This window comes from Rhizobium sp. AG207R (genome assembly GCF_027109195.1).
Taxonomy (GTDB): domain Bacteria; phylum Pseudomonadota; class Alphaproteobacteria; order Rhizobiales; family Rhizobiaceae; genus Rhizobium; species Rhizobium dioscoreae.
In genome coordinates this window covers 1-57,000 of sequence record NZ_JAEPVT010000004.1, presented here as the reverse complement: position 1 = coordinate 57,000, position 57,000 = coordinate 1, and the positions used below count along the sequence as shown (strand labels likewise).

The 57,000-nt window shown below is 60.1% G+C and carries 50 protein-coding genes (1 of these 50 only partly in view); 27 read left to right on the top strand and 23 right to left on the bottom strand.

The features are described from left to right. The 5 genes from JJQ51_RS10320 to JJQ51_RS10300 form a co-directional block, all read left to right on the top strand. Positions 1-1,598, top strand: partial view of an ABC transporter substrate-binding protein gene (locus JJQ51_RS10320; protein WP_113353689.1) — the 3' portion only. It extends 304 nt beyond the left edge of the window; only the last 1,598 of its 1,902 coding nucleotides appear in the window; the start codon falls outside the window, past its left edge; the stop codon is at positions 1,596-1,598. Positions 1,599-1,715: 117 nt separating this feature from the next. Further along, positions 1,716-2,720 (top strand): ABC transporter permease, encoded by a 1,005-nt coding sequence (locus JJQ51_RS10315; RefSeq protein WP_113390417.1) that lies wholly within the window; start codon positions 1,716-1,718, stop codon positions 2,718-2,720. 3 nt (positions 2,721-2,723) lie between these two features. After that, on the top strand, positions 2,724-3,581 hold the full coding sequence (locus tag JJQ51_RS10310) for an ABC transporter permease (RefSeq protein ID WP_113353691.1): 858 nt from the start codon (positions 2,724-2,726) through the stop codon (positions 3,579-3,581). 3 nt (positions 3,582-3,584) lie between these two features. Continuing rightward, complete coding sequence (locus JJQ51_RS10305; protein ID WP_113353692.1) at positions 3,585-4,574, top strand: ABC transporter ATP-binding protein; 990 nt, start codon at positions 3,585-3,587, stop codon at positions 4,572-4,574. Then, a complete protein-coding gene (locus JJQ51_RS10300) occupies positions 4,571-5,392 on the top strand; it encodes an ABC transporter ATP-binding protein (protein ID WP_113353693.1) in 822 nt (273 codons plus the stop codon). The genes JJQ51_RS10305 and JJQ51_RS10300 overlap by 4 nt, the downstream gene beginning before the upstream one ends. Before the next feature lie 9 nt (positions 5,393-5,401). On the opposite strand, the gene JJQ51_RS10295 is transcribed toward JJQ51_RS10300, so the two are convergent. After that, entirely contained in the window at positions 5,402-5,833 is a 432-nt protein-coding gene (locus JJQ51_RS10295) for an Lrp/AsnC family transcriptional regulator (protein WP_041678395.1), read from the bottom strand. 138 nt (positions 5,834-5,971) lie between these two features. Between JJQ51_RS10295 and JJQ51_RS10290 the strand changes: the two genes are divergently transcribed. Continuing rightward, positions 5,972-7,075 carry a saccharopine dehydrogenase family protein gene (locus tag JJQ51_RS10290; protein ID WP_113353694.1) on the top strand — a complete coding sequence of 368 codons (1,104 nt, stop codon included), beginning with the start codon at positions 5,972-5,974 and terminating at the stop codon, positions 7,073-7,075. 82 nt (positions 7,076-7,157) lie between these two features. Here the strand turns inward: JJQ51_RS10290 and ydiJ are convergent, their stop codons facing one another. From ydiJ to hglS, 4 genes are all read right to left on the bottom strand, one after another. Next, a complete protein-coding gene (gene ydiJ, locus JJQ51_RS10285) occupies positions 7,158-10,193 on the bottom strand; it encodes a D-2-hydroxyglutarate dehydrogenase YdiJ (protein ID WP_269244696.1) in 3,036 nt (1,011 codons plus the stop codon). A gap of 135 nt (positions 10,194-10,328) precedes the next feature. After that, positions 10,329-11,564, bottom strand: coding sequence for a pyridoxal phosphate-dependent aminotransferase (locus tag JJQ51_RS10280; protein WP_113353696.1), 1,236 nt, complete (start codon positions 11,562-11,564; stop codon positions 10,329-10,331). Between the two features lie 4 nt (positions 11,565-11,568). Beyond that, positions 11,569-13,101 (bottom strand): L-piperidine-6-carboxylate dehydrogenase, encoded by a 1,533-nt coding sequence (gene amaB / locus JJQ51_RS10275; RefSeq protein ID WP_113353697.1) that lies wholly within the window; start codon positions 13,099-13,101, stop codon positions 11,569-11,571. 58 nt (positions 13,102-13,159) lie between these two features. Then, the gene (gene hglS / locus JJQ51_RS10270) at positions 13,160-14,554 is read right to left on the bottom strand and encodes a 2-oxoadipate dioxygenase/decarboxylase HglS (RefSeq protein ID WP_113353698.1); all 1,395 of its coding nucleotides are present in this window, start codon (positions 14,552-14,554) and stop codon (positions 13,160-13,162) included. A 104-nt stretch (positions 14,555-14,658) separates the two neighbouring features. Here hglS and JJQ51_RS10265 point away from each other — a divergent pair, with 104 nt between their 5' ends. After that, a complete protein-coding gene (locus tag JJQ51_RS10265; protein WP_113353699.1) occupies positions 14,659-15,558 on the top strand; it encodes a LysR family transcriptional regulator in 900 nt (299 codons plus the stop codon). A 217-nt stretch (positions 15,559-15,775) separates the two neighbouring features. Further along, the gene (locus JJQ51_RS10260) at positions 15,776-16,357 is read left to right on the top strand and encodes a nucleotidyltransferase family protein (RefSeq protein WP_113353700.1); all 582 of its coding nucleotides are present in this window, start codon (positions 15,776-15,778) and stop codon (positions 16,355-16,357) included. 39 nt (positions 16,358-16,396) lie between these two features. Here the strand turns inward: JJQ51_RS10260 and JJQ51_RS10255 are convergent, their stop codons facing one another. Together JJQ51_RS10255 and JJQ51_RS10250 are read right to left on the bottom strand one after the other, a co-directional pair. Next, positions 16,397-17,314: an ornithine cyclodeaminase family protein gene (locus JJQ51_RS10255; RefSeq protein ID WP_113353701.1), complete on the bottom strand. Its 918-nt coding sequence runs from the start codon at positions 17,312-17,314 to the stop codon at positions 16,397-16,399. A gap of 37 nt (positions 17,315-17,351) precedes the next feature. Then, complete coding sequence (locus JJQ51_RS10250) at positions 17,352-18,599, bottom strand: argininosuccinate synthase (protein WP_113353702.1); 1,248 nt, start codon at positions 18,597-18,599, stop codon at positions 17,352-17,354. Between the two features lie 127 nt (positions 18,600-18,726). Between JJQ51_RS10250 and JJQ51_RS10245 the strand changes: the two genes are divergently transcribed. The 4 genes from JJQ51_RS10245 (at position 18,727) to JJQ51_RS10230 (ending at position 22,370) form a co-directional block, all read left to right on the top strand. Next, positions 18,727-19,197 carry an Lrp/AsnC family transcriptional regulator gene (locus JJQ51_RS10245; RefSeq protein WP_113353703.1) on the top strand — a complete coding sequence of 157 codons (471 nt, stop codon included), beginning with the start codon at positions 18,727-18,729 and terminating at the stop codon, positions 19,195-19,197. A gap of 129 nt (positions 19,198-19,326) precedes the next feature. Continuing rightward, positions 19,327-20,076 carry a nucleotidyltransferase domain-containing protein gene (locus tag JJQ51_RS10240; RefSeq protein WP_113353704.1) on the top strand — a complete coding sequence of 250 codons (750 nt, stop codon included), beginning with the start codon at positions 19,327-19,329 and terminating at the stop codon, positions 20,074-20,076. A 121-nt stretch (positions 20,077-20,197) separates the two neighbouring features. Continuing rightward, complete coding sequence (locus tag JJQ51_RS10235; RefSeq protein WP_113353705.1) at positions 20,198-21,289, top strand: LLM class flavin-dependent oxidoreductase; 1,092 nt, start codon at positions 20,198-20,200, stop codon at positions 21,287-21,289. A 418-nt stretch (positions 21,290-21,707) separates the two neighbouring features. After that, the gene (locus JJQ51_RS10230; RefSeq protein WP_113353706.1) at positions 21,708-22,370 is read left to right on the top strand and encodes a hypothetical protein; all 663 of its coding nucleotides are present in this window, start codon (positions 21,708-21,710) and stop codon (positions 22,368-22,370) included. A 170-nt stretch (positions 22,371-22,540) separates the two neighbouring features. Here the strand turns inward: JJQ51_RS10230 and JJQ51_RS10225 are convergent, their stop codons facing one another. From JJQ51_RS10225 to JJQ51_RS10190, 8 genes are all read right to left on the bottom strand, one after another. Then, positions 22,541-23,380, bottom strand: a complete 840-nt coding sequence (locus JJQ51_RS10225) for a mechanosensitive ion channel family protein (protein WP_269244695.1) — start codon at positions 23,378-23,380, stop codon at positions 22,541-22,543. Positions 23,381-23,501: 121 nt separating this feature from the next. Then, positions 23,502-24,971, bottom strand: coding sequence for a sensor domain-containing diguanylate cyclase (locus JJQ51_RS10220; RefSeq protein WP_233788585.1), 1,470 nt, complete (start codon positions 24,969-24,971; stop codon positions 23,502-23,504). 221 nt (positions 24,972-25,192) lie between these two features. Further along, complete coding sequence (mntR, locus tag JJQ51_RS10215) at positions 25,193-25,642, bottom strand: manganese-binding transcriptional regulator MntR (protein ID WP_069614474.1); 450 nt, start codon at positions 25,640-25,642, stop codon at positions 25,193-25,195. Between the two features lie 152 nt (positions 25,643-25,794). After that, positions 25,795-26,865: an LLM class flavin-dependent oxidoreductase gene (locus JJQ51_RS10210; RefSeq protein ID WP_152095478.1), complete on the bottom strand. Its 1,071-nt coding sequence runs from the start codon at positions 26,863-26,865 to the stop codon at positions 25,795-25,797. Positions 26,866-26,953: 88 nt separating this feature from the next. Then, positions 26,954-27,808, bottom strand: coding sequence for an ABC transporter permease subunit (locus tag JJQ51_RS10205; protein ID WP_113353710.1), 855 nt, complete (start codon positions 27,806-27,808; stop codon positions 26,954-26,956). Then, the gene (locus tag JJQ51_RS10200) at positions 27,805-28,593 is read right to left on the bottom strand and encodes a taurine ABC transporter ATP-binding protein (protein WP_113332395.1); all 789 of its coding nucleotides are present in this window, start codon (positions 28,591-28,593) and stop codon (positions 27,805-27,807) included. The genes JJQ51_RS10205 and JJQ51_RS10200 overlap by 4 nt, the downstream gene beginning before the upstream one ends. Before the next feature lie 55 nt (positions 28,594-28,648). Next, a complete protein-coding gene (gene tauA / locus JJQ51_RS10195; protein WP_152095479.1) occupies positions 28,649-29,662 on the bottom strand; it encodes a taurine ABC transporter substrate-binding protein in 1,014 nt (337 codons plus the stop codon). A 270-nt stretch (positions 29,663-29,932) separates the two neighbouring features. Next, positions 29,933-30,286 carry a hypothetical protein gene (locus JJQ51_RS10190; protein WP_113332394.1) on the bottom strand — a complete coding sequence of 118 codons (354 nt, stop codon included), beginning with the start codon at positions 30,284-30,286 and terminating at the stop codon, positions 29,933-29,935. Positions 30,287-30,427: 141 nt separating this feature from the next. Here JJQ51_RS10190 and JJQ51_RS10185 point away from each other — a divergent pair, with 141 nt between their 5' ends. From JJQ51_RS10185 to JJQ51_RS10175, 3 genes are read left to right on the top strand one after another with little or no spacing between them, the layout of a single operon-like run. Next, entirely contained in the window at positions 30,428-31,078 is a 651-nt protein-coding gene (locus tag JJQ51_RS10185; RefSeq protein ID WP_152095480.1) for a UdgX family uracil-DNA binding protein, read from the top strand. 48 nt (positions 31,079-31,126) lie between these two features. Next, positions 31,127-32,269: an HlyD family secretion protein gene (locus JJQ51_RS10180; protein WP_269244694.1), complete on the top strand. Its 1,143-nt coding sequence runs from the start codon at positions 31,127-31,129 to the stop codon at positions 32,267-32,269. A gap of 5 nt (positions 32,270-32,274) precedes the next feature. After that, complete coding sequence (locus JJQ51_RS10175) at positions 32,275-33,882, top strand: DHA2 family efflux MFS transporter permease subunit (protein ID WP_269244693.1); 1,608 nt, start codon at positions 32,275-32,277, stop codon at positions 33,880-33,882. 43 nt (positions 33,883-33,925) lie between these two features. Here JJQ51_RS10175 and JJQ51_RS10170 read toward each other — a convergent pair whose 3' ends face one another. Further along, positions 33,926-34,135 (bottom strand): hypothetical protein, encoded by a 210-nt coding sequence (locus tag JJQ51_RS10170; RefSeq protein WP_229002183.1) that lies wholly within the window; start codon positions 34,133-34,135, stop codon positions 33,926-33,928. Positions 34,136-34,513: 378 nt separating this feature from the next. On the opposite strand from JJQ51_RS10170, the gene JJQ51_RS10165 reads away from it, so the two are divergent. From JJQ51_RS10165 to JJQ51_RS10130, 8 genes are all read left to right on the top strand, one after another. Further along, positions 34,514-35,506, top strand: a complete 993-nt coding sequence (locus tag JJQ51_RS10165; protein WP_269244692.1) for an LLM class flavin-dependent oxidoreductase — start codon at positions 34,514-34,516, stop codon at positions 35,504-35,506. A 24-nt stretch (positions 35,507-35,530) separates the two neighbouring features. Next, complete coding sequence (locus JJQ51_RS10160) at positions 35,531-36,880, top strand: LLM class flavin-dependent oxidoreductase (protein ID WP_145634107.1); 1,350 nt, start codon at positions 35,531-35,533, stop codon at positions 36,878-36,880. Between the two features lie 15 nt (positions 36,881-36,895). Further along, on the top strand, positions 36,896-38,095 hold the full coding sequence (locus tag JJQ51_RS10155) for a M20 aminoacylase family protein (RefSeq protein ID WP_113353719.1): 1,200 nt from the start codon (positions 36,896-36,898) through the stop codon (positions 38,093-38,095). An 8-nt stretch (positions 38,096-38,103) separates the two neighbouring features. Further along, on the top strand, positions 38,104-38,652 hold the full coding sequence (locus tag JJQ51_RS10150) for a GNAT family N-acetyltransferase (RefSeq protein ID WP_113353720.1): 549 nt from the start codon (positions 38,104-38,106) through the stop codon (positions 38,650-38,652). Between the two features lie 39 nt (positions 38,653-38,691). Then, positions 38,692-40,476: an amino acid ABC transporter permease/ATP-binding protein gene (locus tag JJQ51_RS10145; protein ID WP_113353721.1), complete on the top strand. Its 1,785-nt coding sequence runs from the start codon at positions 38,692-38,694 to the stop codon at positions 40,474-40,476. 93 nt (positions 40,477-40,569) lie between these two features. Then, positions 40,570-41,514, top strand: a complete 945-nt coding sequence (locus JJQ51_RS10140) for an ABC transporter substrate-binding protein (protein ID WP_113353722.1) — start codon at positions 40,570-40,572, stop codon at positions 41,512-41,514. 119 nt (positions 41,515-41,633) lie between these two features. Beyond that, positions 41,634-42,530 (top strand): ABC transporter substrate-binding protein, encoded by an 897-nt coding sequence (locus JJQ51_RS10135; RefSeq protein WP_113353723.1) that lies wholly within the window; start codon positions 41,634-41,636, stop codon positions 42,528-42,530. Between the two features lie 9 nt (positions 42,531-42,539). Beyond that, complete coding sequence (locus tag JJQ51_RS10130; protein WP_113353724.1) at positions 42,540-43,580, top strand: LLM class flavin-dependent oxidoreductase; 1,041 nt, start codon at positions 42,540-42,542, stop codon at positions 43,578-43,580. A gap of 101 nt (positions 43,581-43,681) precedes the next feature. Here the strand turns inward: JJQ51_RS10130 and JJQ51_RS10125 are convergent, their stop codons facing one another. Continuing rightward, positions 43,682-44,107 (bottom strand): hypothetical protein, encoded by a 426-nt coding sequence (locus JJQ51_RS10125; protein WP_269244691.1) that lies wholly within the window; start codon positions 44,105-44,107, stop codon positions 43,682-43,684. Positions 44,108-44,114: 7 nt separating this feature from the next. After that, on the bottom strand, positions 44,115-45,305 hold the full coding sequence (locus JJQ51_RS10120; RefSeq protein WP_113353726.1) for an FAD-dependent oxidoreductase: 1,191 nt from the start codon (positions 45,303-45,305) through the stop codon (positions 44,115-44,117). 118 nt (positions 45,306-45,423) lie between these two features. On the opposite strand from JJQ51_RS10120, the gene JJQ51_RS10115 reads away from it, so the two are divergent. After that, complete coding sequence (locus JJQ51_RS10115; RefSeq protein WP_113353727.1) at positions 45,424-46,218, top strand: AraC family transcriptional regulator; 795 nt, start codon at positions 45,424-45,426, stop codon at positions 46,216-46,218. A gap of 60 nt (positions 46,219-46,278) precedes the next feature. Here JJQ51_RS10115 and JJQ51_RS10110 read toward each other — a convergent pair whose 3' ends face one another. From JJQ51_RS10110 to JJQ51_RS10090, 5 genes are all read right to left on the bottom strand, one after another. Next, positions 46,279-48,621: a heavy metal translocating P-type ATPase gene (locus JJQ51_RS10110; protein ID WP_269244690.1), complete on the bottom strand. Its 2,343-nt coding sequence runs from the start codon at positions 48,619-48,621 to the stop codon at positions 46,279-46,281. A gap of 177 nt (positions 48,622-48,798) precedes the next feature. Then, positions 48,799-49,779 carry a zinc-binding dehydrogenase gene (locus JJQ51_RS10105; protein WP_113353729.1) on the bottom strand — a complete coding sequence of 327 codons (981 nt, stop codon included), beginning with the start codon at positions 49,777-49,779 and terminating at the stop codon, positions 48,799-48,801. 41 nt (positions 49,780-49,820) lie between these two features. Next, positions 49,821-50,420 (bottom strand): TetR/AcrR family transcriptional regulator, encoded by a 600-nt coding sequence (locus JJQ51_RS10100; RefSeq protein WP_113332378.1) that lies wholly within the window; start codon positions 50,418-50,420, stop codon positions 49,821-49,823. A gap of 56 nt (positions 50,421-50,476) precedes the next feature. Continuing rightward, positions 50,477-51,733 (bottom strand): arsenic transporter, encoded by a 1,257-nt coding sequence (locus tag JJQ51_RS10095; protein WP_113353730.1) that lies wholly within the window; start codon positions 51,731-51,733, stop codon positions 50,477-50,479. 118 nt (positions 51,734-51,851) lie between these two features. Further along, the gene (locus JJQ51_RS10090) at positions 51,852-52,292 is read right to left on the bottom strand and encodes a universal stress protein (RefSeq protein ID WP_113353735.1); all 441 of its coding nucleotides are present in this window, start codon (positions 52,290-52,292) and stop codon (positions 51,852-51,854) included. 825 nt (positions 52,293-53,117) lie between these two features. Here JJQ51_RS10090 and cydD point away from each other — a divergent pair. The 3 genes from cydD to JJQ51_RS10075 form a co-directional block, all read left to right on the top strand. Further along, the gene (gene cydD / locus JJQ51_RS10085; RefSeq protein ID WP_371864858.1) at positions 53,118-54,767 is read left to right on the top strand and encodes a thiol reductant ABC exporter subunit CydD; all 1,650 of its coding nucleotides are present in this window, start codon (positions 53,118-53,120) and stop codon (positions 54,765-54,767) included. Then, the gene (gene cydC / locus JJQ51_RS10080; RefSeq protein WP_145634115.1) at positions 54,764-56,455 is read left to right on the top strand and encodes a thiol reductant ABC exporter subunit CydC; all 1,692 of its coding nucleotides are present in this window, start codon (positions 54,764-54,766) and stop codon (positions 56,453-56,455) included. Before cydD ends, cydC begins: the two co-directional genes overlap by 4 nt. Positions 56,456-56,534: 79 nt before the next feature. Next, positions 56,535-57,000 (top strand): cytochrome ubiquinol oxidase subunit I (locus JJQ51_RS10075; protein ID WP_269244689.1); only part of this gene is annotated, 466 nt, incomplete at its 3' end.

Sequence of the window (57,000 nt, the reverse complement as noted above, 5' to 3'; positions counted from 1 at the left end):
TCACCCAGATGACGGTGAAACTGCGCAAGGGCCTCTATTGGAGTGACGGCGTCGAATTCACCGCCGATGACGTTGTCTACACCGTCAAGACCCAGATGGACCATCCGGGCATGAACTGGAGCGCGGCCTTCTCGGTTCAGGTTGCCAGCGTCGAGGCGCCGGATCCCTATACGGTCGTCTTCAAGCTGAAGAAGCCGAATTCGCGTTTCCACGCCATCTTCACTGTTCGCTGGAACGGCGCGTGGATCATGCCCAAGCATGTCTTCGAGAAGGTCGCCGATCCCGTTCGTTATGATAATGCCAATCCCGTCTCGCTCGGCGCCTATAAGCTAAAGGCCTACGATCCGCAGGGCAAATGGTACACCTGGGAGAAGCGCGACGACTGGCAGCGCACATCGCTTGGCCGTTTCGGTGAGCCGGCCCCGAAATATGTCACCTATGTCGATCCAGGCCCGCCGGATAAGCGCACGATCGCGCAGCTCGAGCACAATCTCGATATCATTCACGACAATACGCCGGAAGGCATGTTCACGCTGAAGGAAAAGTCGAAGACCGTCGAAAGCTGGTTCCCAGGATTCCCCTTCGCGCATCCGGATCCGACGCTGCCCGCCGTGATCTTCAACAATCAGGACCCGCTGTTCCAGAATCCCGATGTCCGTTGGGCTCTTGCATTGCTCATCGATATCAAGGCCGTCGATATGGCGAGCTATCGCGGCGCCGCCACGCTCTCCGCACTCGGCGTTCCGCCGACGGCGGTCGCCATGACGGATTATCAGGCGCCGATGCAGGATTGGCTGAAGAATTTCGAGATCGATACCGGCAAGCGCAAGATCAAGCCATACGATCCGACGATCGGTCAGCAGATTGCCGATATCCTGCGCAAGCAGCCGAAATACAAGGATCAGATCCCGACCGATCCGGCCGCGATCAGCAGTGCCTTCGGCTATGGCTGGTGGAAGCCCGATCCGCAGGCCGCCGGCGAGCTATTGGAAAAGGCCGGCTTCAAGAAGGTCGGCGGCAAATGGATGACGCCTGACGGGCAGCCGTTCAAGATCCGTCTAACGGTCGAAGGCGACACTCGCTCCGTCTTTACCCGTGCGGGCACTCTCATCGCTCAGCAATGGGCAGCCTTCGGGATCGATTCCAAAGCTGCTCCATCCACCAGCGTCTGGCAGGCGGGATTGCAGCCCGGCAACTATCAGGTCGCGATTGCGTGGAGTGTCGAGACCTGGGGCGGCGATCCCGATCTGTCCTTCTTCCTCGACAGCTGGCATTCGCAGTTTGTCGCCAAGAAGGGTGAGAACCAGGCGCCGCGCAATTGGCAGCGCTGGTCCAATCCGGATCTCGACAAGATCATCGAAAACATCCGCCGCATCAGCGCCGATGATCCGAAGGGCATCGAACTTGGCAAGGACTATCTGAAGCTGGTCGCCCAGCAGATGCCGACCATTCCGCTGATGTCCTATAACGTCTTCACTTCGATGGATACCACCTATTGGAAAGGCTATCCGACCATTGCCGACCCCTATACGGACCCCGTTCCCAATTGGGCGAACTCCCGGTTGATGATGGTCAAGCTGAAGCCGGCACAGCCCTGATTTCTCCCGACCCTGATGCGGCAATCGCCGCATCAGGCACCTTTCGCCGGACACTAGGCACGTCCGGCGAATCTTTTGAATTGATGATGAAGCGCAAGCAGCGAGGAAGACGGCGGCATGACGTCCTATCCAGTTTTCGTATTGAGACGATTTGGCCAATTCCTGCTCGTTGTCTTCCTCGGCATTTCCGCGACGTTCTTCATCACTCACATGACGCCGATCGATCCTGTCGAGGAAAGCATCGGGACCATCCAGCAGATGGGCCAATCCGATCCCCGCGCTGTCGAGTTGATGCGTCAGTCGTTACGTGAGCTCTATGGCCTCGAGGGCTCTATCTGGCAGCAATATCTACATTTCTGGGGGCGTCTTGCGACCGGTGATCTCGGGCCGTCGCTGTCGGCATTCCCTACGCCGGTTTCCGCCATCATCGCGAGGGCGCTGCCCTGGACGATTGGTCTGATGACGGTTTCCGTCATCCTCACCTTCATTCTCGGCAACATGATCGGCGCGCTCGCAGGATATTATCGCAAGAGCTCGGTGCTGAAGGCCGTCAGCCTGGTTTTCATCGCCATGCAGCCGATCCCTTATTACATCCTCGCCTTCGTTCTCATCATTCTCTTCGGCTATGTCTGGCCGATTCTGCCCATCAATGGCGGCTATGAGATGAACACCAACCTGCAGCTGTCCTTTACGCTGGTGCTCGATATTCTCCGCCACTCCATCCTGCCGGCGCTGTCGCTGATCCTTGTCGGGACAGGCGGTTGGCTGATCGGCATGCGGGCGCTCGTCTCCAATATCATCACCGAGGATTATGTTGTTTTCGCCGAGCTCGGCGGCGTGCCGAAGCGCAAGATCCTGCGCTCCTACATCGCCCGCAATGCCATGGTGCCGCAATTTACCGGCCTTGCCATGTCCCTTGGCGCCGTCTTCAACGGCACGGTCATCACCGAAATCGTCTTTGGCTATCCCGGTATCGGCAATCTCCTGATTTCGGCCGTGCACGCGGGCGATTACAGTCTCGTCCTCGGGCTTAGCGCACTGTCGATCGTCGGCGTCGCCGCGGCCGTCTTCATCATCGACATATTGGGTCCGCTGATCGACCCGCGCATCAAGGTGGAGTAGGCCATGCTGACGATCGTTCGCGACCTCGCACGCCAGAATATGGAATTCCTTTGCGGCCTTCTGCTGCTTGCCGTCATCGTCGGGCTGGTGATCCTGTCCTATTTCTCGCCCTATGGCCCGGCCGATCTTTATCTGCTGCCGCCCGACATGCCGCCGGATGGGCAATACTGGCTGGGCACGACATCGCGCGGCCAGGATGTTTTCTGGCAGCTGACGACAGCGCTCCGCAACACACTCTATTTCGGCATCGGCGTCGCAATTCTCTCGCGCATCATCTCGCTTGTCGTGGGGCTGGTGGCCGGCTATGCCGGAGGTGCCGTCGATCGCGTGCTGATGGCGATCAATGACAGCATCATGGTCATTCCGCAGTTTCCGCTGCTGATCCTGTTCTACTTCGTACTCAAGGATGAAATGACCTGGACGGTGCTCATCATCGTCATGGCCTCGCTCGGCTGGTCGTACGACGCGCGCCTGATCCGCTCGGTGGCGATCAGCCTGAAGACGCGGCCTTTCACCACGCAGAGCGTCTATTCCGGCATGAGCATGCGCAAGATCCTCGTCGAGGAGCATCTGCCCTATGTACTGCCGATCGTCTTCGCCACCACGATGAACAATATGATCTGGTCGATCGGCATGGAGATTACGCTTGCGGTGCTCGGCTTTACCGATATCGAGACGCCGACCATGGGCATGATGATCTACTGGGCCAATGCGCATTCGGCGCTGATCGCCGGAACATGGTGGTGGGTTGCAGCGCCGGTTGCCGCCATCGTGGTGCTGTTCATGGCGCTCTTCCTGCTGTCGATGTCGATGAATGAATATAACGACCCCCGCAGTCGTTTGAACCGGATGGGAGGCTGAGGCATGGAGGCTGTCGTCGAGGTCAACAACCTCAAGGCCTATTACCGGGCCTTTCTTTACGGCGTCGATCGTGAAGTGCGGGCGGTTGACGATGTCAGCCTGTCGATCGGCCGCGGCGAGATCTATGGCGTTGCAGGTGAATCGAGCAGCGGCAAGACGACGCTGATCAAGACGATCGCCGGCGCCATCCGGCCGCCGCTGCGCGTCGTCTCCGGTGCCGTCAAATTCCATTTCAACAATGGGACGCAGGATATCTACGCCATGACGGCAGAGCAGCGGTCATCGCTTCGCTGGCGGCATCTCTCCTATGTCATGCAGGGATCGATGAATGTGCTCAATCCGGTGCGCCGTATCCGGCATTCGTTCACGGATTTCGCCTTCCGCCATATGAAGGCCGATCGCGCCACCTTCTTCGATCGGGTTGGCGCTCACCTTCAGCGGCTGAAGCTCGATGCGAATCTTCTTGATGCCTATCCGCACGAATTGTCGGGCGGCATGCGTCAGCGCATGACGATCGCGCTGGCGACCATCCTGACGCCGGAGTTCATTATCGCCGATGAGCCGACGACCGCGCTCGATGTCATCGTCCAGCGCGACGTGCTGCAGATGATCCGGGAGATACAGCGCGAGATGGGCTCGTCCTTCCTGTTCGTGACCCACGATATGGGCGTTCACGCCGCTGTCTCCGATCGTATCGGCATCGTCTATGCCGGCCGGCTGGTGGAGGAGGCGCCGACGCGGAAGCTTTTTCACCTGCCGCTTCATCCTTATACGCAGCATCTGGTCGCAAGCCTGCCGCGGATCGGCGATGCCTCGACGCGCCCCTCGCTCGAGGGCAGGCCGCCCAATCTGGCCATGCCGCCGGAGGGATGCCGTTTTCATCCGCGCTGCCCGAAGCGCATGGACATTTGCAGCCGCGAAGTGCCGCCTATGGTGAACGTCGAGCCGGACCGGCGCGTCGCCTGCTTCGCAGTAACGGGAGGGGCGCGATGAGCGATCTTCTTTCACTCTCGCATGTCAGCAAGATCTATCGCCAAGGGGGCATGCTCAGCCGTCGTCATATCACGGCGGTTCGCGATGTCAGTCTGAGCCTCGGAGAGGAGCCGGAAATCCTTTCGATCGTCGGCGAGTCGGGCTCTGGCAAATCCACCATCGCGTCGATGATCCTCGGCCAGACGGCGCCGACATCCGGCAGCCTGAATTTTCGCGGCAGAGCCGTCGCCGTTCATGGCCGGTCCGAGCGGCGCGCCTTCATGCGGGAGGTGCAGCCGGTCCTTCAGAATCCGTTCGAAGCGTTCAACCCACTCAAGAGGGTTGATCGATATCTTTTTGAAACGGCAAGGAATTTCGCGCCGATGGGTCCAAAGCCAAGCCGAGCCGATGTCGAGCGTATTGCCGATGAGGCGCTTGCCCATATCGGACTGACACTTGCCGAGGTGAAGGGACGGTTTCCGCATGAGCTTTCGGGCGGCCAGCTGCAGCGCACCGCCATTGCCCGCGCGCTCATACCGCAGCCCCGCCTGCTGGTGGCCGATGAGCCGGTTTCAATGGTCGATGCTTCGCTGAGAATGGCGATCGTCAATCTTTTCGGTCAGCTGAAGAAGGAGCTAGGGCTGTCGATCATCTACATCACCCATGATCTGGCGACTGCCTATTACATCAGTGATCGCATCATCATCATGAAGAAGGGCGAGATCGTCGAGCAGGGCGGGGCGCGTGCCGTTCTCGACAATCCGCAGCATCCCTATTCGCAGGCTTTGAAGGAAGCGGTCTTGTCCACCACGCCCGAGATGGAGCCGGCGCTTGGCTGAACCTTGTTTTTAGCGCGAGATTCGCGTCGAAAGGATGATGGACGACAATGTGCGTTCGACGCCATCGATTGTGCCGATGCCGTCGATCAGCTGATCCAGTTCGGAGATCGAGGGTGCTGCGATGATGGCGATCAGATCGAATGTGCCGCTGACGGAATGGAGCGTCGTTACCTCGGGGATAGCATTCAGCGAGGCGGTCACGGCTGACAATGCCTTCGGCGCGATCGTGATCAGCACATGCGCCCGAATAAGGCCGGACAGATAGGTCTCGGACAGCCGCACGCCATAGCCCGCAATCACGCCCTCCCGCTCCAGCCGCTCGAGTCTCGCCTGAACGGTGGTGCGCGACAGCGACAGCTTTTTAGCGAGTGTCGCAACAGGCATTCGGGCATTCTGGCCGAGCAAGGCGATCAGTTCGCGGTCCTTATCGGTGACCTGCATGGTGTTTCCTGCATTTTGTAAATTCTATTCGTCAATTTGTATAGTTTTGTACAACGAAATGCATTTTTCGTCGCTATGAATCGTTCAACTCCTACCTACACTTATAAAAATCTTATCAATGAAATGCAGGGGAGTCATATGAAAGACATAGTGGTCATCGGTGCAGGCAAGATCGGTGGGGCGATCGCTCTGATGCTGGCCGAAACGGGCGACTACAAGGTCGTCGTCGCCGACCGCAGCCAGGAGCAGCTCGACAAGATCGATCGTCACCCTGCGATTTCCACCGCCGCCGTCGATATTGCCGACCGCGCCGGGCTCGTCGGCATTCTGAAGGGCAAGTTCGCCGTCCTGTCGGCAGCACCGTTCCATCTCACCGGCTTCGTCGCGGAAGCGGCACTTGAAGCCGGCGTCCATTATCTCGACCTCACCGAAGACGTCGCGACGACCAAGAAGGTCGAGGAACTGGCTCAGGGAGCAAACACCGCCTTCATCCCGCAATGCGGACTTGCGCCGGGCTTCATCTCGATCGTCGCCAACGATCTCGCCAAGCGGTTCGACAGCCTCGACAGCGTGCGCATGCGCGTCGGCGCGCTGCCGCAATATCCCTCCAATGCTCTGAACTACAATCTAACCTGGAGCACGGACGGCCTCATCAACGAATATATCGAGCCCTGCGAAGCGATCGTCGAAGGCAAGCTCGTCACCGTTCCGGCGATGGAAGAGCGTGAGGAATTCTCGCTCGACGGTGTCACCTATGAAGCCTTCAACACGTCAGGTGGCCTCGGCACGCTCGCCAAGACGCTTGCTGGCCGCGTGCGGACGATGAACTACCGCACCATCCGCTATCCCGGCCATCAGGCCATCATCAAGGCGCTGCTCAACGACCTCAACCTCAAGAACCGTCGCGATGTGCTGAAGGATCTCTTCGAAAATGCGCTGCCCGCCACCATGCAGGACGTGGTCGTCGTTTTCGTCACCGTCTGCGGTTGGCGCGAGGGCCGCTACATGCAGGAAACCTATGCCAACAAGGTCTATGCAGGCATTGTTGCCGGCAAGAAGATGAGCGCCATCCAGATCACCACGGCCGCCGGCATTACCACCGTGCTTGATCTTCTCGCTCAAGGCAAGCTGCCCTCCAAGGGCTTCGTTTGCCAGGAAGAAATCGATCTCGGCGATTTCCTCGCCAATCGCTTCGGACAGGTTTACAGCCTTGAGAAAATCAGGATGAAAGAAGCCGTCTAAGCGGCTATTCCTATTGCTGTTTTGAAATGTGGCGCCTTCGGGCGCCACATGCGTTTGGCCCTTGGAAACGGCGCTGCTGAGACTAACCGATCAGTCGTTCGAGGATCTCGACGGGATGCGGGATGGCTTGATGATCAATTTTGGCGACCTGCGAACGACAAGAAAATCCAGTCGCCATGACGACGGCCCGATTGCCGTTCTCGGCGATCCTGTCCTGCCAACTCATCGCGTAAAGCTTTTCCGAGATGGCGCGATTGCGCACTTCATGCCCGAAGGTGCCGGCCATGCCGCAGCAGCCGACCTCGGCCATATCGAGCTTGATTCCCAACTTCCCGAAGAGCACGGACCATTGCTTGAGGGCAGCAGGAGCGTTCGTTTTCTCCGTGCAATGGGCAAGCAGCGTGAAACGCTCTTGCAGTGAAGTCTGCGCCGGCGGCAATCGGTCGAGGTTTGCGGCGAGCCACTCCTGAGGCAGCAGCACCGACGCCTGCAGCTTAGCTGAGGGCAGGGCGGCATATTCGCTGCGATAGGTCAGTGTCATCGATGGGTCGATGCCGACAAGTGGGATGCCCATCCGAGAGATGCAATCGAGATAATCTCGCGATTTCGCCGCCGCCTTCTCGAAGCGACCGAGATAGCCATGCACATACAGGGCTTTGCCGTTGTTCTGTGATCCGGCGAGCCACGGCTTGAAACCCATTTTCAGGGCGAGCTTGAGCGCTGCGATGACGACGGCTGGATCGAAATAGGTGGAGAAGACATCAGCAACGATGACGACCGCCTGGACTCGCTCCTCTGCGGAGAGCTTTCCCAACAGTTCCGGAGTAGCAACCTGCACGCGGAGACGAGCGGCTTCCCGTTCGAGCGATACTGCAGGCATGGCGGGAAGCGCGGTGAGACCAGCGAACCGCATCAAGGCTTGGCCGGCGGCCGATCCGGTGAGCAGATTGTAGCCTGGCTTGAAGCGCGCCATCAGCGGCAGAGTCGTCTCGATAGCAGCGACGATTGGGTCCTTTAGCGGCCTAAGGTATCGACCGTAATAGAGCTCCAGGAATTTCGAACGGAAGGCTGGGACGCTGACCTTGACGGGACATTGGCCGGCGCAGGCCTTGCAGGCGAGGCAGGTGTCCATTGCCGCCCGCACCTCATGGGAAAAGTCGTCGCGATTGGCCGGATTGAGCGAGTTGACCGCTCGCCGCAAGAGATTGCCGAAAGGATTGGCGCGGCGCAGCTCTTGCGCCTCACGTCGCGGATCGACCTGCCGCTCCGCCAGCAGGCGCAGCCATTCGCGCATCAGCGCCGCGCGGCCCTTCGGCGAATAGCGCCGGTCACCCGTCGCCTTGAAGGAGGGGCACATCGGGCTTGTCGCGTCGAAATCGAAACAGGCGCCGTTACCGTTGCAATAGGCTGCATTGTCGAAGGCGGCGCGGATATCATTGCCGATGATACGATCGAAGTCGCCGCGCAGTGACACTTCGTCGATCTTCAGCAACGGGCGGGATGAGCCGGATGCGATCTTGCCGGGATTGAGGCGATCGCCGGGGTCGAATGCGCGCTTAATGTCCTGCAGGCTCGGATAAAGCTCGCCAAAATATTCAGGGACATATTCCGAGCGAACGCCCTTGCCATGTTCGCCCCAGAGCACCCCGCCATATTTGCGGGTGAGGGCAACGACGCCGTCGCTGATCTTGCGGACGAGCGGCTGATGGTCGGTGCGGGTAAGATCAAGCGCCGGGCGGACATGCAGCACGCCGGCATCGACATGGCCGAACATGCCGTAATCCAGCCCCTCGGCATCGAGAAGGGCACGGAATTCCCTTATATAGGCGGCCAGATGTTCGGGTGGAACGGCGGTGTCCTCGACAAAGGGCACCGGCCGCACCGGCCCCTCGACATTGCCCAGCAGGCCGACGGCGCGCTTGCGCATCGACCAGATCGCCTCGACCTCTGCCTTTTTGCGAGCGATCGTATAGCCCTTATGGCGAGCTGAGGAGCCGTCATCAAGGGCGGCGGTCACGTCCGCCAGCTTGCGTTCCAACTCGTCGCTATCGTCGGCCAGCACCTCGACGATATTGATGCCGTTGGCGGCGCCAGATGCATCCTCGGGGAAGAAGCAGGCGATGCCGCTCCAGACGATATCGCCCTTGGCGAGACCCAGCACCTTCTCGTCGACCGTTTCGACCGAGGCCACCTTCAATGCCACTAGCCGCCTGGCATCTTCGAGCGCCGTGTTGAAATCATCGTAGCGGATGTTGATGAGGGCCGATCGCGCCGGGATCGGCAGCACGTTGAGTTCGGCCTCGGCGATCATGGCCAGCGTGCCTTCAGAACCGCACAGCACCGCATTGAGATCGAAGCGGCCGTCATCGCGCCAGATATGGGCGAGATCGTAGCCGGTCATGTAACGGTTGAGCTTGGGGAAGGTCGCCGCGATCAGCTCGCTTTTGTCCCGGGCGATCGCATCAACGACACGATGAATCTCACCGATCCGATCGTCACGCGCCTTGATCTCGTCCAGCTCGCTATTGCCAAGCGGACGCGACCACCAGTCGCTGCCATCGGAAAGCACCACGCGAAGGCCGAGAACGTGGTTGCTGGTCTTGCCGTAAAGACACGAGCCCTGGCCGCAGGCATCAGTGGAGATCATGCCGCCGATAGTGGCGCGGTTGGAGGTGGAAAGCTCAGGCGCGAAGAACAACCCGTATGTTTTCAGCGCCTTGTTCAATTGATCCTTGACGAGACCAGCTTCGACACGGGCGATCTTTCGAACCGGATCGATCTCCAGGATTCGGTTCATGTGCCTGGAGCAGTCGACGACGACCCCAGAGGTTAGCGATTGACCGTTCGTTCCGGTGCCACCGCCGCGCGGGGCGATGACAAGATCGGAAAAGGCAGGTTCGGATATGGCTTTGGCGATGATTTTCAGATCATCCGCGCCGCGCGGATAGAGGATTGCCGTCGGCTTGACCTGATAGATGGAATTGTCGGTCGAGGCGACCGTCCTGGCACCGTCGTCCATCTCCACGTCGCCGCCAAAGCCGAGTGCTGACAGCCGACGGGTGAAGGCGCCGGTCTGATGTAGCGAACTGTCTTTCGCCGAAACTAGGCGTGGTATCATGATGCGAAGACTTCCGGCGTTTTACGCGGTGATTGGAGCACTCCCGCTTTTAAACAGAATTACGGGAATGCTCTATCTCTTTGTTTTCACGCAGTTCCGGATGGATAGCCGTTTTGTGCGTCGGCCGCAGTTGCTCTAGCGCCGGAGCGCCGCGCAGGCCCTTTCGATGCGATCAAGGGCTTCGATGAGATCGGCTTCCGATGTCGCATAGGAAATGCGGAAATAGGGCGACAATCCGAAGGCTGAGCCGGGCACGACGGCGACATGCGCTTCGTCGAGGAGATAGGCGCAAAAATCCGCATCCGTCTCGATCTTCTTTCCGGACGGTGTCGTCGTTCCAAGCACGCCGGCGCAGCCCGAGAATGTGTAGAAGGCACCTTCCGGCTTAAGGCAATCCAGGCCATCGATGGCGTTCAGCCTGTTGACCACCAGATCGCGCCGTCGCTGGAAGCTTGCCTTGCGGCCCTCGAGAAAATCCTGCGGGCCATTGAGCGCGGCAACGGCCGCCGCCTGGCTGACGGAGGAAGGGCAGGAGGTCGCCTGGCTCTGGATAACGGCCATGGCCTTGATGAGGTCCCTCGGACCACCGGCATAGCCGATGCGCCAGCCGGTCATGGCATAGGCTTTGGAAACGCCGTTGACCGTCAACGTCCGGCTTTTGAGGCTCGGCTCGAGGGCGACAGGCGTGGTGAAATGAAAGCCCTCATAGACGATATGCTCATACATATCGTCGACCATCAGCCAGACATGCGGATGGCGCTGCAGCACCTCGATCAGCGGCCGATAATCGCCCTCGGAATAAGCCGCACCTGATGGATTGGACGGCGAGTTGAGCAGCAGCCAGCGCGTCTTGGGCGTGATCGCTTGTTCGAGCTGATCGGCCCTCAGGCGAAAACCGGCCTTGGCATCGCAGGGGATCAGAACCGGCACGCCGCCGCAGATCTCGACGATATCGGAATAGGAGGTCCAATAGGGCGTCGGGATGATGACTTCATCGCCCGGATTGATCGACGTCATGAAGGCGTTGAACAGGATCTGCTTGGCACCCGTCGCCACGGTAATTTCATCGAGTGCGTAGTCGATGCCGTTCTCACGCTGAAACTTCCCGGCAATCGCCTTCTTCAGCTCCGGCGTGCCGTCGAGCGCGGTATATTTCGTTTCGCCACGATCGATGGCGGCCTTGGCGGCTTCCTTGACATTGTCGGGCGTGTCGAAATCCGGTTCGCCTGCACCGAGAATGATGACAGGCAAGCCTTCCCGCTTCATCGCATTGGCGCGCGCACCGATCTGAAGAATGGTGGAAACGCCGATGGAGGCGATCCTCGAAGCGGGCTTGAAGCCCGCCTCTTCGATTTTCGTGGCGATCGTCATGGAACTACTCGATGTCGAAGGAGACACCCTGCGCCAGCGGCAGGGCCTTGGAGTAGTTCACCGTGTTGGTCGCCCGGCGCATATAGGCCTTCCAGGCGTCCGAGCCGGATTCGCGGCCGCCGCCGGTTTCCTTCTCGCCGCCGAATGCGCCGCCGATTTCAGCGCCAGAGGTGCCGATATTGACGTTGGCGATGCCGCAATCGGAGCCGTCAGCTGCGAGGAAGCGCTCGGATTCCTGCATGTCGCGCGTGAAGATCGACGACGACAGACCGGCAGCAACGGCATTGTGCTCATCGATGACAGCGTCGAAATCGTCATAGGGCATGACATAGAGGATGGGTGCGAAGGTTTCTTCCATGACCGGGCCTGCCTGCTTCGGCATTTCCACCAGCGCCGGCTTTGCGTAGTAGCCATCGGCATGGCCGACATCGACGCGCTCGCCACCAGTGACGGAGCCGCCATGAGCCTTCGCCTCGGCAATCGCCTTCTGCATGTTGTCGAATGCGGCCTTGTCGATCAGCGGGCCGACGAGAGCGGAGGAGTGTAGAGGATCGCCGACCGAGACACTCTGATAGGCCTTCTTCAACCGCGGAACGAGCTGATCGTAGACGCTTTTGTGGACGAAGAGACGGCGCAGGGTCGTGCAGCGCTGGCCGGCCGTGCCCATGGCGCCGAAAGCGATGGCGCGCAGTGCCATGTCGAGATCGGCCGACGGGCAGACGATGCCGGCATTGTTGCCGCCGAGTTCGAGAATGGCGCGGGCAAAGCGCTTGGCAAGCCGCGGCCCGACTTCACGGCCCATGCGGGTCGAGCCGGTTGCGGAAACGAGCGGCACCTTCGGATGATCGACGAGGACTTCGCCGATCGCGCGATCGCCGATCAGCACTTGCGACAAGCCTTCCGGCGCGTCGCCGAAGCGGGCGAGCGCGTGATCAAGGATCGCCTGCGAGGCAAGAGCGGTCAGCGGCGTCTTTTCCGAGGGTTTCCAGACGACGGCGTCGCCGCAGATCAGTGCCAGCGCCGCGTTCCACGACCAGACCGCGACCGGGAAGTTGAAGGCGGAGATGATGCCGACGACGCCAAGCGGATGCCAGGTTTCCATCATGCGATGGCCCGGACGTTCCGTCGCAATCGTCAGGCCGTACAGCTGGCGGGAAAGGCCGACGGCGAAGTCGCAGATGTCGATCATTTCCTGCACTTCGCCGAGGCCTTCGGAGCGGATCTTGCCGGCTTCGATGGAAACCAGACGACCGAGATCGTCCTTGGCGGCGCGCAGCTCTTCGCCGAGCAGACGCACCAGTTCGCCGCGCTTCGGTGCCGGAACAAGGCGCCAGGCGCGGAATGCGGCATGCGCCTTCTCGATTTTCTTCGCCGCTTCCTCGGCCGAAACGGTCTTGAGGCTGCCGATCTTCTCGCCGGTGACCGGGGAGTAGGAGGGCATGTCGCCCTCAGTATAAAGCGCCTTGTCGACGCCGAGCTTTTCGAGAATGGCGGCAGCTTCGGCTGCAACGGAAGGGGTCTTGGCTGCGATATTCATCTTGTGAAACTCCACTTGTCTTGATCCGGGTGGCGCGCGGCGATATCGCCGCATCACTTCACTCGGCGGCGTCTTGTTTGGAAAGGGCTCGTAGGCAAGCATCGATCGATGCCTGTTCGATGCCGGCGTAATGGTCGAATTCGTTCAGCACCTTCATGCCGAGATCGGCTTCGAAGCGTTGCTGGTTCGGGCTGGCAACGAAGTCCTGCCGCGCGCCATCGCCGAGATTGGACTGGAAGATGCCGGCGGCGCTGACGGGAAGAAAATCCTCATAGACGATCGGATCAAACTGCACGAAGCCCTGGTCGATCAGTGCTTCGATATCCCCGTGGCTCGTTGCGGCGGTCTTGCCCTTGGCCGTCAGCGAATAGGTGAAATAGCCGAGGCCTTCGGCGCGGATTGCCGCCCAGTCATCCGGGAATTCGGCAAAGCTCTCGGCAAGTGCGGCTTCATAATCGCGGGCGTTCGATCCATCGGCTGCCGGACGTACGATCTTGCGGGAGTCGTCTAACAGCTTGTCGTAAAGCGCGCGGCCCTTCGGCGTCAGCGCAATGCCGCGTTGCTCGATCTCTCCGAAGCGGGCGGTGTGCGAGCCTGCTTCCCAGATGCCGTCGGCATTGCGGAATGAGACAGGTTCCTCGAGCGCCTTGAACGAGGTCTGGCGCAGCAGGATCGGGCAGATGCGCGTCGGTGGTCCCTCGACAACGGCTTTCGGTGCAATGTCATAGTCGGGCATCAGCGCCTGCACCCGGTCGATATCCAGCGTGCGGGGGGTCAGATGATTGATGTGCGGGCCTTTGAACGACACGACATCGGCAATCAGACGATGGGCGTCATGAAGCCGATGATACATGCCGGCATCGACATTGGCCTCGTCATGCCAGCGGAAGGTCTCCAAAACCTCGTCGACGAAGCGCCGGGCGTCCTCCTTGTTCAGGCCACCTTCGCGCTCGGCCTTTTCGGTGAGCGCGATGGCGCCTTCCGTGAAGATACGGCGCTTCGCGAGAATGTCTGCGGCCGCCTTGCGAAGATCCTCATCGGCGATGAGATCGAGCCGCAGCAGTGAGGTGAAGACGCGGAAGGGATTGCGCTTCAATTCGGCGTCGCCGATCGGCCGGAAGGCGGTCGAATGAACCGGCACGCCGGCGGTCGACAGATCGTAATAGCCGACCGGATACATGCCCATGACGGCAAAGACGCGCGCCATCATCGCAAGCTCGGCTGCGGTGCCGAGCCGGATGGCGCCGTGACGTTCCTCGGAGATGCGATCGAGATAATCCGTCGCCTCCAGCCGCTCCTTCAGCTTGGGCTGTGTCGCCAACGTTTCGTCGTTGACGCGAGCGACCAGCTCCATGAGCGTGCCGTAGGCGGGAACCTCTTCGCGATACATTGCCGACATGGCGGCCGAAAAAGCGCTGCGAATATCGCTGGTCGAGATGTGATCAGGCTTCATGTGCGATCTCTTCCTGAAAGGCTATGTCATTCCTATCCAGCAGAATATCTCTTGTTCAGCGGCCGGTGTTGTGAGAGTGAATTCTAACTTGATGCGAAAATGGAATGACTATGCGCCGACGCCTCATCCCTGACATCGTCAATCTTCAGGCATTTGAATGCGCGGCGCGCCATCAGAATTTCTCGCGTGCCGCCGAAGAACTCAATCTGACGCAAAGCGCCGTCAGTCGCCAGATCAGCGATCTCGAGCAGCAGACGGGCCTGAAGCTGTTCGAGCGTGTCCGCCAACGCGTCGTGCTGTCCGAGGCCGGACTTCGGCTGTTGCCGGAGGTGAAGGATCTGCTCCTGCGTTCGGAGCGGCTGATGATCGGCGCCGTCGCCGCCGGCCAGATGAAATTATCTCTGAAGGTCGCGACCTTGCCGACCTTCGGCACACGCTGGCTCGTGCCGCGCCTCGGCCGATTTCTTGATAAACATCGCGATGTCGCCGTCACAGTGGAATCGCGCTCCAAGCCCTTCAATTTTGAGGAGGATAATTTCGATCTTGCCATTCACTACGGCCTGCCGGCATGGGCGGGAGCCGTCGCGACTTTTCTTTGCAATGAGACCGTGCTGCCCGTTGCCAGCCGCGAGCTTGCCGGTCGGCTGGGTCTGATCTCGCCGGACGAGTTGGCAGGAGCGCCACTGCTGCACCTGACGACGCGTCCGAAGCTCTGGGCGCAGTGGTTCGACCTGCAGGAGCTGCCGACGGAGAATGCCTATCCCGGTGCGCGCTTTGACCAGTTTTCCATGATCATCGCAGCCGCTATTGCCGGGCTGGGTGTGGCGCTCCTGCCGACCTATCTGATCGAGGACGAGCTCAAGGCCGGCACGCTTCTGCCGCTGTTTAATCTGCCGATGCCGACCGAGAACAGCTATTACGTGGTCATGCCGGAAAAGAAGCAGACGAACGAGACGGCGACATTGTTCCAGGACTGGCTGTTGAGCGAGGTGACGCCGCAATGATCCTCCGAAATTAATCTGCATGGACCACAAGTGCCTATCGCTCTTTTGAGTTCGCATGGCGAACCGGGCCACCTGCTACGGCTTGCAAATGACAGCGCATGCAGACAGCGCTGATACGCTAGCCTTGTCTACATTCGAGGCCGAGAATCGTGCTTAAATACAGGGAGGCAAGGCCATACACCATGGCCGCAAGGTCGTTTCCGGTCGGGTGGGGGCAATGACGACAAGCGAACAGACGGAACTAGAGGATATAGTCTTCAGAAGTCCATTGCTCATCTCGCTTCTCCGGCGCTGGGATGAGATTGCGCTGCCAGATTGCTGGCTGGTGGCGGGAGCCATTGCCCAGACCGTTTGGAATCATGCCTTCGGGCTGCCCCTGTCTCATGGGATCAATGACCTCGACATCGTTTATTTCGATGCCGATGATCTCTCTGAACAAGCGGAGGCCAGTCATGCCGCACGGGTCCGCGCGATGTTTCCCGATTTGCCGGTCTGGATCGATGTGAAGAACGAAGCCCGGGTTCATTGCTGGTACGAAGCGAAGTTCGGATACCGGATCCCGCCTTACAAATCGACCCTGGACGCCATCACCACTTTTCCGACTACGGCAACCGCCGTGGGATTGCGCTCCAATAGTCACGGTCGTCTGGATTATTGTGCTCCGTTCGGTCTTTCCGATCTGCTGAATGGCGTCGTGCGCCCCAATAAGAAGCAGATCACGCAGGCGATCTACGAGCAGAAAGTCAATCGCTGGATTGCAGTCTGGCCGAGGTTGACGATTGTTGGCTGGGACGGCTGAGGCGTTTCGAGGCTCAGCCGCGCGATTTCCGAGCCGATGTCAGATCATGTCGAATATGGCCGATGCTACGACGACTTCCGTGCCCGCGAGGCCGACCGAACAGAAGAGCGTGGTGTCGAGAGGAGATGTTCTGCCGGCAGCATGGCCGGCGACTATGGCTGCAAGGTCGAGCATTCGCTCGTCGTGTATGGTTTCGGAAAGGAAAAATGGGGACGCATAGGCGCGCGTTTGCTCAGGAGAATCCGTGGCGATGATGCTGGCCATGTTCGCGACGTCCAGGCCGAGTTCATGTCCCTTGAGCGTCTTTGGGCCGATCGTATTGATGTGGACGCCGGCTTTTAAATCCGAAGCATCGATCACCGGCATGTCGCTGCTTGTTGCGCATAACACGATATCGGCATCGGCCACCGCTTCTGCGGCACTTGAAACCGGTTCAACGGCAATGCCGAGTTGCAATTGCATCTCCTCAGCGAAGGCGGCGCAGTTTCTTGGGTTTCGGCTAAAGACGCGGGCAGAGCCTATGTCGCGAACGGCGGCAGCGGCAATGAGCTGCGTTCGCGCCTGCGCACCGCTGCCAATGATGCCGACCGTGCGGGCGGTCACAGCGCTGAGGTGACGGATAGCTATGCCTCCTATTGCCCCTGTCCTGATCTCGCCGAGCCGTTCGCCCAGGATGATCCCCTGCAGTTCGGCGGTGTCAGCACGCCAAACAGCGACGATTTGTGAATGCTGTTCGCCGGCAAAGGTCTCGTAGGCGCGAAAGCCGGCAAGCGGCCGCTCGCCATCGATGCCGCCGACGGTAAACACGATGTCTCCACGATCGGGAAAGGAGACGTGATGGCGGGGTGGGGACACCAGCTTGCCGGCGGCCTTGGCCCGGAAGGCTGCTTCCAGGGCATCGATTGCCCCACGCATGACTGCGGCAGGGCATAAATCCTCGTCTTTCAATATCTTCATTGCGGATGGATCTCGTTAAGACAGCCACTCTGCAACCTCAAGCGCAGTCGAGGTCAATAGCAGATGTGGCCATCCTGGCGTTTCGCATTGCCCAGCTCTTGAGGCGCAGGCCATTGAGTTTGATGAAGCCCTCGGCGTCATGGTGGTCGTACGCTCCGGAGCTTTCCTCGAAGGTGACGAGGTCGGTCGAATAGAGCGAGGCTGGCGAGATGCGCGCGATCACGCTGGCTGAACCCTTGTAGAGCCTGAGTGTCACTTCGCCGCTGACATGGATTTGGCTCCGATCGATCAATGCCTGCAACATTTCCCGCTCGGGCGAATACCAAAAGCCGTTGTAGATCAGCGCGGCGTAGCGGGGCATGATCTCGTCCTTCAAATGTGCAGCGGCGCGGTCGAGCGTGATGGATTCGATCCCGCGATGGGCGGCGAGCAGGATCGTGCCACCCGGAGTTTCGTAAACGCCACGCGATTTCATCCCGACGAAACGGTTTTCGACGAGATCGATCCTGCCGATCCCATGCCTGCCGCCCAATTCATTGAGCTTTGTCAGCAGTGCCGCTGGTGCCATTGCTTCGCCGTTCACGGAGACCGCATCGCCCTTTTCAAAGCCGATGACGACGATTTCCGGCTCGTTTGGTGCCTCCAGAGGATCGACGGTGCGCTGATAGATATAGGATGGCGCGATTTCAGCCGGGTCTTCCAGGACCTTGCCTTCGGTGGAGGTGTGCAGGAGATTCGCGTCGGTCGAAAAAGGAGCCTCGCCGCGCTTATCCTTCGGCACGGGAATTTGATGCGCTTCGGCATATTCGATCAGCTGAGTGCGCGATTGGAAGGCCCACTCGCGCCATGGCGCGATGATCTTGATCGATGGATCGAGCGCATTGGCCGCCAGTTCGAAACGCACCTGATCATTGCCCTTGCCTGTGGAGCCGTGGGCAATGGCATCGGCACCCACCTCGCGTGCGATATTGATGAGATGCTTGGCGATCAGGGGGCGGGCGATGGAGGAGCCGAGGAGATATTGCCCCTCATAAAGCGCGTTTGCCCGGAACATCGGGAAAACGAAATCCCGAACGAATTCCTCGCGGACATCCTCGATCCTGATATCTGTCGCGCCCAATTGCTCGGCCTTTCGGCGGGCGGGCTCAAGCTCCTCGCCCTGGCCAAGGTTGGCGGTAAAGGTCACGACTTCGCAGCCGTAGGTTTGCTGCAGCCATTTCAGGATGATGGATGTGTCCAGTCCTCCCGAATAGGCGAGCACGACTTTCTTGAGCTTTTTCGACATCTGCTTCCGTCTCCATGTTGACGGCTGGAACGATAGGCCAATCCTCGCGCAATGAGCTTGCGAAGAGTTCAATAATACGAGAGAGTTTGGCATATTATGCCACTCAATCGGCAGTAGGAGCTATGTTGTGTCAACGACTTTGGACGAGATCGACCGGCGTATCCTCAGGGTGCTGCAGCGCGACGGACGCATTTCCAATGTGGACCTCGCGAGGGAAGTGGGGCTCTCGCCGTCACCCTGTCTTCGCCGCGTGCGATTGCTGGAGGATGCAGGCATCATCGATCGCTATGTGGCCGTTCTCGACCCGGCAAAGGTGGGTGCGGGCCTCACCGTGTTCGCCCGCGTCTGGTTCAAGACGCAGGATGCGCAAGTCACCCTCCAATTTGCGGAGGCGGTCAGGCGGTTTCCTGAAGTCATGGAATGTTATCTGACGACGGGCGAATGCGATGCCGTCCTGCGCATCGTCACGACTGATCTGCACAGCTATTGGCGGTTTCAGGCTGACCACTTGACGCGCATCCCGAGCGTATTGAACGTCAAGACCGATGTGCCAATGGAAACGCTGAAGCGAAGCTTTGAATTGCCTTTGGCCTCGTAGCATTGCAGCCAACTGTCGGCCAATTATGGCGGCGGCGAAGTGCCGTTCAGCGTGCCTAGCCGGTTCCTGTCTGCTCGCACCCTGGCGGGCATATCGAACCCGCAAGATAATTGATGTTTGGAGAGCGAAATGAGCATATTCGAAACGGCGATGCAGGCGACACGCCCGGTTCTCGCCAGCCGTTTTCCGGGCTATTCCTTTGCCTTTGTCTCAGGGTCGATCATACGAGGCGAGGGAAGAAAGGGCTCCGACATCGATCTGGTCGTGGTCTTTGATCAGCTCGAAACCGCTTGGCGCGAGACCTTTGTCGAGGGCGACTTTCCGTTCGAAGTGTTTGTTCACGACCCGGAGACGCTCAGCTGGTTTTTCGAGAGCGATATTGCGCGTGGCTATCCCGTTATCATTCATATGGTTGCGACAGGCCAGATTCTCGGGCCAAATCCTGACAAGGGACAGGTCTGGAAGGACTATGCTACCGGCATCCTCCATAACGGCCCACCGAAGCTGGAAGGTGAGAAGCTGAATGCTTTGAAATATCAAATCACCGACCTTCTCGATGATCTGCGTGGGGAGCGGGCGGCTCCGGAGGTAGGCGCGATTACCGCGCAACTCTATCAGCCTTTGGCCGACCTTATGCTGCGGGGACGAGGAAGATGGTCGGGCAGGGGCAAATGGATTCCCCGCCTGCTTCGAGAGATGGATCGGGACCTGGCCGATAGGTTCGACGATGTCTTCGGGCGTGCTTCAGCCGGAGAGGTGGAGGCATTGTGCGGTCTCACACGTAGCGAACTGGATCGGCATGGCGGCCCGTTTTTCGCAGGTGACAAGCGCATCGCGTCGCAACAGGCAAGACGCGAGAGCCTTATGCCGCGCGGTTGATTGTTATGCCTGATCCAAAAATTTTAAGCTTGAAATTCTTCATGGCAACGCTAACACATTCCTATCGGGTCGCTGCGGATTTTGCAGGATAGACGCGAGGTGAACTCGGGAGGAAGCCACCATGAAGACCCATCCGCTGAAGGGGCCGAACCGGCTGAAGCTCGGTGTTTTCTCGACCAACGCGGATGGTGGGCTTGCCATCACCGACGTGCCGGAGCGCTGGACGGCAGGCTGGCAGGATAATCTGACCGCAGCACAGATCGCCGATCGGGCGGGGCTCGAATTCTTTCTGCCGATTGCCCGCTGGCGCGGTTTCGGCGGCAAGAACCGCGTGCGTGAATGGTCGTTCGAGACCTTCACCTGGGCTGCTGCGCTCTCGGCCGCGACCGAGCAGATCGGCCTTTTCATGACGGTGCACGTGCCGCTCGTCCATCCCCTTTATGCTGCCAAGTCGCTTGCGACCGTCGATCATATCAGCCAAGGGCGCGCGGGGCTGAACATTGTCTGCGGCTGGAACCCGAAAGAATTCGGCATGTTCGGCGTGCCGCTGGTCGAAAAGGGCTACGACCAGGCCGCTGAATGGCTCGAAATTGTCGAAAGGCTCTATGCCACTGATGAGCCCATCGATTATGCCGGCACCTATTACAATCTGAAAGAAGCTGTCAGCCGCCCTGCTAGCCTGCAGGCGCCACGGCCGGTGACGATGAATGCGGCCTTCGGCGGCCCCGGCCGAGACTTTGCCGCGGCGCATTGCGACTATCTCTTCACCACCTTCACCGATATCGGTGACGCCGGAAAGCATGTGACTGATATCGCTGCACGGGCGGAAGGTAAAGGCAGGCAGGTCGGCGTTTATACGGTTTGTCACGTCGTCTGCCGCGAGACACAGACGGAGGCAGACGACTATTACACCCGTTATGCCGTGACTATGGCCGATCAGGCTGCCGTCGATCAACACATGGCCGGCAAGAAGGAGTTCTCGCAGTCCCATGATCGCGAGTCCTATGACCGCTACCGCCAGCGCTTTGCCGGTGGAGCAGGCAGCTATCCGCTGATCGGCACGCCGCAGCGCATTGCCGAAGAGATGATCGCCATTGCCGAGCAAGGCTATGCCGGTATAGCCTTGTCCTTCGTCAACTATACGCAGGAACTGCCCTATTTCTGCGATCGGGTGCTTCCGATTCTGGCGAAGGCTGGGCTCCGGGCGGGGTGAACCACCGGTTCGATGCTTCGCGCCGCGGCCGCTCGCAAGAATGTGATCATCCTTCAATGATGACTTGGCTATCCGGCAAGGGCTGATTTTCCAGGCCGTTTGCGGTGATGTCGCTTTCATGCTGCGGCGTTGCAGGTGCGACATGTGTGCAACGCAGCAAAAAACGTGACGTCAAGGGGTTTACAAGCGTGGCCCTGGATGGGATTCTTTTAGACGAAGGGTGCTGCTTGATTGGAAGTGGCGTCATTCCCTTCAACCGGATGCCGCTAGTCTTGGCTCCGATGTGCCGCAATTTTGCCGGCGCTTAACCGAACAAAATCAATCTGAAGCCGGAATGCGGGTGTTTCCGTGCCCGGCTGTTGCCTTGGTGCGCCCTGAAAATTACGAGGTCGGGGGCATAGAGAATGCGGGCTTTAACATGGGCTTCAAGTCAAAACGCGTCCTTCGCGGCGTTCTTGGTCTTCTTGCGAGTGTCAGCTTGCCGCAGGTCACTAAAGCCAGCGATCTGATGATCTGGTCGCCGGTCAAGGTCGCACCCAGAACATACAAGACCACTCTCGGTTTCCGGCTGCCGATGGCCTGGGATGTCAGCGCTGGCATGGATCTCGGACTTGGCAGCGCGGCCACCGGCGCCATCCTGCGCAGCAGCAGCCTGGCAACCCTATGGGGTACGGCAATCGACGATCACAAGCGCTTTTCGACCACATGGCGCCGAGAGGTGTCATTGAGGGTCGACGCGCTCAACAGCACCGGAACGCTTTGCCTCGAACGCTCGCGGAGCTGGACGGTGTCGGAAAACCTGGACATGAGCACTTCGAGGTCGCTGAACGTAAATTATGCGGGCACGCGGAATGCGGCAAACTCCATTACCGCGACACAAGCCGTGACTGTTGCGGTTCCGTGGACGGGGACGTCTCTATCTGCGATCGGCAATCTGAAGGACGTCGGCAGCGTCTTTTCCAGCACGGTCTCGTTTCGGCAGCCTTTGGCGCCGAACCTCAATTTCTCGGCCTCCTTCGCCGATGCGCAGACTTTGACGCCGGCTGGTAATGTGCGGCTGGACTACCGTATCAAATGGTAGATTCACGGGTTTCTAATTCGGCCCTTTCCTATCGCGGCAGGGAACAAATGTCTCTCGCGGAAGTTTAGAACGGGCAGGACATCGATCTTGCTCGAGGTGTCATGACCTCGCGAAGCCTGCCGCTGGTTCGACTCCCTGCCGGCGGCAGGCTTAGCGTTCGAGCAGTGACCTCAGTCGGCAGGCCCTGTCGCCTCCGTTGGTGATTTGATCGTTATGTCGGGCTCGGCAAGCCTGGCCTTGAGCTTCGAGACCACATCGTGCCGGACATCGGACCACGACGTGGTGATCGCCCAATATTCGATGTTGAGCACGGCTTGATCGACGGCCAGTTCATCGAGAAAAACCTTCGGTGCCGGTGTGGTCTTGATGCGTTGATCCGCTTTCAGGATGTCGAGGATCGTTTTGCGGGCAAGATTGATGTCAATTTTCTCACCCATGGCAACGGACAATTGCTGGCGGCGGTCCGGCTCGCGGCTGTGGTTGATAATGGGCGTGTTCCAGAGCGTCGAGTTCGGTGCCATCAGATAGAGGCCGTCCGCCGTCCTCATCTCCGTGGCGAAGAGCCCGATTTCCTTGATGTAGCCTTTGACGTTCGTCGCCTCGATATATTCGCCGACCCGGAATGGCCGCAGGATCAGCAGCATGATGCCGGCGGCGATATTTTGAAGCGTGCCTTGCAATGCCAGGCCGATCGCCAGGCCGGCAGCACCGAGAGCGGCAATGATGGAGGCGGTCTGAACGCCGAACTGGCCAAGGACGGTGATGAAGACAAGGATGAGCAAGCTGTAGTGCAGGACATTCTGGAAGAAGCTCGCGAGCGTTTCGTCTATGCCGCGAATACGCGAGACGACGCGGTAGGCCGAGCGGCTGATAATGCCCGCAAGAAGCCAGCCACCGATCAGAAGAATGATCGCGCCGAGTAGCGAAAATCCATATTGAACCGCGAGCGCCGAGGCCTGGTCGAGTGCCGTGCGAGTGGCGACGACGATATTGGTCGTTTGATCGTCCATGTCAAAACTCCATCTTTCCCAGAGAGCCAAATGAGAAGTCGCGTTTTTTGTTCCTGGCAATCGGGCGCATGAAACCCAACGGTTTCAATGGATTATGCGGGTCGGTCTCCATGCGGGAGCGTCAGGCGCCGTGCTTTGCCTGATGCGGACCAATGGTGGCAGCTGCGGCGTAGTGAGCCTTCTTCTGCTCGTACATGCCGAGATCCGCGCGCTTGATCATGGCTTCCATGGTTTCGCCGGGCAGGCTCGTGGCAATGCCGATGGAGACGCTGAGCGGCGCGCTGGAATAGAACTGATTGTTGATCTTCAGCAGTTCGTTGATCGTCTCGACCATCGCGGCAGCCGCGATTTCATCGGCGCCTGGCATGAGAACTGCAAATTCGTCGCCGCCGATGCGGGCGGCGTGGTTCGGCAGGGAGACGACGCTGTTCAGCACCTCGCCCATACGGCGCAGCAGAGCATCGCCAGCATCGTGGCCGCTCTCATCATTGGACTCCTTGAGTCCGTTCAGATCGAGAATGATGGCCGATACTGGCCGAAGCGATTTGCGCTCCAGCCTGTTGAGCTCCTCCATATAGAAGGCGCGGTTGAAAAGCCGGGTGAGCACATCGTGCTTGCCGAGATATTCGAGATAGGCTTCCGCCTTCTTGCGCGCGGTAATGTCGGTGAGTGCCACCTGCACCAGCGACCAGTCTTCCTCGTAACCGGGAAAAACCGAAAACTGCAGGAGGACGTGACGCTCCGATCCGTCGAGCGCATAGTTCAGCACTTCACGCTGATGGAAGAGGCGACCGTTCCACAACTCCACCAATTGCCCGCGAAAATGCTTCTCCATATCATCGCGGAACACTTCGCCGATCCGCTGATGCAGGGTCTGGCGGTCCGGTGCGCAGAATAGATCGAGCGTTGCCTGATTGACGTCGAGCACGCTGATCTCACTCATGCATTGCTGGACGAACTCCGGATGCACGTCGAGAAATACCTGAAAGTCGACGATGCCTCGGTGGCGGATATCATCGAGCAGGATCTTGATGCGGCTAAAATCCTCGACCCACAGGGAAACCGGCGAATGCTCGAACATGCCCTCGGCATAGCGGCGCTGCCGCTCTTCCTGCCGTCTCGCCTCCTCGCGAGCCGTCACGTCTTCCGTCGTCAGCAGCAGCCGGCTCCACGAGGTCTCGTGGCCCGGCAGGATGACGCCGCGTAGCTGGATGTCGAGCCTTTTGCCGCCGAGGGAATAGTTGATTGCGGTGCCGGAAAACTCGGTCTTGCCTTCCCAGAGCGCCACCAGCTCATTCACATGGCTTTGCAGCATCTCGTCGCGAAAGACCCGCGGAAGGCTTTCGACGAGCGTCTCGAAGGATGGCGCCTCGAAGAGCTCCAGCGTCCTGGTATTGACGGCAAGAAGCTTGATCCTTTGCGAGCAGGATGCGACGCGCTGCACGTCGGCCAACAGATAGGAACGCAGGTCCGTCACGCCCTCCGCACGCCAGACCTCGAACTGCTCCTTGACGCCGCTGAAATCCTCCAGCCACATGGCGACGGGGGCAAGGTCGAAAACGGTGCTGCTGAAGTCCTGGGCGTTCATCATGATTCCCTGCGCCGGCAGTAAAAGTCGGTATGCGAAATAAAAGGCCGGCAGTTCGCCAAGTTCTGCTTAGCGAGCATTGGTAAACCTTGTGTTGATATCAGGTAGCGGGTCAAGCCGGACAATCACTGTCCGCTTCTTTTCAACTCATTCTTGTCAAAACTGTGCCCCAAATGGCTCTCTGGCGCGATTGCTATCGGATTGATCCGATGTATTGGGGGCAGTCATGTCTTCAAAAAACGCTCGAAGGCTTCGAGGGTCTTTTCGCTGACATGGTGTTCGATGCCCTCGGCATCATTCCTTGCCGTATCAGGATCGACGCCGAGGCGGCAAAGAACGGCCTCGACGATCTCATGGCGCCGGCGGGTTGCCACCGCCAAGCGGTGCCCTTCTTCAGTCAGGAACACGCCACGATAGGGGCGCTGCGTGATCAGGTTTTCCTCGGCGAGCCGCTTGAGCATTTTTGCAACCGTCGGCTGCGTTACTCCCAGTCTTTGCGCAATATCGGTCTGGCGCGCTTCGCCAGCATGCTCTATGAGATCGGCGATGAGCTCGACGTAATCCTCCATCAATTCCGTACGTCGATCGTCGCGGCTTTTCTGAAAAGCCTCGGCATGCGTCTCGATCTCGGTCGAAGAAAGACGGCTTTCCGGGGCGGCGGGCAATTTCGTCAACGCGGCTCATCTCCCTCTTGATTAAGAGTCGTGTAATGATGTTTAGCCTCGACTATAAATAATTCAAAGACGTTATGAAACCCCGTCGGCCGATCCCGGCCAGCCGTGAAATCGAAATTCCCGTGTCTCAATTGGCTCGTCGCGCCACGCCTTCAGGCGCGCAACAGCGGCAGCAGTTGCTCACCTTGCCGCTTTATTTCCGAGAGGTATGGTGTGTCCGAAAGAACGAAATGCGTAATGCCGAGGTCGCGATACTTGCGCAGGGAGCGGGCGACATCCTCTGGCGAGCCGACCAGCCAGGTAGTGCCGGCGCCACCGCCGCCGAACTTGCCCGGCGCGGTATAGAGATTGTCGTCAAGCACGTCACCGCGCGCGGCGAGATCGAACAGCCGTTTCTGGCCCACTGCGATCGATTGCCGGTGATCATTCCAGCCGACACCCTTATTCTCAGCCATCTCCGCGACTTTCGCCTCGGCGTCGGTCCAGGCCTGCTCCGTCGTGTCGCGCACCAGCGTCGTAATGCGCAGCCCGAATTCCAGTGGCGGCAGATCGCGATCAAGGTCTCTGCTTAATGCCTTAAGCCGGCTTATTCGCTCAGCAATGTCGGCGAGTGGCTCGCCCCAGAAAAGCTGAACATCTGCCTCCGTAGCGGAAACGCGTTCTGCAGCATCCGAAGCGCCGCCGAAATAGAGCCTGGGATGCAGACGTTCACCGCGCGGCTCAATGCGCGGCGCAGCCGTGGATTCGCTGACGCGAAAGTGTTCTCCCTCATAGGTGACATTCTCTTCGGTCCAGAGCCTGCGGGTGAGCCGCATGAATTCCTTGGTGCGGCCATAGCGGTGCGCTTGATCGCCCTCGCTGTCGCCATAGGCGGCAAGATTGTCCTTGCCGGAAACGATGTTGATGCGCACCCGGCCGCCGCTCAGCTGATCCAGCGTGGCAGCAGCGGAAGCGAAGTGCGCTGGGGGCCAGTAGCCGGGGCGGATTGCAATGAGCGGCTCGAAGCTGGTAGTGCGCGCCGCAAGTGCGGCCGCGACGGTAAAGGTGTCGGGTCGGCCCCAGCCGGTGCCGATCAATGCGCCCTTCCAGCCGTGATCCTCCAATGCCTTGGCATGGCTCGTGAGCGTTTCCAGGCTGTTGTGGTTCTCGACGGCGGAGTCGCCGCGGTGACCCGGCTTGACGTCGTTCGGGATGTACCAGAGAAATTCGCTGTTATCGCTCATGCCTGCGCCTGTCGGTCTCTCTGAATTGATTGATACGGGATTTGCAGCGAGGAGAGCCGTGGTGAATCCTCGGCTCATCCCCTTGAGTCTAAAGCTTGCCCTTCCACGGGACGAGCACGGCTTCAAGAATGCGGACGGCGGTCGAGAAGGCAAAGGCGCAGACCGCAATGATGCCGATGCCGACGAAGACGACGTCGGTGGCAAGGAACTGCGACGCCGACATGATCATGAAGCCAATGCCGCGGGTCGAAGCGATGAGTTCGGCCGCCACCAGCGTTCCCCAGCCAATGCCGAGGGCGATCCGGATGCCCGTCAGGATTTCCGGCAGCGCCGAAGGCAGGACGACGTTGAAGAAAAGCTGCAGCCGGTTCGCGCCGAGGGACCGTGCGGCATTGACCCGCTCCAGGGGCAGCGAACGCACGCCGGCTTGGGCGGACAGGCAGATCGGCGCGAACATGGCGAGCACGAGAAGGGTGATCTTCGAGGTCTCGCCGATCCCAAGCCATATGATCATCAGCGGCAGATAGGAAAGGGGCGGCAGCGGCCAATAGAATTCGATCGGCGTATCGAGAATTCCCTTTGCCCAGCGGTTGAGCCCCATCAGCAGACCGACAGGAATGCCGACCCCGATCGCGATGGCTGCGGCGACGACGATGCGGAACAGGCTTGCCAATACATGTTCGGAAAGTGAAGCGCCGGCATAACCATCGCGGTAGACGACGCCGATTTGCGTCAGCACTTCATCGGGGCGAGGCAGGAAGAGGTGCGACACCAGACCGAGCTTTGCGACGAGCCACCACAATGCGAGGCAGACGATCGCAGTCGCGATGCTGATGGCGATGGTGGGTTTCTCGCCGACGCCGAAACTCGGGACGCGAACCAGCTTCGGTTGCGCTTCCCTTTGAGGAACGGTAATCGGGCGCGTTTCGATGATGTCACTCATGCCACGCTCCTGATGTTGTCGGCGCTGTGGAGAATAGCGCGAATTTCTTCCCGAAGGCTGCTGAATTCAGGCGACGAGACGATCGCCTTCGTATCGCCGCTGGCGGCAAAGCGATGTACGAAATCGAGTTCGAAACGCGCAACGACACGCCCGGGCCTCGGAGACATGACGAGAACCTCCGTTCCGAGAAAAAGCGCCTCCTCGATCGAGTGGGTAATGAAGAAGATGCGCTTGTCGGTTCTGGCCCAGATGGAAACCAGCAGCTCCTGCATCTGCTCGCGCGTCAGGCTGTCGAGAGCGCCGAATGGTTCGTCCATCAGCAAGATATCCGGATCGGTGGCGAGTGCCCGGGCAATGCCGACCCGCTGGCGCATGCCGCCCGACAGTTCGTAAGGCAGGGCATTGGCAAAGTCGGTCAAACCGACAAGCCGTAGCAGTTCCGATGCGCGATCCCGGCGTTCCCGTTTGCCCAGTCCGGCAAATTGCAGGCCGAGAGCCACATTGTCGATGACGGACTTCCATGGCAGCAGCGAATCCTTCTGGAAGACGACGCCGCGATCGGCGCCGGGACCGGAAACAGGCCTGCCGTCGAGCGTGATCTTTCCCTCTGAAAGCGGCAGGAAACCGGCGATCGCATTGAGCAGGGTGGATTTGCCGCAACCGGATGCGCCGAGTGCAACCACGATGCCGCGTTCGGGAATGTCGAAGGAAACGCGGTCAAGCGCATGAACGGTTCTGCCGTCACGCGCTGCAAAGAAGACGCTTGCATGGTCGACTTGAAGCATGGGCTCTCTCGATATTGCGACGCCGGCGCGACAAGCGCGCCGACGCCAGGGAGGATCAGTTGCTTGCGCTGACGAGCGCGTCGGCGGTGACGAATGCGCCGTAATTCGGCAGGACTTCGGAGACTTTTCCCTGGCTCTTCAGGAAGGCTGCCGTGTCCTTGAGGATTTTTGCCGCGCCGGATTGATCGCCGCCACCGAGCCAGGCGGCCGATGCCTGCACGTCGGGCGTCAGCAGAGTGAGGTTCTTGAGCGCTGCCGCCTGCTGGTCTGCCGTGCCGCCGAGCAGCTTGGCGAGCGCCTTGGCATTCTCGCTATCCGGCCCCCAGACGGCCTTGTCGGCGGCGAACGAGGCGTAATACTTGTTGATCACGGAGGCATAGGCCTTCAGGAATTGCGGATTGTCTGCTGCGAATTTCGAGGTTGCGACCCAGGCGGAAAATGTCGGAGCGCCCTTGTCGGCGACGTCCTTGGACGTCACTAGCACCTTGCCGTTCTTCTTCAGCTCGGTGAGTGCCGGGTCCCAGACGAAGCCGCCGTCGATATCGCCGCGATTGTAGCTTGCGACGATTTCAGGCTGCGGGACAGCAAAGACCTGTACGTCCTTTTCGCTCAGGCCAAGGGACTTGATGAGGGCGAGCAGCTGATAGTGGTCAGTGGAAACGGGTGCCGCCGCGAGTTTCTTGCCCTTCAGATCGGCGAGTGTGTTGATGCCCGAGCCATTGCGCACCACCAGAGCTTCATCGACGCCCGAGATGGACGAGAGGTAAAAGGCCTTCACCTCGAGTCCGCGTGAAGCAGCAGCGGCAAACGGGCTTGAGCCGACATAACCGATCTGGACATCGCCGGATGCGATGGCAGCGAAGATCTCTGCTCCCGAATTGAACTTGCGGAAGTCGATCTCATAGCCGGTCTCCTTTGCGAAATCGCCATTGGCGATCGCGACAGAGGAGGGAAGGGCATCCGTCTGATAGGCGACGACGACCTTCTTGTCGGCAGCGGCTGCGCCGGCCGCCATGGAAATGCTAGCGAGACCCAAGACGGCCGCAGCGATCAGTGTGTTGAATTTCATGACTAGTCCCCTTGGCCGGATCAGATTTTCCGGCGGCTCCCTGAATGGAATGCACAGAGCCTAGCCAAATCGGGGGCAGGATCGATAGAAATAGCAAACTATTTTTATAGACTATAATAGGAATTGTTTGTCTAAATGGACGAAGACGACAAGGTTAGCATCTTTCCGCCGGAGCGAAGCCGACATGGATATCGACGCTCAGGAACGCGTCAAAATCCTGAACTCGGCTCGAGAGCGGTCATTCCCATAGCAAAGCGAAAGCCTGCCGGCCTAACTGGTGCTTTCGCGCTCGTTGAGATCGATCTGGCCTTTTTCCGCCAGGATCGGCAGGGCGATATTATGCTGCGCCTCATTCATTTCCTGCACCGTGACGAGCGTTCCTCCCCGTTCGAGGGCGGCTGCATAGGCGGCACGTTGCTCCTCGTGAAAGAAGATGCCCGTCAACGCATCCAGAAAGCCCATGTGATCGGTCGGTGAGGTATCTGGCCGGTTGCCCGGTGTCATGGTGATCGCGTCCTTCGGGATACCGGCTTCCATCAACGCCTGGGCTGCAGCTTCCGCGTCATATTCGTCGTCGAAGAATGCGGTCAATGCAAAGGAGCCGGTTTTACGTTCGCTATTCATGGCGGGTTCTCCGTTCTCGTGGTCTCATTGTCTTAACGAGCACCAGGGGAGGGGGTTCCCATGTGATGCGCATCCCGCATGGAACAAACAGAAGGACGATTAGTTGATCGTCATAGAATCTGGAACCACAGCGAGCCCCCAATGCTCGAGAGATTTCCTTCGGCCGGCGCAGGCCCATCGCTCAGCTATGAGCATGCCGATGCAGAGACACTTGATGAGCTGCATGAGGATGCTCGATCCTGCACACGCTGCGATCTCTATCGCAACGCCACTCATCTCGTGTTCGGCGAAGGGCCGGCCCAGGCCGACATCGTGCTGGTCGGTGAACAGCCGGGCGACAAGGAGGATGTGGCCGGCCGGCCTTTTGTCGGACCGGCCGGCCGGCTTCTTGATGAATGCCTTGAGGAAGCGGGCGTGGATCGGGACCGTTGTTATGTCACCAACGCCGTGAAGCATTTCAAATATCAGATGCGCGGCAAGAAACGACTGCATGCCAGGCCCAATGCCGGCGAGGTGCAGCGCTGTGCCTGGTGGCTGGGAGCAGAACTCGAATTGCTAAAGCCGAAGCTGGTCGTCGCACTTGGGGCGACGGCTGTATCCTCGCTGCTCGGCTCGAAAGTCAGGGTCATGCGCGACCGCGGCCAGATCCTGCATCCGTCGGGAAAACTCGATGTCCTGGTGACCATTCATCCCTCGGCGCTCCTGCGGATCAGGGAGGCGGACGAGAGGGAAAAGAACAAGCTCACCTTCATTCGGGATCTCAAAAAGATCCGGAGTTTTGTGCGGCACTGACGATTTTCTCCAGACACAACCCGCAGAACAGCAAGCAAAGGTCATGTTATGGCTGACAATCAACCCAATATTGCGGAAACCAAGCCGGATCGGCTGAAACAGCAGCCTGTTGATGATGCCGGCCGCGAAAATGATGCACCGGCTGAAAAGCGCGCATCCTTCATTCGCCGTCATCCCCTCTCCATTCTGCTCGGCATCGTCGTGTTGCTTGCACTGATCGCAGCCGCATGGTTCGTCTGGAAGATCTATTTCTATCCCTATGAGTCGACGGATGATGCCTTTGTCGATGCGCGCAGCTTTTCGGTTGCTGCCAAAGTATCCGGCTATGTTGCCGAGGTTCCGGTGACCGATAACCAGTCCGTCAAAGCCGGCGATGTCATCTTGAGGATCGATCCGCGTGACTATCAGATCGCGCTCGATCAGGCGAACGGGCAGGTAGAGGTGGCAAAGGCCTCGGTCGACAGCGCCGGCGCGCAGATCGAGGCGGCGAGCGCCGCCGTCGACGTCGCCAGGGCGCAACAGAATTCCGCCACCGCCGCTCTACAATTTGCACAGCAGGAATCCAACCGCCAGCAGCAACTGGTCAAGACTGGCTCCGGCAGCGTGCAGGCCGTGCAACAGGCTACGGCAACCCTGCAGCAGGATCAGGCAAGCCTTGCCCAGATGCAGGCGAATATTACCTCGGCGCTGAAGAACAAAGCCGTTGCCGAAGCGCAGAAATCCAGTGCGCTCGCAAGCCTCAAGCAGGCGCAGGCACAGGCCGAAGAAGCGCAGCAGAACCTTAGTTACACAACGATCACGGCGGCGCAGCCGGGGCGCATCGTACGCCTTGCCGGCGCCAAGGGGCAGTATGTGGAGGCAGGGCAGGCAATCTCGACATTCGTTCCCGACGAGGTCTGGATCACGGCGAACTTCAAGGAGACGCAGCTCACCGACATGCGGCCGGGCCAGCCGGTGGACATCACGATCGATGCCTATCCCAATCACACGCTCCACGGAAAGGTGGCCTCGGTTCAGCCGGGCTCTGGCACTGCCTTTTCGCTGTTGCCAGCAGAAAACGCGACCGGCAATTACGTCAAGGTCACGCAGCGCGTGCCGGTCAAGATCATCGTCGACCGATGGCCCGATGATGTTGCAATCGGCCCCGGTATGTCCGTGGTGCCAACAGTGACGGTACACCCGAGGAGCTGAGCGAGATGAGCGGTGCAAGCGCAGCGGCGGGTGGAAGAGAAGCATCATCCGCGCAAGTCACGAATCCCTGGCTGATTGCCATGGTGGTGTCGCTGGCAACCTTCATGGAAGTGCTCGACACCACGATTGCCAACGTGGCGCTGCGCTACATTTCAGGCGGCCTTGCCGTCAGCTCCGACGAAGCCTCCTGGGTGGTCACGACCTATCTCGTTTCCAACGCCATCGTGCTGGTTGCCAGCAGCTATTTCGCCGAACGGTTCGGACGCCGTCGGTTCTATCTCCTATGCCTGGTGACATTCACGATCGCTTCCGTTCTGTGCGGTCTATCGTGGAATCTCCAGGCGCTGTTGATTTTCCGCGTTATACAGGGTTTTGCCGGCGGCGGCATGGTGCCGACCTCGCAGGCGATCCTTGCCGATGCCTTCCCGCCGGCAAAACGTGGTCAGGCTTTTGCGCTCTTCGGTGTCGCCGTGGTCGTCGCGCCGGTCATCGGACCGACCTTGGGCGGTTATCTCTCCGACAACCTCTCCTGGCACTGGTGCTTCCTCATCAATGGTCCCGTCGGCATATTCGCCTTCGTGCTCGTCTATGTGCTGTTGAAGGAGACTCCGAAAACGAGGAATATGCGCGAGGAATTCCGCCGGAAGGGCGTGCGTTTCGATCTCATCGGCTTTCTGCTGGTGGCAACCTTTCTCGGCTCTCTGGAACTCATCCTGGATCGGGGGCAGACCGATGACTGGTTCGGCTCCGACTTCATCATCGTCATGGTAGTCATATGCATTCTCGCCTTCCTGGCGGCCATACCGTGGGTTCTGACCAAGGCTAACCCGATCATCGACGGATGGCTGCTCGGCACCCGGCAATTCGGTTCCTGTTTCATCGTGATGATGGCAACCGGCGCAATCCTGATTGCGACGACGCAGTTCATCCCTGAGGTCGTGCAGCAGAACTACGGATATACGGCGACCTGGGCTGGGCTCGCACTTTCGCCGGGCGGGCTTGTGACCATGGTCATGATGTTCGTTGCCGGCCGGGTGAATTCCTTGGTTCAGCCGAAGTATCTGATCGCCATAGGTGCGGCGATCATTGCGATGTCCATGTGGCAGCTGACGCGGCTCTATCCCGGTCTGAACTTCGGCTTCTTCGTCTGGTCTCGTCTCTATATCGGGTTTGGCCTGCCGCTGATCTTCATCCCCATCACCTCTGCCTCCTACTACGGTTTGAGGCCTGAACAGACCAATCAGGCGTCGGCCATGATCAATGCTGCGCGCAACATCGGCGGCTCCATCGGCGTTTGTATCGCGTCAAATGTCCTGGCGCATCGGGAGCAGTGGCACCAGAGCCGCCTGGTGGAGCATGTCACGCCTCCCTCACCGGCCTATCAGGAGACACTGCGAACCATGACGCGTTATTTTTCCGAGAAAGGTGCAACCATGGCGGATGCCCAGGCGCAGGCGACGGCCTGGATAGGGCAGCAGGTGCAGACCCAGGCGAGCTTCCTCGCCTATATCGATGTATTCCATGTGCTGATGCTGGTCGTGCTCTGCGCCATTCCGCTTGCGCTGATCCTGAGCAATGTCGATCTCAAGGAGGGCGGCGGCGGCATGCATTGAGTACTGTAACGATCGATCCTCCCGCAGGTGGACGGTTGGCTCATTAGGTCATTCGCCGCAACAATGCGATGAGGGCGTCTGTGTTGTCATGGGTCTCAAGTGAGAGCAAATGCTTGTCCGCGAGCTCAGCAATCGCCAAGGCGACTTCACGCTCCGACCATCCCGCCAGGGTCGCGGCACTCAGCAACTCTCGAAAAGCGGCTTGCAGCGCGTCCTGGCAGCGGATGTCCCGGTCGGGATCATCATCGGTCACGAATGGTCGTGCGATATTGGGCATAGATGAAAGGTGAACTGATTTGCGGGTTTTGGCAATCTATTGCGTTCAATCGCTCTCGATTGCGCCCTCTTTGCGTCGTGAGAGGCGTAACAGCCGGTCAAAATGATCGGTGATCCGCGGGTTTTAGCGGCTCGACACTGTGCCCTCCTCTGAGCAGGCGTAGTCTCAACAGGCGTTCGATCTCATCATTGGAACCTGCAGCTGCACCCATCGATGCCGCTTTGGGTCGCTGCTGATTTTTTCCGCATCCGGGGAAAGAAAAAGAAAGCTGTTTCTTAAATAACTTAAAATCTATGTTTTTTATATACTATAGCGCTCCATGGTCGGCATCGGGCGCAAACATGGATGAACGGCATGACTTATCTTCTCAGTCTTCTTGACAAGAGCTTGATCGAACAGGGGCTTAGCGCCACCGATGCGCTCGGCGCCACGGCTCGCTTGGCCATCCGGGCCGAGGAACTCGGCTATCATCGCTTCTGGGTTGCCGAGCATCACAATATGGCGAATCTCGCAAGTTCGGCTCCGGAAGTCCTGATCGCTCATCTTCTTGCCCGGACTTCGAGGATCCGTGTCGGTTCCGGCGGCGTCATGCTGCAGCATTACAGCGCCTATAAGGTCGCAGAAACTTTCAATCTCCTGGCGTCGCTGGCGCCGGGACGCGTCGATCTGGGTGTAGGCAAGGCGCCGGGCGGTTTCCCGCTCTCCACCCGCGCATTGCAGCGTGCCTTCGATCCTGAGAAGAAGCCGGACTTCGCCGAGCAGCTTTCCGACATCAACACCTATCTCGCGGCCGACCCTCATTCCGTTGGCGCGCTGGCGACGCCTTTTCCGCCGCGTGCGCCGGAGCGCTTCCTCCTTGGCGCCAGCGTGGAGAGCGCGAAGCTCGCCGCGGAGAAGGGCTGGCGGCTGGTGTTTGCCGGCCATCTGAACGGCGATCCGGAAAATCTGCGCGATACCTTCGAGGCCTACGGGAATGCGACGGGCGGCAAGGTGCCGATCCTGGCGCTCGCAGCCTTTGCTGCCGAAAGCGAAGCCCATGCCCGTGAGCGCGTTGGGCAACTGCGCATCGTCAAGCTCTTCCTGCCCAACGGCCAGAGCGTCAATGTCGGCACGCAGGAGCAGGCGGCGGAATTTGCGCGGCAGGCCGGCTTTTCGGAGTTCCGGACCGAAGAGAAGGTGCCGAGCGTGTTGCATGGCACTGCGACGCAGATCCGCGACGAGCTTGACGCACTCCATCGCCGCTACGGCGTCGAGGAGTTCGTGCTCGACACGCCGGCGCTGACGGCGGCCGAACGCCTCAACTCCATAGAATTGCTCGCCAAAGAGCGCCTTTCCCTCGTTGCCTGAACGGCCTGTCCCAGGAGGATCATCATGGCTCAAAAACACGTTACCTTCGGTATCATGCTGCAGGGCCCCGGCGGCCACATGAATGCCTGGAAGCATCCGAGCGTTCCGGCCGATGCAAGCACCAATCTGAACTTCTTCGTCAAGACGGCCCGCAAGGCCGAAGAGGCCGGTATCGCCTTCGCTTTCGTCGCGGACGGACTCTATATCAACGAGCAATCGATCCCACATTTCCTCAATCGCTTCGAGCCGCTGACCATCCTGTCGGCACTTGCCGCTTTTACAACGAAGCTAGGCCTCGTTGGCACGGTTTCGACCTCTTACAGCGATCCCTTTACCATCGCCCGACAGTTTGCCTCGCTCGATCTCATCAGCGGGGGCCGCGCCGGCTGGAATGCCGTGACGTCTCCGCTCGAAGGCTCTGGCCGCAACTATAGCCGCGAACATCCCGAGCACGAGCTGCGATACGAGATTGCCGACGAGTATCTCGATGCGATCAAGGGGTTATGGGATTCCTGGGATGACGATGCCTTCGTGCGCGACCGTGAAAGCGGTGTTTATGCCGACAAATCCAAGCTACACCGCCTGAATCACAAAGGCCGGTTCTTCCGCATCGAAGGCCCTCTCAATATCGGCCGCTCCAAGCAGGGGCAGCCGGTGGTGTTCCAGGCCGGTGCCTCCGATTCCGGTATCCGGCTAGCGGGCAAGCACGCCGATGCCGTCTTCACCAATGGCGGACCGCTGGAAGACGCGAAGACCTTCTATAAGCAGGTGAAGCAGAGCGCGATCGCACATGGCCGCAGTGCCGCGGATGTCGGCATCTTCCCGGGCATCGGGCCGATCGTCGGCGCGACGCAGGAGGAGGCGGAGGCCAAGTACCAGGCGATCCGCAATCTCGTCACCATCGAGGAGGCACTGGCCTATCTCGGCCGCTTCTTCGATCACCACGATTTCAGCGCCCATCCTCTGGATGAGCCGTTCCCCGATCTCGGCGATATCGGCCGCAACAACTTCCGTGCCACGACCGACCGCATCAAGAAGACCGCGCGGGAGAAGGGGCTCACCTTGCGTGAGGTGGCGCTCGATGCTGCCACGCCGCGAACCTCCTTCATCGGCACGGCCGAGCACATCGCCAATGAGATCATCCGCTGGGTGGATGAAGAAGGCGCGGATGGCTTCATCCTCGGTTTCCCGGTGATCGGTGAAGGCTTCGACGACTTCTCCAGGCATGTCCTGCCGATCCTGACCGAGCGCGGCTATTTCGACCCGGCGTTGAAGGGGGAGACGCTGCGAGATCATCTGGGCTTGCCGTATCGCGAGAGCCGTTACGCGACAGAGGCTTCGAACATTACACCCGCAAAGGCCGTCGGCGCCTGAGCCAGGACGATCATCATGAACGCTATCATCAAGCCCGCTTTGGTCACCGATCAAATCGAAACAGGGATTGCCGCCTACCTCGACGAGATCATCGCGCTGAGACATGACCTGCATCAATATCCCGAACTCGCCTTTCAGGAGCACCGCACATCCAAGAAGGTCGCTTCGTTGCTTGCCGACTGGGGTTACGAGGTAGCAACGGGCATAGCCGGGACCGGCGTCGTCGCAACCCTTAAGCGGGGCGATGGGCAGCGCAGCCTGGGCATCCGTGCCGATATGGATGCGCTGCCCATTGAAGAAGCAACCGGGCTTGACTATGCCAGCAGCAATCCCGGCGTCATGCACGCCTGCGGCCACGACGGACATACATCGATCCTGCTCGCTGCTGCTCGTTACCTTGCAGAAAGCGCCAATTTCAGCGGCACGCTGCGGTTGATCTTCCAGCCGGCCGAGGAAATTGGCGCCGGCGCGCGCAAGATGCTCTCGGAAGGACTTTTCGATCGGTTTCCGGTCGATGCGGTCTTCGGACTGCACAATTGGCCCGGCGTGCCGACGGGGCAGTTCGGTTTTGTTGCCGGCCCGGCGATGGCTTCCGTCGACAAGGCGGTCATCAACATCGTCGGAAAGGGCGGACATGGTGCCGAGCCGCATCGTGCCGTCGATCCGGTGTTGGCTTCGGCTTCATTCATTACTGCTCTGCAAAGCGTCGTCTCGCGCAATATCGATCCTCAGGAAATGGCGGTCGCAACGGTCGGCTCCATTCATGCCGGTTCGGCTTCGAACGTCATCCCGGAAAGCGTGGAGATGAAGCTGACCATGCGCGCCTACAATGAGACCGTCCGAGCCAGATTGCAGGAGCGAATTCCCGCACTGGCGCGCGCGCAGGCGGAGAGCTTCGGCGCTGTGGCTGAAGTCGATTACCGTCTCGGTTTTCCTGCACTCGTCAATCATGCCGAAGAGACAGAATTCGCCCGCAATGTTGCCATGCAGGCGCTTGGAAGTGCTGCCGTCGAGGCGGATTTCCGGCCGCGGACGGCGAGCGAAGACTTTGCTTTCCTGCTGCAGGCCAAGCCCGGGAGCTACCTCTTTGTCGGCAATGGCGACAGCGCACCGCTGCATAGCGCCCGCTACGATTTCAACGACGCCATCATCGCGCCGGCAGCCCGCTACTGGGTGCGGCTCGCCGAAGCTTTCCTCGCGAATGACAACGGGTGACGAACGACATGAGCGACACGTTTCTTTATACGACCACATTGGACCCGCGCGCCAAGCCGCTGATCGACGAGCTGATCCATGAGTACGACAGCCGGTACGGCAACTATTTCAATGCTGAAGGGGCGATTGCCGAACTCAACCGCTATCCGCCGGAGGCCTTCGCGCCGCCGCAGGGCAATTTTCTGCTCTTGCTCCGAAACGGGGAGACGATCGGCGGTGGCGCTTTCAAGCACTATGACGACCAAACCGCCGAATTCAAACGGATTTGGACGCGGCGCGATCTTCGTCGTCAGGGATTGGCGCGTAGGCTTCTGGTCGAACTGGAGGCCCAGGCGGCGCGACAGGGCTATCGTCGCATCTACCTGACGACAGGCTTTCGCCAACCCGAGGCGGTCGGTCTTTATCTCAACAACGGCTACACAGCCCTGTTCGATACCTCCGTCGATCCGGAAGTCTACAAGAGCCTGCCTTTCGAGAAGGATATCAGCCATTTGGCTCTGGCCTATATCGCCGAAACCTCGGGCTCGCAGCAACGCTTGGCGGCCGCCGGCCGGTAACGCATGGCGGATCAACGACAATCATAAGGGGTAAGCATCATGGCGCTGACGACGGATTTTGCGGGTGTCGATCGAGATACTGGAGCCGCCGAGACGAAGACTGACTATTCGCGTTACCGCATCGTGCCCGCGAGGCACCCTGGACGTACGGCGGGCACGATATTTGCCGCACTCGTCATAGCGGTCGTCCTTTATTCCACCTTCACCAATCCGCGCTGGGGCTGGGGTGTATTCGCCGAGTGGTTCTTTGCGGAGCCGGTGCTGGTTGGTCTTGGCAGGACGTTGCTGCTGACGGCGCTTGCGGCGGTGTCGGGGTCCATTCTGGGAACGGCCTTGGCGTTGGCGCGCGTATCGAAGTCGCCGCTGCTTGCAAGCCTCTCCTGGGGCTATATCTGGCTGTTGCGTTCGATCCCGATGATCGTGCTGCTGCTGGTTCTCAACAATCTCGGCTATCTCTATGAAACCATTAGCATCGGCGTTCCGTTCACCGACAAGGTTCTGTTCGATTATCCGACCACACAGCTGCTGACGCCGTTTGCCGCGGCCTTTCTCGGACTGACGCTGAACCAATCTGCTTTCTTTGCTGAAATCGTGCGTGGCGGCATTCTGTCGGTCGATCAAGGCCAGTTGGAAGCGGCTGCATCCCTCGGCCTGTCTCGTCGCCGCCAGGCGTTCCGCATCGTCCTGCCGCAGGCGATGCGCTCCATCCTGCCCACTGGTTTCAACGAGATCATCGGCCTCGCGAAGAGCACCTCCATGGTCTATGTGCTCGCCCTGCCGGAACTCTTCTACACGGTGCAGGTCATCTATCGCCGCAATCTGGAAGTCATTCCGCTCCTGATGGTGGCGACCGTCTGGTATCTCGTCATCATGACGGTGCTGTCGATCGCGCAGCATTATATCGAGCGCTATTTCTCCAAGGGTGCGGTGCGCAATCCGACGCCCTTGCCATTCCAGGCATTCTTCCGCCGCTTCCAGCGGCCACTGCCTGCCGCCGCGGCAGACACCAGATCGGACACCGCGACACTCGCCGCTTTTCGGAGCGTGACGGATCTTCGTGCTAAGGGTGGTGCTGTGCGCATCCACGGCATTTCGAAGAGCTTCGGCACGCTGAAGGTCCTGGACGATATCGAGCTCAACCTGCCGGCCGGCAGCGTCACAGCCATTATCGGCCCGTCGGGCTCGGGAAAATCGACGCTGCTGCGCGCCATCAATCATCTGGAACGCGTCGACAGCGGCTTCATTTCCGTCGACGGCGAGCTTGTCGGTTACACACAGAAGGGCGAGGTGCTCTATGAGCTCAAGGAAAAGGACATTCTGAAGCGCCGGACCGACATCGGTATGGTCTTTCAAAACTTTAACTTGTTCCCGCATCTCACTGTTTTAGAAAACATTATCGAGGCACCGATCCAGGTGCGCGGGGTGAGTCGCGACGAAGCGACTGTCTTTGCGCAGGAGCTTCTCGCCCGCGTGGGTCTCAGCGACAAGATCGACGCCTATCCCCGCCAGCTCTCCGGTGGCCAGCAGCAGCGTGTCGCCATCGCTCGCGCGCTGGCACTGCGGCCGAAGGTTCTTCTCTTCGATGAGCCAACCTCCGCACTCGATCCTGAGCTCGTCGGCGAAGTGCTCGATGTGATCAAGGAGCTTGCCCGCACCGGCACGACGCTCGTCATCGTCACCCACGAGATTGGCTTTGCCCGCGAGGTCGCCGATAGCATCGTCTTTATGGAGGGCGGCCACGTTATCGAAGCCGGCTCGCCAACGCAGATCCTCAACGATGCGAGACATCCGCGTACGCGCGCTTTTCTCGCCAAGGTTCTCTAGCAGTCGCAGGTAGGCATTTGACGCTCTGACGCAACGGGCGTCCTGATCATTGTAACAACAATAACAACTTAGAATTGAAAAAGGAGAAGGGAAATGGCATTCATTGAGAGAGCAAAATATATCGTTGCCGGCGTGCTGACGGTGGCAGCGATGAGTGGGACGCCGACGATTGCGGCCGAAAAGTTCAACCTGAGCCCGGATACCTCCAATCGCGTTCGCGCCCAGAAGGACGAGGCAGCAATCAAGGCGATTGCGCCGGGCTTCAAGTTCGTCAATCCCGGCAAGTTCACGGTCGCGATCAACCCATGGGATCCGCCGATCGCCACCTATGCGACTGACGCCAAGACCGTCGTAGGCGCTGATCCGGATATCGCGCAACTGCTTGCAGACTCCCTCGGCCTGCAGCTCGAGCTGGTGCCGGTCGCCTGGGAGGATTGGCCGCTCGGCGTCTCCTCCGGGAAATATGATGCCGTCATTTCCAACGTGACGGTCACGGAAGAGCGCAAGCTGAAGTTCGATTTCTCGACTTATCGCAGGGACGTGCTCGGCTTCTATGTGAAGGCCGACAGCAAGATCACCTCGATCAAGGAGCCCAAGGATGTCGCTGGCCTGAAGGTCATTACCGGCGCCGGTACCAACCAGGAGAAGATCATTCTGGAATGGGACCGGCAGAATGTGGCAGCCGGCCTGAAACCTATCGAGGTACAGTATTACGATGATCGCGCCGCCGCCGATCTTGCTTTGCAGTCCGGCCGTGCCGATGTCGAGTTCAATCCGAATGCGACACAGGCCTATAAGGCCGCCATCAACGGCACAAGGAAGCTTGTCGGCACCGTCTCCGGCGGTTGGCCGCTGACGGCCGAAATCGCCGTGACGACGAAAAAAGGCGCTGGCCTTGCCGATGCCGTCACGCTCGCGCTCAACGATCTGATCAAGAACGGCAAGTATGGCGAAGTGCTGAAGCGCTGGAGCCTCACTGCCGAAGCGGTCGATCAATCCAAGACCAACCCTGCGGGCCTGCCGAAGAGCGGCTCGTAATGTTGGTCGGGCGGACCGGCGTCAGTGGGGCTCACGCCGGTCCGCTCCCATCCATCTCAAATGGAGAGACAGGTTCCGTGACTATCCGCATTACGTTCAAAACTGTGATAGCAGCCGCCATGGCGCTTACCTTGACCGGTCTTACTCCGGCAATGGCAGCCGAAGATTTCGATCTGAGCCCGGAACAGCCGGGACGTCTTCACGCGGCGAAAAACGAAGCGGCGATTGCCGCTATCCCAAAGGATTTCAAGTTCGTCACACCAGGCACATTCACCGTGGCGGTCGCGCCAGGCGGCCCGCCGCTGGCGACCTACGCGACGGATGCCAAGACTGTCGTCGGTGCCGATCCCGATTATGCCTATGCCGTCGCCGATGCGCTCGGACTGAAGCTCGAGCTTGTCCCGGTCGCCTGGATTGACTGGCCGCTTGGGCTGACCTCAGGCAAATATGATGCCGTCATCTCCAACGTCGGTGTCACCGAGCAGCGCAAGGAGAAGTTCGATTTCTCCACCTATCGACAGGGCCTGCACGGTTTCTTCGTCAAGAGCGACAGCAAGATCAGTGGTATCAAGGAGCCGAAGGATGCTGCCGGGCTGCGCATCATCGTCGGGGCCGGCACGAACCAGGAGCGCATCCTGCTGAAATGGAGCGATGAGGATGTCAAAGCCGGTCTGAAGCCGATCGAGCTGCAATATTACGACGACGAGGCGGCGAGCCTTCTGGCCCTCCGCTCGGGGCGCGCCGATGTCATCGTGCAGCCGCACGCCCAGCTGGTCTACATCGCCGCTCGCGACAAGAACATCAAGCGCGTGGGCACACTGAGCGCCGGCTGGCCGGATCGCTCGGATGTCGCGATCACCACGCGCAAGGGCAGCGGTCTCGCGGCGCCACTCACCATCGCAACGAATGGACTGATCAAGGATGGCACCTACGCCAAAATCCTCGACCATTGGCACCTTGCCGAAGAAGCCTTGCCGAAGTCGGAAACCAATCCGCCGGGCCTGCCGAAATTTTGAGGAGACAGCATGAGCCGCCAAGCCCCATCGATCAGCCATATCGGCTTTCTGACGCCGGGAAACTATCCGGATGAGGATCCGCTCGCCGGCCTGGAACAGACCCTGCAATTGCTTGAATACGGAGAGCAGAAGGGTTTCAACAGCGCCTGGGTTCGCCAGCGGCATTTGGAGCCCGGTATCTCCTCAGCGAGTGCCTTTCTGGCGGCTGCAACGCAGCGCACGCGCCACATCGAGCTTGGCACCGCCGTCATTCCCATCGGCTACGAAAGTCCGTATCGGCTTGCCGAGGATCTGGCGACTGTGGATGTGCTGTCGCGCGGACGATTGAATATCGGCTTGAGCGCTGGTCGGCCGCTGCATGCGGATCTGATCGGGCCGCTTGCTTTCGATGGCGATTGGGAGAGCCACGATTTCTCCCATCAGAGGGTGCTGCGCTTTGCCGACAATCTGAGGGGCGCCTATCTCGGCAATCAGGATACGGTCATCAAGACGCCGTTCGGCCCGCAGCGTCCGCGGCTTCAGCCCTATGCGAAGGGTCTGATCGATCGCATCTGGTATGGCGGCGGCTCATTGCGGTCTGCCGAATGGGCTGGCCGCAACGGCTTCAATCTGCTGATCGGCAATGTCACCACGGGGGAGCAGACAGACGATTTCTTCGTAGCGCAATCGCGCCAGCTGGAAACCTATCGCGCGTCTGGAGGTGATTCGAGGCGGGTGGCGCTCGGCCGGGTCATTGTGCCTTTCGACAGCGCAGATGCGATTACCCGCAAACGCTACACCGACTATGCGGCTGGCCGCTATGAGCGCACGCTTACGCCTCAGGGCGAACGACGCACGCTTTTCGCCCGCGATGTCGTCGGCTCATCGGATGAGATACTGGAGCGCCTGCGCAAGGACCCGATCCTGCCCCATGTGAGCGAGTTCCGGCTGGAGCTGCCCTACGAATTTCATGATGAGGAATATCGGCAGATCATCCATGACTTCGTGACGCTGGTCGCTCCGGAGCTTGGCTGGAAGGAGACCGCGCTTCTGCGTCGATCCGCATCCTGAGGGCTACGGCCACCCCACATCCGTAATGCCCGGATCGACGGGTTCTACGCCCGTCCGATCCGGTTCGCTTCTGTCCTGAAGAGCTTGGGCTACAGCCTCTGTCAGCAGGCGAGAGAGGTCGCGGCGTCCGTTCCTTCGAGAATTCGCTCAGCAAGAAGCAGGGCTTCCTTCTGAGACGCAACGATTTCCATTCTTATGCCGAATGCCTTCGTTGCAAGGTTCGTCTGCAGCTGCATGGCGGCGCGCTTGATTGCGCTTGCCTCAATGCCAATGACTGCCTTGCAAACGGCAGCAAGCGCCGTCTTGTTCTTCTTCAGCCAAATGCCGCGGGCCTTGCGATCCTCGTGCACTTCGGTGTGTTCGTCGCCTTCCATGATCACGACGAAAGGCATCGAGAGAGCGAGCAGGGCGTCCATCTCCCGCTCCCATTGTTTCGAATAACCTGGCTGGATAGCCACAGCGGATTGGCGCACGATCGGCCAAAGGGAAACGTCGTGAAAGGTGAAGTTGGTTGTATCGATTGTCATATCGGTCTCAGGCGATCTTATCGGTCACGGCGGCAAACAGCATCTCGGCGCCGTGTTGCGACGAGGCGATGGCGTAAGCCGCTCGCTCGCGCATATCGGTCTCGTAGTCCAGCAGGGCTGTGCAGGTGGTCTTAATCTCCTTTCCGGCTTCGGCCAGGATCTGCGCCAGCATGCGGGCATCTTCGAGAGCCGTATTGGCGCCGAGGCCACCGGCAGGGCTCATCGCGTGGATTGCATCGCCCAGAAGCGTGATGGCACCGAACGGCCAAAGGGCGTCGGGGCGTCCGCTTCTGACGGGAAGCGCTGCTACCGCTTCGGCCTTGCTCCGGCTGATGATCCGCTTCAATTCAGGATGCCAGCCGCGCATGGCGGTTCTGAGCAAGACAGGCAGATCCTGGGTATGGTCGTACGTTTCCAGTCCCAGCCTTTGGCGGGGGCCGATCAGTGCCCAGTAGAGGTAATCGGCGACCGGCGTAAGCTTGCAATCGGGCGCGAGACTGGCGGCAAGCTTCGGGAAGTGATCGCCGAACCGCATGAGATCGAAGATTGCCGTGCACCCATCGGCAAAGATCACGGTCGTTCCGTCTCCAAGCAGATCGGCGGCATCGCTCAGCGGTATTTCGCTCTTGCCGTAGACACAAATGGAGCCCGTGTCCACCGGCTCGGCATAGGGTGCCAACTGGCGTCGCACCTGCGAGTTCACACCATCTGAACCGACGAGTAGGCCGCAGGAAACCGAGGCGGCACCTTCGAAATGCACTTCGACACGCCCATCATCCATGCGGCGATACCGCGTAAGGGCATGGCCGAAATGAACGTGATCCTCAATCCCCGACAACAGGATTTCGCGAAGGGTGAGGCGATTGACACTCAGATCGCCGTCATCATCATTTTCGCCGGTATCCCAGCTCGTCGGCGTGCGGCCGGTAACGGGCAGAAGCTGAGGCGTCAGGAAGCACGCGGATCGAGGGCTCGTCGAGGCGGTCGCTCGAAAGAGGTCGAATTGAGTCTTTAGAAGGCAGGCTTCCAGCGCCTGTTGTCCATTCTGATCGATTCGGATGCGATAGCCCTGCAAGCGGCTATCAGCTGCCGGATCGCGCTCGTAGACATCAAAACGGATGCCGGCGCGCTTCAATCCCTGGGCAAGGCACAGGCCTCCAAGGCCTGCGCCGATGATGACGACATGAAAGTCCTGCATAGGCCTTCTATTCCGTTCACTATTCGACTTCGATTTTGTCAGGGAAGAATAGCGTGCCACGACCGGGACGTGGTAACGACATTCGGTCTTTAAATGTTGCAAAGCGGCCAAACGGAACATGGGCATCGAAGATATTGGCGAGCGTCTCGACGGGCCACCGCTCATCGCCTTCTGGGGATCGGATGAACCGGGCAGCGCGTTCCGCTTAGGCACTCAGGAATATGATTGGCACGCGCATGGCCGCGGGCAGCTTTTCTGCATCGAAAGCGGGCTTGTCCGTGTCGATACACCTGGTGGTTCCTGGCTATTGCCGCCGCAGCGTGCGGGCTGGATTCCGCCAGGTGTCATGCACAAAGCGGGGATCAACGGCGTGCTGAGCGGCTGGGGTATCCTGCTGACACCGGACGCCAGCGCCGGATTGCCATCGACACCCTGCGTCCTGAGCGTGAGTGAGGTTTTGCGGGCATTGGTGCGTCGCGCGGCGACATGGCACTGGGAGGAAAAGCTCTCGCCGCAGCAGCGTCGTCTGGCAGCCGTTTTGCTGGACGAGGTTCGGGCCGCACCGCGCGAAAGCCTGCATTTGCCTATGCCGGCGGACCGGCGCGCTTTGCGCATCGCGGAAGCCGTACTGCGGGAACCGGCCAGCGAGGAGACCCTTCATGCGCTGGCGCTGCGGGTGGGAGTATCCGAGCGATCGGCCAGGCGGCTGTTCAATGCCGAAACTGGCATGTCGTTTGCCAATTGGCGGCAGCAGGCGCGCTTGCTGCTTGCGCTTGAATATCTGAGTGCGGGCAAGCCGATCGCCGAGGTGGCGGACAGCCTGGGATATGCGAGCGCCAGCAGTTTCATCGCCATGTTCAGAAGGGCATTCGGCCTATCGCCGCGTCGTTACCTCTCCGTCCGGAAAACTTGATTCGCGCTTGAACGACAACAGGAAAAGGCGCCGACCTGTCGATCGGCGCCCATAGATGGCCTACGCGGCTATCCGGCGAGGCCGGAGGGCGAGCAGGCGCAGCGCATTCATGGTCACCAGTACGGTTGCGCCGGTATCGGCGAGGATCGCCGGCCAAAGTCCGGTGATGCCGACGATCGTGGTGACCAGGAACACGCCCTTCAGGCCGAGCGCGATGGTGATGTTCTGGCCGATATTGCTCATCGTCCGCTTGGAAAGATCGATCATCTCGATGACATCTCCGACGCGGCCATGCAGCACGGCGGCATCCGCCGTCTCCAGCGCAACGTCGGTGCCGCCACCCATGGCAATCCCGACATCGGCTGCTGCGAGTGCAGGCGCGTCGTTGATGCCGTCGCCAACTTTAGCGACGTGAAAGCCTTGCCGCTTCAGATCGCCGACGATCCGCTGCTTGTCTTCGGGCAGCAATTGCGCGCGAACCTCTATGCCGAGCGTCTTGCCGATCGCCTCAGCCGTGCGCTGATTGTCGCCCGTCAGCATGATCGTCTTGATGCCCGCATCGGCGAGAGCCTTGAGGCCTGCTGCCGTATCGGCGCGCGGTTCGTCGCGCATGGCGAGCAGGCCGGCTGCCGCACCCTTGGCAACGATGATGGAAACCGTCTTTCCTTCATCGTTGAGTGCGGCGATCCGGGCAGAGTGCTCCGAGGTCAATGAAGCGCGGTCAGCGGCCGCCTGCGGCGATCCGAGGAACACGTCCAAACCATCGACCGTGCCGCTGACACCCTTGCCGCCGATCGCCCTGGCGTCGATGACCTGAGGGATATCCGTTCCGGCTTCAGCCGCGCGGTCGAGGATGGCGCGGGCGAGCGGGTGGCTGGAGCCGGTTTCGAGCGCGGCTGCCAGCCGCAGCACGTCCGTATCGCTCATGCCGAGGCCGACGATATCGGTGACCTTGGGTTTGCCTTCAGTCAGCGTGCCGGTCTTGTCGAAGGCAATAGCGGTGACCTTGCCGATGTTCTCAAGCACGGCACCGCCCTTCAGAAGCAGGCCGCGGCGGGCACCGGAGGAGAGCGAAGCGGCAATTGCCGCCGGCGTTGAAATGACGAGGGCGCAGGGGCAGCCGATCAGCAGGATCGCAAGGCCCTTATAGACCCACTCGCTCCAGCTGCCGCCCAGAAGTAACGGCGGAAGAATTGCGACGAGCGCGCCGACAACGACGACCCCAGGCGTGTAGTAGCGAGAGAAGCGATCGATGAAACGCTCCGTCGGAGCCTTCGACTCCTGCGCTTCCTCAACAAGTTTGACGACGCGGGCGATGGTATTGTCCGATGCTGCCGCCGTTACCCGAACACGCAGCGCTGCATCGCCGTTGACCGTGCCCGCAAAGACGGTTGCATCCACGCCCTTGCGCACAGGCGTGCTTTCGCCTGTGACCGGCGCCTCATCGATAGCGCTTTCGCCGGAAAGAATTACGCCGTCGGCCGGAATACGGTCGCCCGGGCGAACCAGGATGATGGCACCGACGGCAAGGCTTTCGGCTTGCACTTCGCGGGCTTTGCCATTCTCTTCAAGGAGAGCGGTCTTAGGCACCAGATCGGTCAGAGACTGAATGCTGGCGCGCGCCTTGCCGGCAGCGACACCTTCCAGCAATTCACCGATCAGGAAGAGGAAGACGACGGCAGCGGCTTCTTCGCTGGCACCGATGATGACGGCGCCGATGGCCGCGATCGTCATCAGCATCTCGATCGAGAACGGTGTTCCCATCCTTGCGGCCATGAAGGCGCGCCGAGCGATCGGTACTAAGCCGACAAGCATGGCGGCAGTGAAGATCCACATATCCCAGGCCGGTATCAGCTTGCCGGCACCCCAGGCGGCGGCGAGTGCCACGCCGCTTGCGATCGTCAGGCGACCCTTGGCGGATTTCCACCATGGCCCCGTGGTCGATCCATGATCGTGACCGTGAAGACCGGCGACCGAGGCATCGTGCTCATCCGAAGCGCGGCTGTGATCGGCGTGATCAAGTCGATGCCCGGCGGCGCCATGATCATGTTTGCCGTGATCGTGGTCATGATCATGCCCCGCATGGTCGTGGCGATCGGACGTGTGCGTATGATGATCGTGCCCGCAGCCGCAGGCATGGTCGCTCTCTTCGGCCTTTGGTGCGGCGACATTGCTTTGCGGCAGCGGGAAAACTTTGTAGCCCAGTCCCGTGACCCGCTTTGCGATGTTGGGCAGCAAGTCCGGATCGTTCTGATGCTTGACCGTCATGATACCTGCGGTGACCGAGACGGAAACATCCTCGACACCCTGCAACCGGCGAACGGCCGTGTCGATTTTCGCAGCGCATGAAGCGCAATCCATGCCCTCTACGCGATAGCGGCTGTGTTGTGTTGTCGACGTCATGTTTCGGTTCCAGATTTTCTGCTGGAACCATCGGTACATCCTCTAGCAACTAGAGGGACAAGAGCAATTCTGCGAATTTTTGCGCAATCATTCGCAGGCGCTGCAATCGGTCTAGTCATATACCGTGAAGCCGCCCAGCTCCCTGCGGCGGCTGCTTACGGCATGGCGCAGGGAGACCTATAGTAGTTTCAGCAGGACCTTGCCGGTCTTGCCGGGCGCCAGCGAGGATTTCACAGCTTCCGCGATCTCCGCGATGTCATAGGCTGCTTCCACCGGCAGCTTGACCTCGCCTGAGGCGACGCGTGTGATCAATTCGCTGATCAGCCGCCGCCGCTCTTCCGCCGGCATGGCGGCGCTGACCTTGATGCCCCAGAAGCCCTTGATCGTGAGCTGCTTGAAGATGACGGCCCTAGAAGCGATCTGCATCGGCTTGCCGGCAGCGGTGCCGAAGGAAACCAACAGGCCGTTTTCGCCCAGCAGGTCTGCCAGGTCATTGCTCGCAACACCACCGACGGAATCGACTGCCGCGCGGATCGGTGCATCGCCGACCATGGCGCGCACCTTCGCCTTCCAATCTGGCGCGGCGGTCGAGACGGCATTGCCGATGCCGAATGCAGATAGTTCATCGATACCGCCGTCGCGCCGAACGAGATTGATCATGTGTATGCCGCGGCTGTGTGCCAGCATGGCCAGGGTCTTGCCGACAGCACCATTCGCTGCATTCTGGATGATCCAGTCGCCGCGCTCGACATTGAGGGATTCCAGAAGCGAAATGGCGCTGAACGGCATGGCGATCAGTTGTGCTGCGGCTTCGTCGGAGATCACGTCCGGTACCGGAACGAGGCTTGCCGCAGGTGCCGTGAATTGCTCTGCCCAGGTGCCATGGACGCCGGCTGCAACGACCCGTTTGCCGATCAGTGTCTTGTCGACACCTGCTCCCACGGCATCGACGAAGCCAACCGCTTCGCTGCCGCCGATGGCAGGCAAAACCGGCTTGTAGCCATAGGCGCCGCGCACGGTCCAGAGGTCGTGATTGTGGATGGGGGAGAGAATGGTGCGAATGCGCACGTCTCCTGCGGCGGGCTCCGGCATGGGCATGTCGGCCAGATAAAGGACCGCAGCCGGATCGCCGAAGACATCGTGGATGGCACTGCGCATTGTATTTTCCTTGCGTGTTGACATGCTGGTCCTGCTTTGGATCAAAGGCTGCCGGGGGCCGAAAGGGCTTGTTCGGTGGCAAGCATGGCCTGGTCGAGCGGTGTCCTGTCTTTTCCGAGCTTGGCGAGGATCGCTGCCCCGAGCCAAAGGCTATAGAGCGAACGAGCCGTCTTTTCCGGGATGCAGGATGGTGAAATCGAACCGTCCTCGCGCCCCTCGGTGATTGTTTTGGTGAGGCGGCGAATGAGATCCTCGACACCGCCGAGCAGGATCACGCGCATGTTGTCTGAGAGATCGGAGATCTCGGCAGCAAGCTTTACCACCAGGCACCGATCGGCGAGGCTGGTATTGCCATCGGAAAGCCAGGCATCCCAATAGTGCATCAGGCGTTGGCGGCCATTGCCCTTCCAGCCGAAGAGCGCGTCGAGCCGCTCGGCATAATCGGAGCAATATTGCTTTAGCAGGGCGCAGCCGAAGGCCTCCTTGGATGCGAAATAATAATAGAATGAGCCTTTCGGCACGGCGCTCTGTTCGAGCAGCTCCTTCAGGCCTACGCCTCCGAAACCCTTGCGCAGCACCAGTTCCCGCCCGATTGCGAGAATATGGCTCCGAGTCAGCTCTGATTTCTTCTTCGTCATCATGAGCGGTCCGTAACAAATAATCGACCGGTCGTCTATAAACCCGATGTTGTTCGCGGTCAGATCAGTGCGAGGGCCGCAAGCGAGAGGATCAAAGCCGGAAACATCACGAGAGCGCCGATCCTCAGGAAAGCCAGTGCTCCCATGTGGAGCCCTTCGCGGCGAAGAGCGGCAAGCCAGAGGATGGTGGCGAGCGACCCGGTGACGGAGAGGTTGGGTCCAAGATCGACGCCGATCAGCACCGCGCCGGCAATGGAATCAGGAACATGGGCGGCCTGCACGGCGCTACCGGCGAAAAGACCGGCCGGCAGATTGTTGACGAGGTTGGAGACGATGGCAACGGAAAGCCCGGCAGCCCCGACCGCCTGTGTCTGCGACTGAGCCGCCAGAAGTGCCAGCTTTTCAGAGAGAAGAGCGGTGAGGCCCGTGTGATTAACTGCCTCGACGATCACGAAAAGGCCCGCAACCAGAGGTATCACGCTCCAGCTTATGCCACGAACCGTTTCCAGCGGATTTTGCCGGGTGAGGGCGAGAACGATGACGGTCGTAAGCAGGCCCGCGACAAATGTCGGGATGCCGAGATCGAAATTCATCGCCGACGCCGCGATCAGAATGAGGGCGGTGACCACGAGACCCCATCCTGCCAGCTTGGCGCTGTGGGAAAGGGCGGGTTGTCCGACATCGCGGGCGATCGTGTCTTCCGCCAATGCATGCCGCTGCGTCCAATAGAGGCAGGCGAAGGTGACGATGATCGAGACGATTGATGGCAGCAGGAAGGTCTGCATCCAGCGCGACAGGGGTGGCATCTCCCCGCCGGCGAAGATGACCAGATTGGCCGGATTGGAGATCGGCAGCACGAAGCTCGCGGCATTGGCGATGAAGGCGCAGACCAGCAGATATGGCATGGGGTCCTTCACACGCGCCGCACGGCAGGCTGCGTAAACGGCCGGCGTAAGCACAACGGCGGTTGCGTCGTTCGACAGGAATACCGTCACGACCACGCCGACGACATAGACGAGCACGAACAGCCGGCGGGGAGAGCCCCTGGCATGCGAAGTGGCGATCGCCGCCACCCAATCGAAGAGCCCTTCGCGCCGTGCGAGCTCCGACAACAGCATCATGCCGATCAGGAAGAGATAGACATCAAACCCTTTGGAAATGCCTGTCCATACATCGCTTGGGCCGATGAGCCGCAGCGTAACGAGAAGTGCTGCGCCGAGCACCGCCCAGATCGCTTCCGGCCATCGGAATGGGCGTGTGACAACACCGAGGGCCGTCAGGCCGGCGATGCTCCAGGTTATGGCGGATTCGGTCATTCAGCTCGTCTTGGATTTGAGGTCGGAGCGGCTATGTAGCATCCCTGCCGAGCCGCGCAAACCGTAACCACGCCATGTTTCGATAGAATCCGGCATGATGGACCGCTCTAAGAGAGCGCTATGCCTTCCTTGCTATATCGTCATGCGATTTGTCAGCTCGCTCGACAAGGACGGAACATTCCGCATGGCGGATGACATATTCGACCGTCGAACCGAAGATGCGATCGATAATATCGGAGGTATGCGTCGCAAGAATGATCAGGTCGGCCTTCTTCTCCTTGGCGACGGTCAGCAGCGTCTTCGATGCCGTGCCCATGCGTACGTCGACGGAGGCGGTAATGCCGAGACGCCTGCACAGAGCATCGAGCTTTTCCTCAGCCTCCGTGATCACCGAAACAGCCCAATCGTCCGGGCTTTCGCGTCCGGAGGGAAAACGCTCGATAACATGCGCGACGGTCAATTCGCCGCCTGGAGATAAAAGTGCCTGAGACGTCCGCAACAGGCGTTCGGCGCGCTCGCGCGAGCCCAGCCCAATTGCGCAAATGATCTTGTCGTACATTGCATTCTCCCAAAACGTCCCGGCCGGAAGCAGTTCTTCGGCCTCGCTTGCAATCTTTCCGGTTAAACTTGCCCGGACAAGCAAACGCGTACCCAGCACATCGATAATGAGAGCATCCGTCAAGTCTCGTTGCCGGCATGATGCAAACCATACATATCTGTGGGCCCTCGGCCGATGACTGCTCGTCTCGCAGTCGGCGCAGTCCTTTCGAGCAGGTGATTCGCCAGCCTGGCGTGAAGTTTAGCGCAATAGAGGTCAAATGGTCGCGGTTTTCATCTCCGATCGCATAGCGAGCGGCCGTGGATTCGCGCTTCCCGAAATAGACGTCAGAATCGGGAAAATTGCTGCATTGCAAACAGTTTAGCCGCCGGACGATGGAGTGCCGCTATCGCAACAATCTAGAAATATCATGGGCTTCTGCGTCAATCTGACATGGCTGTGGCGAAGCCCTGCGACATCCTGCACGCTTTTGCGCAGTGCACAAATTATCTTAGAACCATGTCGCGAACAGCTTGCCATGAGATCAACCCATCGGCGAGACGGGTGCTGCTATTCTTGTCGCTGACAAGAGGCAGAAAGCCAGTCATATTGGGGCTCCGATATCGTCGATTGCGGCAAGTGCGTTCTGGGTTCGACGAAAGATTGATGGTCTGCAATGCAGTTCATTCGATCTTTATTGGTCCGCGAACCCTCCTCGATGACACTGACTGGAAAGGACGGGCTCACGTGACAGCCTCCTCCGCCACCGATGGAATGTTGGAAAGACGCAAGGTTGCGAACCCTGCGTCGCAGAGTTCGATTAACGACAAGGCGGCGAGTGAGCCGATGGCCGCAAAGTGTCCTGGCCTCCGCCTTGCATCGGTGCTGCTCTGCCTGTCTTCTCTCGGATGGATCGGTCAGGCGGCGATGCTTGCTGTAGGTGTCGGCGCGATCAGCGATGGTGGCGGTGTCGGCGAGGTCGCGGTTCCGGCCGCCGTAGTTGCGGGTATCGGCGTCCTGCGGGCATTCCTGGATGCGGTGGGCGGGCGCCTCGCATTTGTCGCTGCGCGCCGGGAACTGAGCGCGCAGCGTGCGGCGGCAACTGCAGCTCTTGCGGCATGTTCCCCCCTCGACAGCGGCAGGCCGGCCTCCGGTTTGGCGGCAAGTGTGCTGGGCGAGCAGGCGGAAGCGGTCGTTCCTTATCTCGCGCGCTTCCGTCCGATCCGCATGAGAGCAAGCCTGGTGCCGCTGGTCATGCTCCTCTGTATCCTGCCGATTTCCTGGCTGGCGGCGCTGATCCTCACGCTTTGCGCGCCGCTCATTCCGATTTTCATGGCGTTGATCGGCTGGCGCGCCAAGGCCGCCAGCGAGAGGCAGCTCGCCGAAACCGGCGGCATCAATGCCTTCCTGCTCGATCGTCTTCGCGGCCTCGCGACCATTCGCGCGCTCGATGCCGTCGACCTCACGGCCGGGCGCCTGCGCGCCGATGCGGACTCATTGCGGCTGCGTACCATGGCTGTGTTGAGGATCGCATTTCTGTCTTCGGCGGTGCTCGAATTCTTCGCCGCGCTCGGCGTTGCTGCGACGGCCGTTTATGTCGGCTTCAGCCTTTTGGGCTCGATTGAAATCGGGACCTGGGATGGTCGTCTCACATTGACACAGGGCCTCTTCATTCTGCTGCTCGCGCCTGCGTTCTTCGAGCCGTTGCGGGAGCTGTCAGCCGTTTGGCACGATCGCGCCGATGGCGAGGCAGCACTTTCGGCATTGAAAGAGCTGGCACCATCGCGCCAAACCATTCTCGGCGGCGCCGAATTGCAATCGTCCACGCCGACAAGCCAAGCCTCCGTCGAGATCGAAGCGCTGGTCTTCCGCCATACGCCGGGACGAGACGCCGCAATCGATCATTTCGATCTCTCCATCGGGGCCGGGGAGCATGTGGCACTCTGGGGTGCCAGCGGCTCGGGCAAGACCACACTTCTGTCGCTGATTGCTGGCCTTGCGCGACACGAGGGCGGCGTCATCAGGATCGGCGGCATCCCGCTGCGTGACGATACCGCAGATGCATTGCGGCATCGAATGGCGTGGATCGGGCAATCGCCTCATATCTTTGCGGGCAGCGTCATGCGCAATATTGCCTTGGGGCGCGGTGGTATCGATGCTCCCGCCGTTGCTTCGGCTCTGGAAGGTGCGGCTCTCGATCGGGTCTTTACCTCGGAGCGGATAGCTGCGGTCGGCGAGGGAGGGCTCGGTCTTTCCGGCGGCGAGGCGCTGAGGCTGATGCTTGCGCGGATGATGGTTGATGAGCGAGCCGATATCATCCTGGCGGACGAGCCAACAGCCCATCTTGACGCGCGGACTGCGGCCGCAGTCACGGATACCCTGCTCGCGCTCGCCAAGAGCCGCATCCTGATCGTCGCCACGCACGATCCCGTGCTTGCCGCGCGAATGGATCGCATCGTCCGGCTCGATGAGCGGGCGCGGAGGGTAACGGCATGAGGACGTCCCTCAAGATCCTCCTGCCGTTGGTCAAGCTGTTCTGGGTCGAGCGTGGCGCGCGCCTCGCTCTCGGCGCAGGCTTGTCCGCGCTGGCCATGCTTGCCGGCGGTGGGTTGCTGGGGTTGTCCGGCTGGTTCATCACCGCCTCGGCCTTTGCAGGCATGACGGTCGCGAGTGCCGCGGTTTTCGACGTGTTTATGCCGTCAGCCGGCATACGCCTGCTCGCCATCGGCCGGACGGCTGCCCGATACGGCGAGCGGCTTGTCACGCATGATGCGACCCTCAGGGTTCTTGCCGCCTTGCGCGAGAGGTTGTTTCGCGGCTGGGCGGAGCCTTCCGCGGCTGCGGTCATGATCCGCCGGCCGGCAAAGCTGTTGTTCCGCCTGACGAATGATGTCGATGCGCTCGATTCCCTCTATCTGCGCGTGCTTGTGCCGGCCGTTGTCGCCATTCTTGCCGCTATTGCGGTAACGATAGCGCTCTGTTTCATCGGTCCATCGTTCGGCGCCATGGCGGGGCTTTGGCTTGTCGCGCTCTGTCTTGGTCTTTCTATTGTCGCGGCGCGTCTGGCGCTGAAGCCAGGACGTCGCCGCGCCCACGCGATGGAAGCGTTGCGTGCTCGGGTTGTCGATCTTGTCGCCGGTCAGACCGATCTGGCGATGGCTGCACAGCTGCAGGCACAACAGGCGGCGATCGTCGAAGCGGATCAGCGATTGGCGAAGGCTGACAGCGCCTTGAATAGGATCGACAGTGGCGTCGCAGCCGGCTTTTCACTTGGCTCGACATTCCTGTTGACGATGACACTGCTTGTGGTTGCCCTCTTTGCCAAGCAGGGCGCGATTGGTGCGCCTGCCGCAGCCTTCGCGCTGCTCATCGCCTTCGCTGCCACGGAACCTTTTGCGGCTCTTAGACGAGGGGCGCTCGAACTCGGACGAACCCTGCTGGCTGCAAGGCGCATTGCACCTCGATTGAACTCGGCCGCCGCTTCCATGCCGCGGGTTGAACCGGTTGCCGGCTACGCCTTTCAGCTCAGCGCCGCCGCCGCCGGACACGGGGGAGCTCTTAGCCCGGTCCTGAACGATCTGTCTCTGTCGCTGCCGGTCGGCGAGCGGCTGGCGGTCGTGGGTGAAAGCGGCGTCGGCAAGTCGACATTGCTGGCCCTGCTGGCAGGCGAGATCGCTGCGACGAGCGGCGCGGTGGCTTGTCAAGCTGCTGCGACGCTAACGCAGCGCAGCGACGTGTTTCGAGACACGGTGCGAGGCAACCTGAAGCTGGCAGCGCCTCATGCGAACGACGAACGGCTGCGCGATGCTCTCGCAACCGCCGGCTTGGTCGACGACATCGATGCACTCCCTCATGGCCTTTCCACGCACCTCGGCGAAGGCGGCAGCGGCCTCTCCGGCGGCCAGCTTCGCCGGCTGGCGCTCGCAAGGCTCCTGTTGCGCGATACGCCGCTCTGGCTTCTCGATGAGCCGACGGAAGGCCTCGATGCCGCAACGGCCCGTGCCGTGCTTGCTCGGCTGGCCTCGGTGGCCGATGGGCGCAGTCTCGTCATTGCTACACATATTCGTCGTGAGGCTGCCTTGGCAGATCGGATCGTCGCTCTGAACGACGGCCGCATCGTCGCCATGGCTGTGCGCGGCACGCCGGAATTCGAAATGCTTCTCGATCGGCTGCGGCCGGACTGAGGGGCAACCAACATGCCCGCGGCGTGTCGAATGACGCCGCATTCCTGTCAGACACACCGTAGGGGGTGGGAGAAAGACTATGGAACTCGATATCGTGGCGCTGTCGCGCCTGCAGTTCGCCATGACGGCGCTGTATCACTTTCTGTTCGTGCCGTTGACGCTCGGCCTTTCCGTGCTGCTTGCCATCATGGAGACGACCTATGTTATGACCGGCCGCCAGATCTGGCGGCAAATGACGAAGTTCTGGGGGACGCTCTTCGGCATCAACTTCGTGCTCGGCGTTGCAACGGGCATCGTGATGGAATTCCAGTTCGGCATGAACTGGAGCTACTACAGCTATTATGTCGGCGACATCTTCGGTGCGCCGCTGGCGATCGAAGGGTTGATGGCCTTCTTCCTGGAGGCGACTTTCGTTGGCCTGTTCTTTTTCGGCTGGGACAAGCTGTCGAAGGTTGGCCACCTGGTCGCGACCTGGGCGGTGGCGCTGGGATCGAACTTCTCGGCGCTGTGGATCCTGATTGCCAATGGCTGGATGCAGAACCCGG

What these genes read in the sequence shown, in the direction of transcription:
- ydiJ (WP_269244696.1), bottom strand. Translation starts at nt 10,193, where the DNA reads ATGATACCACGCCTAGTTTCGGCGAAAGACAGTTCGCTACATCAGACC.
- JJQ51_RS10135 (WP_113353723.1), top strand. Translation starts at nt 41,634, where the DNA reads ATGGCGCTTACCTTGACCGGTCTTACTCCGGCAATGGCAGCCGAAGAT.
- JJQ51_RS10180 (WP_269244694.1), top strand. Translation starts at nt 31,127, where the DNA reads ATGGCTGACAATCAACCCAATATTGCGGAAACCAAGCCGGATCGGCTG.
- JJQ51_RS10090 (WP_113353735.1), bottom strand. Translation starts at nt 52,292, where the DNA reads ATGTACGACAAGATCATTTGCGCAATTGGGCTGGGCTCGCGCGAGCGC.
- JJQ51_RS10120 (WP_113353726.1), bottom strand. Translation starts at nt 45,305, where the DNA reads ATGCAGGACTTTCATGTCGTCATCATCGGCGCAGGCCTTGGAGGCCTG.
- hglS (WP_113353698.1), bottom strand. Translation starts at nt 14,554, where the DNA reads ATGAAGCCTGATCACATCTCGACCAGCGATATTCGCAGCGCTTTTTCG.
- JJQ51_RS10160 (WP_145634107.1), top strand. Translation starts at nt 35,531, where the DNA reads ATGGCTCAAAAACACGTTACCTTCGGTATCATGCTGCAGGGCCCCGGC.
- JJQ51_RS10290 (WP_113353694.1), top strand. Translation starts at nt 5,972, where the DNA reads ATGAAAGACATAGTGGTCATCGGTGCAGGCAAGATCGGTGGGGCGATC.
- JJQ51_RS10205 (WP_113353710.1), bottom strand. Translation starts at nt 27,808, where the DNA reads ATGAGTGACATCATCGAAACGCGCCCGATTACCGTTCCTCAAAGGGAA.
- cydC (WP_145634115.1), top strand. Translation starts at nt 54,764, where the DNA reads ATGAGGACGTCCCTCAAGATCCTCCTGCCGTTGGTCAAGCTGTTCTGG.
- JJQ51_RS10315 (WP_113390417.1), top strand. Translation starts at nt 1,716, where the DNA reads ATGACGTCCTATCCAGTTTTCGTATTGAGACGATTTGGCCAATTCCTG.
- JJQ51_RS10235 (WP_113353705.1), top strand. Translation starts at nt 20,198, where the DNA reads ATGAAGACCCATCCGCTGAAGGGGCCGAACCGGCTGAAGCTCGGTGTT.
- JJQ51_RS10300 (WP_113353693.1), top strand. Translation starts at nt 4,571, where the DNA reads ATGAGCGATCTTCTTTCACTCTCGCATGTCAGCAAGATCTATCGCCAA.
- JJQ51_RS10295 (WP_041678395.1), bottom strand. Translation starts at nt 5,833, where the DNA reads ATGCAGGTCACCGATAAGGACCGCGAACTGATCGCCTTGCTCGGCCAG.
- JJQ51_RS10220 (WP_233788585.1), bottom strand. Translation starts at nt 24,971, where the DNA reads ATGATGAACGCCCAGGACTTCAGCAGCACCGTTTTCGACCTTGCCCCC.
- JJQ51_RS10240 (WP_113353704.1), top strand. Translation starts at nt 19,327, where the DNA reads ATGAGCATATTCGAAACGGCGATGCAGGCGACACGCCCGGTTCTCGCC.
- JJQ51_RS10175 (WP_269244693.1), top strand. Translation starts at nt 32,275, where the DNA reads ATGAGCGGTGCAAGCGCAGCGGCGGGTGGAAGAGAAGCATCATCCGCG.
- JJQ51_RS10095 (WP_113353730.1), bottom strand. Translation starts at nt 51,733, where the DNA reads ATGACCGAATCCGCCATAACCTGGAGCATCGCCGGCCTGACGGCCCTC.
- JJQ51_RS10210 (WP_152095478.1), bottom strand. Translation starts at nt 26,865, where the DNA reads ATGAGCGATAACAGCGAATTTCTCTGGTACATCCCGAACGACGTCAAG.
- JJQ51_RS10250 (WP_113353702.1), bottom strand. Translation starts at nt 18,599, where the DNA reads ATGTCGAAAAAGCTCAAGAAAGTCGTGCTCGCCTATTCGGGAGGACTG.
- amaB (WP_113353697.1), bottom strand. Translation starts at nt 13,101, where the DNA reads ATGAATATCGCAGCCAAGACCCCTTCCGTTGCAGCCGAAGCTGCCGCC.
- JJQ51_RS10115 (WP_113353727.1), top strand. Translation starts at nt 45,424, where the DNA reads ATGGGCATCGAAGATATTGGCGAGCGTCTCGACGGGCCACCGCTCATC.
- JJQ51_RS10190 (WP_113332394.1), bottom strand. Translation starts at nt 30,286, where the DNA reads ATGAATAGCGAACGTAAAACCGGCTCCTTTGCATTGACCGCATTCTTC.
- tauA (WP_152095479.1), bottom strand. Translation starts at nt 29,662, where the DNA reads ATGAAATTCAACACACTGATCGCTGCGGCCGTCTTGGGTCTCGCTAGC.
- JJQ51_RS10200 (WP_113332395.1), bottom strand. Translation starts at nt 28,593, where the DNA reads ATGCTTCAAGTCGACCATGCAAGCGTCTTCTTTGCAGCGCGTGACGGC.
- JJQ51_RS10165 (WP_269244692.1), top strand. Translation starts at nt 34,514, where the DNA reads ATGACTTATCTTCTCAGTCTTCTTGACAAGAGCTTGATCGAACAGGGG.
- JJQ51_RS10110 (WP_269244690.1), bottom strand. Translation starts at nt 48,621, where the DNA reads ATGACGTCGACAACACAACACAGCCGCTATCGCGTAGAGGGCATGGAT.
- JJQ51_RS10155 (WP_113353719.1), top strand. Translation starts at nt 36,896, where the DNA reads ATGAACGCTATCATCAAGCCCGCTTTGGTCACCGATCAAATCGAAACA.
- JJQ51_RS10150 (WP_113353720.1), top strand. Translation starts at nt 38,104, where the DNA reads ATGAGCGACACGTTTCTTTATACGACCACATTGGACCCGCGCGCCAAG.
- JJQ51_RS10130 (WP_113353724.1), top strand. Translation starts at nt 42,540, where the DNA reads ATGAGCCGCCAAGCCCCATCGATCAGCCATATCGGCTTTCTGACGCCG.
- JJQ51_RS10260 (WP_113353700.1), top strand. Translation starts at nt 15,776, where the DNA reads ATGACGACAAGCGAACAGACGGAACTAGAGGATATAGTCTTCAGAAGT.
- JJQ51_RS10310 (WP_113353691.1), top strand. Translation starts at nt 2,724, where the DNA reads ATGCTGACGATCGTTCGCGACCTCGCACGCCAGAATATGGAATTCCTT.
- JJQ51_RS10230 (WP_113353706.1), top strand. Translation starts at nt 21,708, where the DNA reads ATGGGCTTCAAGTCAAAACGCGTCCTTCGCGGCGTTCTTGGTCTTCTT.
- JJQ51_RS10185 (WP_152095480.1), top strand. Translation starts at nt 30,428, where the DNA reads ATGCTCGAGAGATTTCCTTCGGCCGGCGCAGGCCCATCGCTCAGCTAT.
- cydD (WP_371864858.1), top strand. Translation starts at nt 53,118, where the DNA reads ATGGCCGCAAAGTGTCCTGGCCTCCGCCTTGCATCGGTGCTGCTCTGC.
- JJQ51_RS10265 (WP_113353699.1), top strand. Translation starts at nt 14,659, where the DNA reads ATGACTATGCGCCGACGCCTCATCCCTGACATCGTCAATCTTCAGGCA.
- JJQ51_RS10100 (WP_113332378.1), bottom strand. Translation starts at nt 50,420, where the DNA reads ATGATGACGAAGAAGAAATCAGAGCTGACTCGGAGCCATATTCTCGCA.
- JJQ51_RS10255 (WP_113353701.1), bottom strand. Translation starts at nt 17,314, where the DNA reads ATGAAGATATTGAAAGACGAGGATTTATGCCCTGCCGCAGTCATGCGT.
- JJQ51_RS10125 (WP_269244691.1), bottom strand. Translation starts at nt 44,107, where the DNA reads ATGACAATCGATACAACCAACTTCACCTTTCACGACGTTTCCCTTTGG.
- JJQ51_RS10145 (WP_113353721.1), top strand. Translation starts at nt 38,692, where the DNA reads ATGGCGCTGACGACGGATTTTGCGGGTGTCGATCGAGATACTGGAGCC.
- JJQ51_RS10305 (WP_113353692.1), top strand. Translation starts at nt 3,585, where the DNA reads ATGGAGGCTGTCGTCGAGGTCAACAACCTCAAGGCCTATTACCGGGCC.
- JJQ51_RS10105 (WP_113353729.1), bottom strand. Translation starts at nt 49,779, where the DNA reads ATGCGCAGTGCCATCCACGATGTCTTCGGCGATCCGGCTGCGGTCCTT.
- JJQ51_RS10280 (WP_113353696.1), bottom strand. Translation starts at nt 11,564, where the DNA reads ATGACGATCGCCACGAAAATCGAAGAGGCGGGCTTCAAGCCCGCTTCG.
- JJQ51_RS10225 (WP_269244695.1), bottom strand. Translation starts at nt 23,380, where the DNA reads ATGGACGATCAAACGACCAATATCGTCGTCGCCACTCGCACGGCACTC.
- JJQ51_RS10140 (WP_113353722.1), top strand. Translation starts at nt 40,570, where the DNA reads ATGGCATTCATTGAGAGAGCAAAATATATCGTTGCCGGCGTGCTGACG.